Below are 57,671 nucleotides of genomic sequence, written 5' to 3' on the forward strand. Positions count from 1 at the left end.
TAACGTGCGAAGCTTACTGATACTAATAGCTCGATAGGCTTGATTACTCTCATTTGTCTATATTCATTCAAGGCTACTTTTGCTCCGCAAAAGTGCTAAAACTAAGCGATAGGCGCTTTTTGCTCTAGCAAAACGCCGGTAGCTCAACCAGCTTCTCTGTTTGTTATTCGCCGGCCCGGTGGTTATGGCGAGGACACCAAACCCGATCCCATCCCGAACTCGGCCGTTAATATCCTCTGCGCCAATGGTACTCCGTCTTAAGACGTGGGAGAGTAGGTCGCTGCCGGGCCTGCTAATAACAAACATTCAAAAACCCCCCGTGCTCCATAAGCCGGGGGGTTTTTGCGTCTGAATGAGGACAGTGTCACAAGGGCATAATCACAGAAATGTGATTTTTCTGTTCATACTGCGTCAAAATGCATCAATTCTACTTTAGCATGCCACAATTGAGGTTTAATTGCGTCAACAGGGACTGTGGCTCATATGCCAACACAAGATTAGGAGGTTACAGTGCCTTGTAAAGACGCAATGATCGAAAAAGTGATCAGTCTGACTCCCGATATGATTGTCGAGGATGCCTTGCATATTCTCGAACATGAAAAGATCAGAACTGCTCCCGTCATATCTAGTGACAATAGACTTCTGGGCATGTTTGGATTCATGTCCGTTATGAGGCAAGTCCTACCCGTTTCTGTAACAATGACCAACGGTCTTGAGCATCTTGATTTTGCGCGCGGTGCCAAACCCGACATCGCAAAGCGCATCAACGAAATCAAGTCAAAGCCCGTTGAATCCGCCATGGAACAGGAACCGATTACCATCAGCCCAGACCTTTCGGTATGGGAGGGTATCCTAAAGCTGACCAAACACGGCAGCCCCTTGCCGGTCGTCGAGAGCGGGACACAAAAGTTCCTCGGCATTTTGACGGAACAATCCGCCATCTCCGAATTGGAACTGATTGTTTCCAGTTCTTCCTGATCGACAGCTTAGCACATCCAACAATCTCGATAGGGTGGGCGCAGGCGACTGTTTGCCTATCCATCGGCAATAAAAGCGATAGTTGATCAATGGAAAATGCCAGTGAAATAGCCACAAGTGCTATTTTTGGATGGCCGCCCATGATTGTGGCGACCGTCATTCTGATTGCAGCTTACTTCTTCATTATCACTGAAAAGATAAACAGAGCCATTGTGTCCTTGTTGGGTGCTGGTCTGTTGGTTCTTCTAGGTGTACTGAACTTCGAGCTGGTCATTCATGGAATTGATTTCAACACGATTTTCCTGCTTACCGGTATGATGGTGATTGTCGCCATCACCAAGGAATCAGGCGTGTTTCAGTTTGTGGCGATCTATACCGCCAAACTGGTCAAAGCCAACCCAAGGATGTTGCTTATCGCACTCGCGGTGGTAACAGCCGTATTCTCAGCCCTGCTTGATAACGTGACTACGGTGCTTCTCGTTGTACCGGTTACGCTGCTGTTGACAGATCAGCTCAATCTAAAGGCTTACCCGTTCCTCTTCTCCCAAATTTTTGCGTCCAACATTGGCGGTACAGCAACTTTGATTGGTGACCCTCCGAACATTTTGATCGGATCTGCTGTTGGGCTCAGTTTTATGGATTTTGTGGAATGGGTAAGTCCGATTGCCATCCTTATTCTTATAGTCTGCTTGGTGTTTTTTGACTTTATCTGGGGTCGGAAGATGCATGCCGCAGAAGAAGATAAGCAGGCGATGATGCAATATAACGCGTTTGAGGCGATAGAAGACAAAGTGCTTCTTACCAAATCGCTGATTACGCTGGCTCTGGTTCTGTTCGGCTTTATCTATGGTCATGGTCAGGGATGGGAGCCGGGCACGATTGCTCTTACTGGTGCGGCTTTTTTGCTTCTTCTACACACCTTTGGTGGAAAGCCAGAAGAGCAGTCTCATGCAGTGCACAAAGCGTTCAATCAGGTTGAATGGGAGACGATTTTCTTCTTCTTGGGGCTATTTGTGTTGGTCGCCGGCGTTGAGCATACGGGGCTTTTAAAGATCATTGCAGGCAAGCTTTTGGCCATCACAGGCACAAATGTCGAGTTTGCGGGGATGATCGTTCTGTTTGCCTCGGCGATCCTGTCATCCATCGTGGATAATATTCCGTTTGTGGCTACCATGATTCCTCTGCTCAAAGCGATGCAGACGGACCTTGGGGGGCCACAGGCCATCGAACCTCTTTGGTGGTGTTTGTCGCTCGGAGCCTGTCTGGGGGGCAACGGCACGCTGATTGGTGCCAGTGCGAACGTTATGGTGGCCAGCTTCTCGGAAAGGGCCGGACAGCGCATTTCTTTCATGCAGTTCCTTAAGCTGTCTTTCCCCTTGATGATGGTGACGACCGTTATTTCGGCGATTTATGCCTATTTTGTCTATTTTTGATCGGATGACGGGATTTCACCCAATCAATCAAACCGTCGTCGGAGACATCTGGCGGCGGTTTTTTTCATTCGGATATGAAGAGGCCAAAAAAAGTTGGCAGAAACGCTCGCTGATCCCATCAGGGGCTACAGTTCTACGCGGAAGCGATAGCGATCGGCGCGATAGGTGATCACGGCAAATTCAATTGGTAAACCGGCTTCTGATTGCGCCGTGCGATGGGCGACCAGAACAGGGTCTCCCTCTTTCACATCCAGCGTTTTGGCAAGAAAGGCATCTGCCAGACCGGCTTCGATAAATTCTACGCCGCCATTGATCTTGATGCCCAGTTCCGTAGCGATCCAGTCATAGAGTGAACCTTGGGACAGGAAGTCTGCATCTGGTGGGGCCACGGAATTGAAAATATCTGGGCGGACGAAGGATTGGGAGTAGCCAATCAGACGATCATTGCCTTTCAGCAACCGTTCGATGTGAAATGGTCTATCGCCGGAGGCCAGACCCAGTCCATGGGTGGCTTCGGGGGTTGCCGTCGTCAGACCGCAACTCAAAACCTCGTAGGATGCTGTCATACCGCGGCTTTCCATATCTTCTGAAAAGCTGCGGATCTGATGAAGTGGTTGATCGACCTTCTGATCGACAACGATTGAGCCCAAACCGGCGCGACGAGAAATCAAGCCATCTTGCACGAGTTTCTGCATTGCTGCACGGGTTGTCGTACGGCTGACATCAAAAGCCTTATTGATTTCGGCTTCAGTCGGGATGCTTTGACCAACTGCAAATGAACCGTCCTCAATTGCTTCGCGCAAGATCTCTGCAATTTGCAGCCAGCGTGGAACGCCGTTGGCGACGATTTTATGTTCAGTCCACTTCATAAGACACCATTTGTATTGCTTCTTCATATCATTTGCAGGTTTTTCTCAACCGAGCAACCATAATCAATGGTTGAGACTTAATCCTGCAACCCGTAATCCTGCGTATTTTTCGAACAAAATTGCTAATAAATGCACAAATATTATACACAGCACTAATATTGTGCAAAAGCAAGCTATCAGATGTTGACCTCATTTGTCATTACAAAGATACTAATGTCATAACAAATGAGGATATACCCATGGATGACATTGTTTTTGTCGGCGATATGAGTTGGGATGAGACATTCACTGTTTCCCATTTTCCCGATCCCGATGAAAAAGTTTCTGCGCGTGGCCTGATTGATGGCTTTGGCGGTGTGGCCGCCAATAGCGCGGTTGCAGCCGTGCGTGCCGGGGCTGCAGTTGCGTTCATGGGGCGTGTCGGTCAAGATGATATGTCGCGTCAGGCAGACAAGCATATGCGTGATCATGATATCCGCACCATGCTGGTTCGGGCGGATGGCATGCTTTGCCGTGTTGTCTCGATTGTCGAGCCGCACGGTGAAAAGCGTCTTGTGCTTTATCCCGGTGTATCAATCTATCCCGAGCCGGAAGACCTATCCAGCCTCTCTCTTGAGGGCAGCTTCCATCTTCATACGGCCATTTACGGGCCAGCAGGTCGGCCTCTCATTGAAATGGCGAAAAAGGCTGACCTCTCCTGGTCGCTCGATCTGGAACCCGCGACATTTCCCGAGGGAATAGAGCAACTGGATTATGCCATCGATGGTGCGTCTGTGCTGTTTGTGAATGATCGGGCTGCGGCTCTGATTGGCGAAGCGCCGGTTGCGCGCCTTGAAGCCATGGGCGCCCACTCTGTTGTACGCACACGTGGGCCTTTGGGGGCGGAATATCACGCTGCCGGCACAGTAACCCATATTCCCGCACCAGAAGGATTGCCCGTGCGTGATACGACAGGGGCAGGTGACTGTTTGGCGGGCTGGTTTTTGGCCGGGCTTTCGCGGGGTGTCTGCCCCGCAGTGGCCTTGGAAGATGCGGTATTGGCCGCGACGTTGTCTTGTGGCGCCAAGGGCGCACAAACGGCATATCCGACTTTGAAACAACTCAATCACGAAAAAGAAAAGAGGGCAAAATGACAGCTCCCGTAGTAATGCCGCCAAAAGACAATGCGCTTGAGCGTCTGTTTGGGGTCAAAAAGCCGATTATTGGTGTGATCCATTTGCAAGCCCTGCCGGGTGCGCCCCGCTACGATGGCGCACCTGTCCGTGAAATCTATGCTGCGGCTGTGAAGGATGCCAAGACGCTTGCTGAAGGCGGTGTCGATGGCATCATGATCGAGAATGCCGGGGATATGCCCTTCTCCCGTCCTGAAGATATCGGCTATGAGACAGTTGCCGGTTTGACGGCTGCTTGTGAAGCGGTGCGCGCAGCAGTGGATACTCCAATCGGGATTACCTGCGTTGCCAATGGCGCCATTCCGGGGCTTGCTGTCGCCAAGGCTGTCGGGGCCAAGTGGGTGCGAGTCAACCAGTGGGCCAATGCCTATGTGGCCAATGAAGGCTTCCTCAACGGTGCCTCTTCGCAGGCTCTGCGCTACCGAGCCAATATCGGTGCCAAGGATGTGGCAATCCTAGCCGACGTGCATGTGAAGTTCGGTGCACACGCGATCACGGCAGACCGCACGATCACGGAGCAGGCAACCGATGCAGAATGGTTCGATGCTGATGTACTGATCGCCACCGGCCAGCGGACAGGGTCTCCAACCCAGCCGGAAGAAGTGGATCAGGTGCGCGCAGGCACTCACCTGCCAGTGATTGTCGGCTCTGGTCTTTCTCCCGAACAGGTGCCGGCCCTCATGTCTGTTGCCGATGGTGCCATCGTTGGTCAATGGCTGAAAAAGGACAATGTCTGGTGGAATCCGATTGATCCGGAACGGGTCGAGCGTCTGATGACTGCTGTCCGGAAGGCTCGCTGACATGAGCGCACTGACAGGCGATACGGATGTCTTTACGGCTGAAGGAGCAGACAGGGCGCGGGCCTGCGTGCTGTTTCTTGCGACCCGCCAGGACGATTTGCCGGGTATCTATGATGCCAGTCATGAAGCGGCGATCAACGGGGTTCTGGATGAGCTTGTGGCCGAGGGTTGGATTGTTTCGCAGCGCTGCGTTTTCGATCCAGAGGCTCCCAATGTTCCCATGGGCATTGATACCGGCTTTACTCATTCACATGATCTGGCAGGCGTGTTTGAAGCGCCAAGCCTTGATGCCGCGTTGGCGGGTACCGTTCGATTGGAAAAGGCTGGCTGGGTCCGCGCTTTCAAGACCGAATGGTTGATTGGTCTTCGAGAATTCTCACCCGTTTTCGGCAAGGGTGCCCATAGCGACCATGAATGGGCCTTTCTTGCTCTGTGGGAGTGGAATGACCAATGGTGTGAAGCCGCGGTGGATGAGCGCAATGACTATGATCTGGAGTGTGATGAAGCCTTCAAGGGCGATCTGGATCATGAGGTCAATATTTCGGGGCGCATGCGCTTCGATATCGCTCATCACTGGCATCATCTGGGCTATTGGGAAATTGCCGGGCCGGACGTTGCAGACAGTGCCATTCGTGGCCATGAGCGTGTAGCCGATTTCAAATTCACAACATCCCGACACATTGTCGGGCGCATTCGCCCACTCGGCGACCTGATCGCGCCCAAAAAGACTGAAGGAGAGGGTCACAATGTCTGATCATGCTCAAAAATCCGGTGCTGACTGTGCATGGCTGCATTATGCGCGCCCCCGTCCACACTGGTATCTGACAGCGCAAGCTGACAAGGATGCGCTTTGCGTTTCCTGGAACAGCATTCGCAAGGCTGCTACCGAGAAGGGCGCCGTTTCGCAGGGACGGTTCCATATTCGCGGTCAGCATGATTTTGAAACGGTTGAAATCTGGCGCTTTCCGAGCAGTCAGGCGGCGTACGACCATTGGCAGGCCCTTGTTGAAGCGCGTTACAGCGAATTCTTTGCCTTTTCGAACAATATCGGGCTTGAGATGGAGGATGCGGTGAAATGACCCAGCCTTTGCTTGAAGCCCGCAACATTCGCCGCACATTTGGCCATGTTCAGGCGTTGCGCGGTGTCGACTTCAAGGTCATGCCGGGTGAAATCGTCGCGCTTATCGGCGATAACGGCGCAGGCAAGTCGACACTGGTAAAAATCCTTTCCGGCGCTGATCAATTTGATAGTGGCGAATTGCTGATCGATGGTAAGCCGGTGCATTTCGGCTCCCCGCGTGATGCACAGGATGCAGGCCTTGCCACGGTCTATCAGGATCTGGCGCTGGCTCCTGATCTGCCACCGGCGGAGAACCTTTATCTTGGTCGCGAACTTGTCCGCTCAGGCCTGCTTGGCAGGCTGGGGGTTCTGGATCGCGTGACCATGCGAGAGCGGGCGGCAAAGGTCTTCACCGAGCTTGGCGTCAAGCTGAAGTCCCAGAATGTGGCCGTTGATACTCTTTCCGGCGGTCAGCGACAGTCGGTTGCCATTTCGCGAGCTGCCATGTGGGCGGAAAAAATCGTTTTTCTTGATGAACCCACTGCAGCCCTCGGTGTGGTGCAGACCGAGCGTGTGCTCGAGCTGACAAAGCGGGTGCGCGATAACGGTACCTCGGTGGTTCTGATCAGCCACAACATGCCGCAGGTGCTTGAAGTCGCCGATCGGGTGCATGTCTTGCGACTGGGCCAATCTGTTGCCGATCTCAACCCCAAGGATGTCACCGTCAACGACCTTGTCAGAGAAATGACCAGCGGTACCACGGAGAAGCAGTCATGAGCACAAGCCAAGATTTCAACATGCCGCAATCCAATGACGGCCGCATGCTGCGCCTTCTGGCCTCGGGCTGGATCTTTCTGCTGCTGCTGGTACTGATCTGCATTTTCACCGGCTTGCGCCCAAGTCAGTTTGCGTCTGCCTACAACATGCAGCAGCTGGCCATCAACGCAGCGCTCATTCTGGTGCTGGCAGCCGGGCAAACCTATGTGATCATCGCCGCCGGGATTGATCTGTCCATCGGCTCGGTGCTGGTTTTTTGTTCTGTCGTATCGGCACAAGTCATGCTGGCGCTTTCCGGCGACAGCGGCACGACTTTTGGCACCACCTCCGCCGGGTGGGGCGTGATCTTGATCGGCGTTTTTGCTTCGATCGTCACGGGTATTCTTTGGGGCCTTCTTAATGGCTTTCTGGTGTCTGTCGCCAAAATTCCGGCCCTGATCGTTACTCTCGGTACGATGGGTATGGCACTGGGCGGGGCCCAGATTCTGTCTGGCGGAGTGGATGTTCGGGCCATGCCGGAGTTGCTTGTAACCGAAATCGGGTCAGGCCGTCTGTTCGGCATTCCGGTTCTGGTATTGATCGCGGTTGTTTGTGTGATCGTGGCCGGATTGGTCTTGCGTTTTACCCGCTTTGGTCTGCATGTCTATGCCGTCGGCTCCAATGATGAGGGCGCGCGACGCAGCGGCATCAAGGTGACCCAACGCATGATGACCGTGTATGCCATTTCTGGTGCGATGGCCGGTATTGCAGCGGTCATGGCCAATGCACGCTTTGCCACCACGACCATCAATGGTCACGCCATGGACAACCTGACGACCATCTCGGCCGTTGTTCTGGGTGGAACCAGCCTGTTTGGCGGGTCGGGCGGTATTTTCGGCACCGTGATCGGTGTCTTCATCCCGATCATCTTGCTTAATGGTTTTGTTATTCTCGGAATTCCGCCCTTCTGGCAAACTGTTGCCATGGGTGCGGTACTGATCCTTGCCGTCTGGATCGACCAGCTCAAGAGACGGCTCAGAAAACGCGGGTAAACCGTGTCAAAAACCAAGCCTTCCAGAAAAGGAATAATCACCATGTTTACTAAAAAGATTGTCTCCGCGCTTGTCCTTTCAGCAAGCCTTGCCGCCTTGACCCTGCCTTCCCAGGCCGCAGACAAGGGCACTGTTTCCCTCGTCCTCGGCGTCAAGGGCAGCCCTTTCTATCAGGCCCTTCAGTGTGGCGCGATGGCGCGCGCTGAAGAGCTCGGCCTTGACCTCTCGGTCTCTGCTCCTGATCAGTTCGCTGCTGATAGCCAGATTCCGGTTGTCAATGCGGTAACGGCCACCAAGCCTGACGTTGCGGCCATCGTTCCCACCGACATGCAGGCGCTTATTCAGCCGATGAAAGAGCTGGCAGAACGCGGCACCAAGGTTCTCACCATTGATCAGACGATTTCCGACACCTCTTTTGTTGAAACGCAGGTTCTGACCGACAATGCGGAAGGTGGCAAGCTGGCTGCTGACGCCATGGCTAAGCTGATCGGCGAAAAAGGCAAGGTCATGGTTATCACCCAGCCTCCTGGCTCTCTGGCACAGGACGCCCGTACCTCCGGTTTCGAGGAAGAAATCAAGAAGTTCCCGAATATCGAATATATCGGCCCGCAATATCAGTCTGATGATCCGCAGAAAGCGGCTGAAATCGTAACCTCCACCTTGTCTGCACATCCGGATCTGGCGGCGATCTTCTCTACCAACGACCAGGGTGCCATTGGCGCGATCACTGGTCTGCGTCAGGCTGGCGCTATCGGCAAGGTCAAGATGATTGCCTATGATGCTGCTTCCGCTGAAGTTGCTGCGCTCAAGAATGGCGCCATTCAGGCTCTGATTGCGCAGAACCCGGCAGCTGAAGGCGCAGCTGCAATGGATGCTGCCGTCGCTCTGATCGATGGCAAAACCCTTGATAAGGTGACCATGACCGAGATTGTTACGATCACGGCTGATCAGCCGGAACTGGCTGACAAATACGAGTATATTGCTAGCTGCATGTAAGCTAGGCAAAGGAAGCCGGTCGTTTCTCCCCTCTGACGGTCGGCTTCGCTTTTTCCAACAGTCCTCGCAGCCTGTTGTTCCTCTCCCCCTTGTCCACCTGTCAGGATAAGGGGGATTTTTTTGGAAAGGTGGCAGCCTCTAGCGAACCGAGCCACGTTCAACAAGCTTTACCGGGATGCTTCTGCGAGAGCTTGGTCCATTGGCAGGCCCCATCACCGCTTGCAGCGTTGCTTCAGTCAAGGCTGACAGGGATTGCCGCACCGTGGTCAAATCGTGAGAGGACCAGCCGGAAATGGGCGCATCATCAAAGCCGATGATGGATAGATCTTCAGGCACCGAAAATCCCAGCTCATGTCTGGCGGTGTTAAGGGCGCCCAGCGCCAGCTCGTCGCTCACGGCAAAGATGCCGTCTATGCCAGGACGGGCAAGAAGGGTCCGGGCGGCGTCCGCTCCGGTTTCATAACAATGGGGGCCTTCGCGCCATTGTGTGACTGCGACCCCGCTGCGATCCATTTCGGCAATGAAGGCTTCGGCACGGGCCCGTTTGGCATGGGTGCGTGAGGCGGACACCAGCACGGCCACATTTTGGCATCCTGCCTGTATGAGCCTGCGGGCTGCCAATCGTCCGCCCGTTGCCGAATCCGCTTCGATCATATCTGCATGGGCAACTGCGGCCGGCATCGTGCGGTTGATCAGGACCAACCGGGTTCCATTGGCCGCACAGATGCGAACCACTTCATCGGGCGCTGCGCCAGAAAGAAGCACAACGGTGCGTACCCGATATTCCAGCAGACGTTCGACGGATTTGGTGATGTCGCCATCCACCTGCGCCAAATTGACCAGAATGCACTGTAGGTCATGCTTACTCAAAGCGGCGCTCAAGGCATCGATCTGAGCGGAAATATAGGGGCTGGAGAGGTTTTTGCCCACAACCCCCACCAGATCGGAGCGGCTCATATGCAGCGTGCGGGCCAACAGATTGACTTTGTAGCCCAGCTCTTCTGCTGCCGCCATCACCTTGCGCCGTGTCTTTTCCGAGACGCTGGCCCCTGTGGTGAAGGTGCGCGAAACTGCCGAGCGGGACACGCCCGCCCGTTTGGCGACATCGGAAGCCGACACGAATTTATCGTTCATGGGCCTACCTGCTCATGTTCGGTAACAGTCTGTTGGACAGGACGTCATCGGCCAGAGCCATCATGCCGGGCAAGGGGTAGCTTTGCGGAAGGGCGCGAATGATTCGGATATGATCCAGAGCGTCTTTAAAGGAGGCGAATTGATCAGGGCAGAAAGCGGCCATCCAGAGTGCCAGAACCGTGACGGAGCGAGAGCGGCCACCCCGGCAATGAATGAGAATATTGCCGCAGTGATGCTGAGGGTAATGGGGCTTGCCTTCGATATAGCCATGCATCAGGCCTTGAAGTGTCATCACCGATGCTGCCAGCAGATGGGGGCTGTTGCCTGGTCCATCGATCATGCCGATCTGATAGCGACGGATTTCGGTTCCGTCGTCAAGGGTCAAATCCTGCGGGAAAATATTGATCGAAACATTGAGGCTTTCGGTGATATTGGCGCGCTGCAAGGCGTGGGCATCTTCTGCTGCGGGCAAATTGCCAAGGTAAAGCGCTTTGCGATGGGGGCCGAAATTCTCGATAATCGGAATCAACAGGGATTGCGCGTCTTCCATGGCTTCGGCTGCATCGACGTCGGTTGGCAAGCCATGGCGGGATGTCTTGTGCTTCAAAGTCTCAAATCTCCAATTCCCGCTTGAGGGCAAGACGGGGGCCGAGGCCGGATACCAGCTTCGGAGCGGTCGTAATATCAAGAAAGGCCGGTATGACCCGGTCTGCTCTGCATTGGTCGGCCCAGATGAGTATATCCCTGAGGCGCGGATGAACATTCCATGGCAACCATTGCGCACGCTTCTCCGCGATCAGCGGGAAGGCCGGGCTGCCTTTGGGGACATGGCTGGAGAAGAGAAAGCGAAATCCCTCTCGCTTGAGCAGGTCAGCCGACAGGCCTTCCTCGCCATTCGAGCCGGTTGTGACAATAACATCCTCGGGGTTGGCTGTCTCTGCGTCCACCACCGGAACCGTATGTCCCATGGCGATTTGGTATTCTTTGGCGATGATGGCTTCGGCCTTGACTTCATAGCCCGCTTGCCTGAGGGCGTGGACCATGTCTGCGCCCCGTCCGGCAGGAGGGCAACAGACCACGGCTCCGCCTTTTGCCTTAGCGATTATTTGCTGCTTTTGCTCTGTGAGCAGACTGTCCCGGTCGCCATAGGAGGCATCAATCAGCAGGGTTGCTGCGGGGGGCATCGGGTCCATGGGCATGCTGTCGGATTCTGCCGAGACGTCACCTGAATAGATGAAGCCGCCCAGATCAGTTGGCAGGTGAAACCAGACGCCGCCCGGCGCGTGGCCACTTTGGCCAACTGTCATGGGTATGCCCAGCAGATCGAACTGACCCTTTTGAGGAATTTCGCGGCGGTCAGCGGGCACTATGCCCGCGGGAATGTCATCAAAGCACCGTTTGGTGGCATAGACCGGGGGCATGCCCACTTCATCAAGGCGCAAAAGAGAGCCGATATGATCTTCATGGGCGTGGCTGAGACAAAGCGCATCCACCTTGCCGATGCTGGCAATGTCGGGATGCTCCCCCGGTTCGAGGCCATCGCCAAAATCGAACAGGATGCGACGCCCACCGATTTCGACAAGAAACAGGGCGGCACTTTTGCGGTTGAGGCCGCTGATAGCGATCAGTCGCGCCATGGCAGCACCCCCTTGGGCAGAAATTTGCTAAAGCACAGTGAAACCAGCATGAGGGACAGGATGAGCAGTACCATCAGGCAGCCCACTGCGGCGGCCAGGGTGGAGGAGCCAGCTTCTTCGAGGAAAATGATCATCGGCCCAATGGTCTGAGCGCGGGAAGAGACCAGCAGTACAGAAGTCTGGATTTCGTTGATCGCCGTCATGAAGACAAGGATTGCGGCTGCTGCTGCAGAAGGCGCAAGCACTGGCAGGACGATATCCCGAAGGCGTGAAAGGATACCCGCACCCGCAATCTGGGCTGCTTCGTTGAGCGAGCGGTCCACCTGCGCAAAGCCGCCTAGAATGGGACGCAGGGCGAGGGCGAGATAGTTGGACAGATAGGCGGCAAAGATGACCCAAATGGTGCCATAGATGCTGACATTGACGAGGGGCAACGGGCGCAGAAAAAACAGGATCATGGCCACGCCGATGATGATGCCGGGCAGGGCATAGGCCAATTCGGAAGCCAGATGCAGAAGTTTGGACAAGAACCCCGTGCGCCAGACGAGAAAATAACCAAGGGCGATGGAAACGGGAATGAGAATGAACACCGTCAGTCCGGTGAGCATGAAGCTCGTGGCAAAGGCCTCGCGAATGCCTTCATGGCGAAACAGTGCATTGTTGAAATTTTCAAAAGTTAGGGTGTCCAGTGTGAGGGGCTGGCCATAGCCGCGCACCAGTGCCGAACCAGCAAGAGAGGAGAGAGGCAGCACCAACACCGCTGCCAGATAGCCCCATGCCAGAGTGGCGACGGGCCAATGCCAGCGGCCAAGGGAAAGGCGCAATGTGATGCTGGCGCCGTCAACCCGCTGGTCGCCCTGTCGACCCAGCCATCCGGTGATGGTCATGCCGATGATGGTGAGCACGGCAAGCAACAGGGCCAGAAGCGCCATGTCATTAAGGGCCGAGGGACCATAGCTGTTTAGGCGACGGTAAATCATTGTGATGAGGGTTGGCACGCGGGCGGGAATGCCCAGCATGGCCTGAATGCCGAAATTACCGATGGAGGAGACAAAGGCCAGTGCGGCTCCGGCGAAGATACCGCTGCGCACGAGTGGCAGGATAATGTCCAGAACCACGGGCAGAGGCTTTGCGCCAGCGCTTTGGGCCGCTTCGAGCAGATTGGCTGGCACCCGTCTGAGGCTTGCGCGCACGGAAAGAAAGACCAGCGGCGCGTTATAGAGCCCAAGCAAAAAGATGATGCCGCCAGACGAATAGAGCGGATGACGCATACCAGGCTCAAGGGTCAAGCCAAGAGGAGCAAGCAATGGGCTGGCGGGGGAGAATGACTGCACCCATGCAAGGGCTGTTACCTGCGGCGGGATCATCAGCGGCAGGACAAAGCCGAATACCCACGCGGTACGGGCCTTCATGTCCGTCATGCCGACCAGCAGGGCAGCGAGTGTGCCGATAACAGAGGCCAGAAGTGTGGAGGTGATGGAAATCCAGATGGTGTTGCCGGTTGCCTGCAACACGCGACGGCCACCCAGAATGTGGGTGATTCTCTCCAGATCCAGAGAGCCATCGGTAAAGAAGGCGGCATAAACAAGTCGTCCCAGCGGCGCGATAGAGAGCAGGCCGACAAACAGGGCAAGACAGATGATCAGACGCATCTCGCCACTGAGCTTGAGACGCGAAAGGCGGAACGCCCGCTCGGGGCGCTCCTGTTCTACTGCGAGGTCTGACACGCGCTTACATTCCGAAGATGTCTGCGAATTTGGCACGAACTTCTTCGTTCGCTTTCACAGCTGCATCGACATCATAGCCGAGCAGTTTCATGGAAGAGAGAGCCGGGAAGCCTTCTGGGCTTGCAACGTCGGACAGCAAAGGCAGGTTGCCCTGTTTGGAAACCAGTTCCTGACCTTCCTTGGAAAGCAGGAAGTCGACGAATTTCTTGGCTTCGGCAACATGCTTGGTGTTTTTGAGGATAGCAACCGGTTCGCCGATGAAGGAGACGCCGTCTTCCGGAGCGATATAGTCTACCGGAGAGCCTTTTGCTTTGGCGCGCAGGGCGTTGGCATCAACGATGATGGCATATTTGGCCATGCCGGACGCAACAGCCTTGGTTGCCGGGCCGTTGCCGCCTTCCGGAGCGATGTCGAGGTCGGCAAGACCTTCATAGAAACTCCAACCGATGGAGTCCTGATTGATCAGGGTATGCAGATGATTGAGAGCGGCGCCGGAGTAAAGCGGGCTCGGTACGGCGATCTGACCACGGTTTTCTTCGGTCAGCAGGTCAGCCCATTTCTTGATAGGCTTGGCGCTGTTGGTGTTGTAGGCGATACCGGTGGTGATGGCCTTGGTGCCGAAATAGGTCATGTCCTTGTCGTAAGCCGCCTTGTCATAGGCAGCGACCGGGGCCTCGGGATAGGCCAGCAGCTGATCCTGAGCTTTCAGCAGGCCGAGGTTGATCGGGTCGGCAACCAGCAGAATGTCGGCCTGAACCTGACCGGCTTCGATTTCGGCGCGCATCACATTCATCAGGGCGGAGGTGCCGTTGCGGGTCCAGTTGACCTTGATGTCCGGATTGGCTTTTTCAAAAGCATCAACGGTTTCCTGAGCCTGCTCGGGAGCCTGGCTGGTGTAAAGCGTTATGGTGGTTTCAGCGTGCGCTGCGGTTGCTGCCATAAGGGCCAGAGCAGCCAGAGTAAGGGTACGCATAAGGGAAGTCCTTGAATGATTAGGTGAGTTTGAGAGAGGGGATTAAGCAAATTGTGGGTCGGGTAAGACCCATCCATCGTTAAGGGCGATGGACACATGTTGTCCCTGCTCGATGGAGAAGGGAGGTGCAACATTCAGGGTGAGCGAGACATCGGGTGCCGGGACGGGGGCGACCTCGGCACGCAGATGATCGCCGCGATAGGTCAATCGCTTGACGGTGGCCGGAATGCCTTCTTCTTTGGCCGTCGCAAGGGATAGATCGGACGGATGGAATGAAATGCGGGCCTGCGAGCGGGCGCTGGCCGAGCTGGCACAGCGCAACCGGATGGGTTTGCCAAACAGGTTGGCATGGGCCATACCGTCATCGCTCGGGGTGAGATTGGAAACATCCATCAATTTGCCTTCACCAATGAAACCGGCAACCATTTCGTTGCTTGGCTCGAGGTAAAGCTTGCTGGGGGTGGCAAACTGAGCGATGCGGCCCTTGTCCATGACGGCGACGCGATCGGCCAGCGCCAACGCTTCGGACTGGTCATGGGTGATGTAGAACATGGTTGCGCCCGAGCGCTGATGGAAACGGGAGAATTCCTCTTCCAGCGTGGCGCGCAAGTGGACATCAAGGTTGGCGAGCGGTTCATCAAGCAGCACCACTCCGGCCTGCATGGCCAGACAGCGGGCCAGAGCTACACGCTGACGTTGCCCGCCGGACAGATCTGCCGGTCTACGATTGGCCAAGCGGTCGAGCCCCACCAGTTCGAGCACATCTTTCGTCCGTTGGGTGCGCTCGGTCCGGGACATGCCCTTGACCTTCAGGCTGTAGGACACATTCTGCTCAACGCTCATATGAGGCCATAGGGCGTAATTCTGGAAAACCACGCCGATGCCACGCTCTTCTGGCGAAAGATGAATATCGCGTCCGGAAAGGCAGCGGCCGTCCACATGGATTTCGCCCTTGTCCAGCTTTTCAAATCCGGCCAGCGTACGCAGCAGGGTTGTCTTGCCGCAGCCGGATGGGCCGAGCACCGCAACGAATTCGCCTGATTTGATGGAGAGTGATATGTCGCGCAAGACTTCGGTTTTGCCGAATGATTTGTGAATGCCGGTGATTTCAATAGCGCCCATCGGGAAGGTCCTATTTGGTTTGCACAGCTGTGCAATGGAGTTGGCGGCACTATGGTTGGGCTTTGCGAAACTTTCTTTTCGATTTCATGTCACTTTTGTGAAATCGCTGGTGAAGGAACTTATGCTATTGTTTTAAATGGGTTTTATAAAATAGTTCGCTGTCCAAAAAGCGGGCGTGCAGAAGAAAATGACGTTGGAGCAAGGGGGAAAGCGTTTGGGTTAAGCCGGTGACTTGCGTTATCATGATGTTGACCAACCCCGCACGCCCCACCCGATATAGAAGGACATCCCTTTGGCAGATCCGCATATCAAATCTGAAATGGACTGGCTCGACTATGTTTCCGTCATTCTTTATCGGCTGGGCTTTGTTCTGGCCGCGCCGTCCATCGCGCTTTTGCCCTGGCAGACTGCTTATCCGGCCCAACAGCTCTGCTTTGTTGCTGCCACGATGTGTGCCAGCAGCCTGCATATTTATATGAAGCCCTATCGATTGACTTTGCAGGGAGCGACATGGGTTGGGCTACTCTGTGCGATGCTGGGCTTTCCGCTGATTGGTCTTGGGGGATGTTTCATCACGCTGGGCGGGCTTTGCTTTAAGGAATATTTCTGTTTCAAGGTGCCCGGTTTGCCAGCGCAGCCGCTTTTACTGGCTGCATTGTGGTTTGCTCTGGCGCTTGATGCTGGACCCATTGCCCAGATTCTGGCGGGTATTTCGGCGCTTCTGTTTCTTGTCGTCAGCATTGCCAAATGGCGCATGCCGCTGCATTTCGATATTGGCGATAAAAGCAAATATGAGGTTTGAAGCCGCAAACCCTACGGAAATTTAATTTTCCGCACTTGTTCATAGACAAATTTTCGCCATATCCGGGGCCTTGGTAAGATCTCGCGAGGATGGCATTGATCTGCCATGATCCGGGGATGCAAAACCGGGGACATAGGGATGAGCGAGACGTTGGGAAAAGGGATGAGGGCCGATCGTCTGAACAACCAGAAAGCTGTCTGGTTGCGCGGGCTGCTTGGTCTCTTTCTGGCCTTCCTGCTTCTGTTCTCCTCGTCCTTCCAGTCTGATGCCGCCAGCCTTGGCAAGCTGCAATGGCTGGGCGCGAAACAGGTCAGCAGCTTTCAGGATCAGCTTTATGCACGTCCTGTCGCCGATGTGGAGGTACGTGAAGACCTTCAAGACGAGATGGGGCAGTGTGTCCCCGTTGACAAGGCCACCCTCAAACATCCCGATCCCGTTTTTCTCAAATTGGCGCGTATCTGGCTGGAACTGTCCATTGATGGCAGTCCGTCCAATGTCAAACCTTTCGGCCGCGGCCCTCCTCTTCCTGTAAAAGCCTGAACCATCATCCGTTTGGTTTGTTGTCTTGGCGCATTGTCACCCTTGTGAGGAGGCTTGACATCGCACATGCGCAAGACACGGCATCGATGCCCGGCTGAGCGGACTTTCATCCTTACCTTTACAGACTTTTACGAGGAAGATTTCCGATGAAATCTCTGGCAAAAAGCGCAAGTTTCGCGCTGCTCGGGGCCGCTATGGCCATGACTCCGCTTCTCTCTTCCAATGCTATGGCCGAAGCCTTTACCCAACCGGCCAATGGTCCGGCCATCCATGGTTTCTGGCTTACCGCCGATCACCCTGACGTGGCGGTATCTGCGGGCAAAAAGGTATCCATTCCGCTATCCCTTCTCAATGCACTAGACAATCCTGTGCGCACCAAACTGGCTGTTAAGGGCCTGCCGGAGGGGTGGACCTATTCCATTAAGGCGGGGGGGACGGATGTTACCTCTGCGATGCCTCTTCCCAATGAAATTGATAATCTGACGCTCAAGGTTGATCCGGCCAATGATGCCGAGAAGAAGACCTACAAGTTCGAGGTGGATGCCATCGCCAATGGCGATCAGTTCAAGCTGCCTTTGAGCGTTGCCATTGCGGACATTCCGCTTGGGGATACAACGCTTGTGCCCGAATTGCCCGCGCTGCATGGCACGGTCAATACCAGCTTTCAATATAAGATGAAGCTGACCAACGGTTCCAACCACGACACTCTGTTCAACCTGTCCGCCGATGCGCCTGCCGGTTTCATGGCGACCTTCAAGAAAGGCTATGGCAACGAGGAAATCACCGGCATTCCGGTGAAGGCAGGTGCGACCGAATCGGTCACCATGACCATCAAGCTCAATCATGACGTGGCCGAGGGCGATTATCCGATCGAGGTAGCCGCCGTTGCCGGGCCGGATGATCCCGCAGCCAAGGCCAAGGTCAGCCTCAAGGTCAGTGGCTCTCCCAAATTGCTGCTAAGCGGTCCAAACGACCGATTGAGCGGGCAGGCCACCGCTGGTTCGGAAACGACCTTCCCGTTTGTGCTGGTCAATAACGGAACGGCAGCTGCCAACAAGGTCACTTTGAGCGCAACCTCGCCAAGCGGCTGGAAAGTGTCTTTTGATCCCAAGGAACTGGCCAAGCTGGATGAAGGCAAGACCCAGAATGTGAATGTGAAGATCGAGCCATCCAGCAAGGCAATCGCCGGTGACTATATGGTTCACATCCGCGCCAAGGCTGACGGGGTGTCCAAAGAGGTCGATTATCGCGTGACCGTTGAAACCTCCACCATGTGGGGCATCATCGGGGTCGGTATCATCGCCATTGCCGTGATCGTTCTGCTCGGCGCTATCTTCCGGTATGGTCGCAGATGAGTAGACCGGTTGTTGAAGCCGTAGGCCTTACCAAGCGCTACGGCGCATCCACTGTCGTTGACGGAGTCAACCTTGCGGTGGATGAGGGCGAAATTGTCGGTTTGCTCGGCCCCAATGGGGCGGGCAAGACGACAACCATTCTGATGCTGATCGGGCTAACTGAGCCCAGCGCCGGCTCTGTGCGGGTGCTGGATCTTGATCCTTTGCGTGATCCGTTGGCGGTGAAGACACAGGTTGGCTATCTGCCCGATTCTGTGGGCTTTTATGATGGCATGACCGGGTTGGAAAATCTGCGTTATACCGCTCGCCTCGGTGGCATTGATGTCAGTGAGATAGATGACCGCATAATGACCGCGTTGCAGCAAGTGCATCTGGATCATGTTGCCAACAAGCGTGTTGGCACCTATTCGCGTGGTATGCGCCAACGTCTGGGCCTTGCCGAGCTGGCGATGCGGCAAATTCGGCTGGCGGTGCTGGACGAGCCCACGTCCGGGCTTGATCCGCGCTCGACCGATGAATTGCTCGATCTGATTCGTGCCTTTGCTGCGGATGGGATGACCCTGCTCATCTCCTCGCATATGCTCGATGTGGTGCAATCCATCTGCACGCGTGTCGCCTTGTTCAACAAGGGGAAGATCGGCTTCATGGGGTCAGTGGAAAAATTCACCAATGATGTTGCAGGCGGGTCCTTCCAGATCGATGTGGCCGCCCGGAAGATCGACCTGAGTGCCTGTGTCGATATCATCCCTGCTGTCGGAGCTGTCGATCATCGCGACAAAGAACACTGGATGGTGTCTGCGACGCATGATGTCAGGCCGGAGCTGGCCCGGATGATCACCGAACATGGGGGCGACCTTTTGTCTTTGCAGGCGCATCGGGCAAGTCTGAGTGAAGCCTATAATCGCTTCTTCCTCGATATCGAGCAAAAGGAGATGCAGCAATGAAAAGGAAAGGATCTCCTCTTACAGGCGTTGCCTCGATTGCGCTCAAAGAGGCCGCCGATCACATGACCAGTGCCCGCATGCATCTGATCATGATGCTGGTTCTGCTGACCGCTATTGGTGCGGTCTATGCGGCTATTGGTCAGATCAAGACAACCACGGCGCAGGATGCGTTCCTGTTCCTCAAACTGTTCACTGTGGCCAAGGCGCCATTGCCGTCTTTCTCATCCTTCATGGGCTTTCTGTTGCCGCTACTGGCAATCGCCTTGGGGTTCGATGCGGTCAATGGCGAGTTCAGCCGCCGCACCATGAGCCGCATTCTGGCGCAGCCGATCTATCGCGATGCGGTGCTGTTCGGCAAGTTTCTGGGTGGGCTGATGGTGCTGGCCATCGCGCTTGTCACCTTGTGGCTGTTGATGGTCGGGCTGGGCATTCTGTTTCTCGGTTTGCCTCCTTCCGGCGCTGATGTGGCGCGGGGGCTGGTCTATCTGGCTGCCACCCTGTTCTATACCGGGGTGTGGCTGGCTTTGGCATTGGCCTTCTCGACGCTTACCCGCTCTCCGGCGACATCAGCATTGGCGGCCCTGTCTGTGTGGTTGATCTTCACGATCTTCTGGCAGATGATCACGCCATTGCTCGCAAGCGTCATATCGCCGATCAATCCCTATGATCCGATGACGATGCTGGCCCAGTTCCACACACAGCAGGCTCTGGCCCGCATTTCGCCAGCCATCCTCTATGGGGAAACAGCCACCATGCTGCTTGATCCGACCTCACGCTCGGTGGGGCCGATCTTCATGTCGCAATTGCAGGGTGCTCTTATTGGCTCGCCCCTGCCGACCATGCAGAGCATCAAGATTATCTGGCCACAGATCGCAGGCCTGATTGCCGGTATGCTCTTCATGTTTACGCTGGCGTATGTCAGCTTCCAGCGACAGGAAGTGCGCTCCTAAGGAGGGTTTGTTGATTGCCATGGAAACGTGTCTGCCGCCGGAATTTCCGGCGGCAGATTTGTTTTGCGTCTGCGGTGCCGACAAACAATAGGTCATGGCATGAGTATTTTTCGTTTATTGCAATAGAGCGTGAAAAGCGGTTAACTCACGGCAGAGTGTTCTGATTGCGAATTGGGGTTCAAGATCCTGTCGCGATTGCATGCTACATTCATAATGGTTGCCGCGGCTTGGGTGATTGCAATGATTGCCTATCGTGCCAAGGAAACATCGTCGTCTTTATCGGTTCCGGTCCCATGACTTCTGCCTGTTTGTTGCCTGCGTTTTTCGTTGCTGGAGGCGAACCGCAACCTTCCCCCATGGATGGGACTTCAAATCGACTCTTCTGGATTAAAAATTTCAAGGATAGTTAAATGAAATCATTCGGTTATGCGGCTCACTCTGTCGGAAGCCCATTGGAGCCATTTTCGTTCGAGCGACGGGATCTCAGAGACAATGACGTCGCCATGGATATTCTTTACTGTGGTGTGTGCCACTCGGATTTGCATTATGTGAAAGACGATTGGGCCAAAACCGTTTACCCATGCGTTCCCGGCCATGAAATTATCGGGCGTGTCACGGAAGTCGGTTCAGGTGTTTCCAAGCATAAGGTTGGCGATATTGTTGCGGTTGGCTGCATGGTGGATAGCTGTCAGGAATGTGATCAGTGCAAGAAGGATCACGAGCAATATTGCCGTGAGGGCTGGACGGGCACCTATAACGCGCCGGACCGTCAGACAGGTGACCTTACACAAGGGGGCTATTCCAACAATCTTATCGCCCGTGAAGAATTTGTGCTGACCGTGCCGGATGGGCTCGACATCAGCAAAGCTGCGCCGCTGCTCTGCGCCGGTATCACCACTTATTCTCCCTTGCGTGAATGGAATGTCGGGCCGGGCTCGCGCGTTGGTGTTGTCGGGATGGGCGGCCTTGGCCACATGGCCATCAAGCTGGCTCATGCGATGGGGGCCATTGTTACCGTCATTTCCCGCTCGCCCGACAAGCAGAAAGATGCCGAAGCTCTCGGGGCGCATAATTTCCTTGTCTCCAAGGATGCAGACCAGATGGCAGCCTATGCCAATGGCTTTGATCTGATCATCGACACGGTTCCGGTCAAGCATGACGTCAATCCGTATCTGCCGCTGCTCGATATTGACGGCACGCTCTGCCTGGTTGGCCAGATTGGTCCTTTGGAAGAGCTGACAACTCCCTTCATGATCCGTGGGCGCCGTCGGGTAGCCGGTTCGATTATCGGTGGCATCAAGGAAACGCAGGAATGCCTCGATTTCTGTGCCCGTTTCGGTATCCATCCGGAAGTCGAGATGATCAATATTCAGGACATCAACACCGCTTACGAACGCCTTGAACGCTCTGATGTTCACTATCGTTTCGTCATCGATATGAAAAGCCTTCAAGCTTAGGAAGCCTGTTGCGAGGCAGCGGTCGCCTCGCTCTTTCATTGGACGCTAAATACGGCCCTGTGCAGGAATGCTCAGGGCTCTTTTTATGCCAGCTGAAGCATGGCCCGTTCCATATCGCCAGAGAGGAGAAATTTCTTGACGGTCGGTGACAACAGACGCGAACGGGGTGACAGAATTCCGCACCGTTCCAGCATGGCGCGCTTGTCCGGATTCGTGCCCAGATAGCGCCAAATCATGCGCGTCGCATAGGGCATATTCTGGTTTCGCCATGAAATGCCGGTGCATAGGCCCTTGAGGTAGAGCTGCTGATGCTCCTGAAAGGGCAGGAGGATCGTCTGGGTGATGATCGGTTCACCCATCGAGGCGGTTTCGACAACAAAGATGCGGTCGCGCAAATAGGACGCCTTGCCATTATATTTGGTGAATTGCTTGATCTCCAATTCCACATTGCGGATGCGCTCGATTGATTTTGAGATCACTAGTCCATCGCGTTCTTCCAGATGACTGCAGGAGCAAACCACATTTCCGGGCCAGGACAACGACACATGGTAGGTTTGAAAAAAGCCCAGATGATGTCGCAGAGCTCTGATGTCGCCCGGAAAGCCCTCATTGATGCGGTCCTTGCCGATTGTGCCTTTTTGAGCCTTTTCAAAACGGCCGGCAAAAACCGATGGCACGGTATGAAAGTCGGACGGGTGCAGCGAAAAATACCGTGCTATTCTGGTCAGGTTGTAGGCAGACGGATGGGACGTGCCGTTGATATATCGATTGAATTGCTGCCGATTGAGGCCGATATCGCGGCAAATTTGCGAAACGGATTTTTTCTGGCTGCAGGCATAGCGAAGATTTTCAATGAAGTTACTGGTTTCCACGTATGAAACTGTCCAAGTCTGTCGTTTTTAATCGAATAGTGCGTAAAGTAGCATAAAAAAGCTTAAAAGTGCGAAGTTGTTTCTTGCCTTTCAGACTTTTAGGTTACTGGCAATCAGAGTGTGCGTATTCGGCTGGCCCAATATTCGGAGCCCTTTCTGCCATACGCATCCAAAGCGTTTCGCTTTCTACTATCACCCCCCGCGTAGCCTTTGCGTGGATGTTGGTGTGATCAAGATTATGTTCCGTCGTTAGCAAAAAGAGTGAATGATTATGACAAAAAGACCTTCCATTGACCCAATCCTGCCTAATAGCTTGTCTCGCCGCCAGTTTCTGGGAGCGACAGCTGCTGCAGGGTTCGCCATGACGGCTTCGGGTCTGATTGTTCCCAATTCAGCAATGGCTGCCGAAACGCCAAAAAAAGGGGGCAACCTCAAGCTGGGCATTAAAGGGGGCGCGGCGACTGATGTGCTTGATCCTGCTGCCGCTGCGGGCACGGTTTCTTTCCTGTGCAACCATCTTTGGGGCGACAAGATCGTGGAATCCGATCCCGAGACCGGTGCGCCGTTGCCCGGGTTGGCTGAATCTTGGGAATCATCGGCTGATGCGTCTGTCTGGACCTTCAAGATCCGCAAGGATGTTGCTTTCCATGATGGCTCTAAAATGACCGTTGCCGACCTTGTTGCAACGCTCAAGCGCCATACCGACGAGAAGTCAAAATCCGGTGCGCTGGGCTTGCTGCGTTCAATCAAGACTGTTGAAGACAAGGCCGGAGATCTGGTGATCACTTTGTCTGAAGGCAATGCCGACCTGCCATTGCTGCTGACGGATTATCATCTGATGGTGCAGCCAAACGGCGGCTATGATGATCCGAATGCGGCGATTGGTACGGGCGCTTTTACGCTTAAGAGCTATGAGCCGGGTATTCGTGCAACCTTTGAGAAAAACAAGAATGACTGGCGCGACGACCGCGGCCATGTGGACAGCGTCGAAGTGATCGTGATGAACGACAACACCGCGCGTATCGCAGCGCTGTCGTCTCGCCAAGTGCATTTCATCAACTTTGTTGAGCCAAAGACCATCAAGCTGCTGGAACGTGCGCCGCATGTGGATATTTTGCAGACGCATGCCAAGGGCTTTTACAGCTTCCAGATGTTCTGTGACACGGCCCCATTTGACAATAATGACCTGCGCCTTGCTATGAAATATGCGATTGACCGGCAGGAAATTCTGGACCGTATCGTCGGTGGCTATGGCTCTCTGGGCAATGACTATCCGGTCAACAGTACTTATCAGATGGCGCCGGACGATATCGAACAGCGCATGTATGATCCTGAAAAGGCAGCCTTCCACTATAAGAAATCCGGCCATGACGGGCCAGTGCTTCTGCGCACGTCCGATGCCGCCTTCCCGGGCGCTGTGGACGCTGCCGTGCTCTATCAGGAACATGCCAAGAAAGCTGGCATCAATATCGAAGTCAAGCGTGAACCGGCCGATGGTTACTGGTCCAACGTTTGGAATGTGAAGCCGTTCAGCGCCACCTATTGGGGCGGCCGTCCGACGCAGGATCTGCGTTATGCGACCTCTTATCTCTCCAGCGCAGACTGGAACGATTCCCGCTTCAAGCGCGATGATTTCGACAAGCTGCTTTTGGAAGCCCGCGCCGAGCTGGACAATGACAAGCGCAAGGCTCTCTATCGTCAGATGGCTGTCATGGTGCGCGATGAAGGCGGCAGTATCATTCCTGTTTTCAATGACTTCCTGAATGCATCGGCCAAATCCATGAAGGGCTTCGTGCATGATATCGGCAACGATCTTTCCAACGGCCAGATTGCAAGCCGTGTCTGGCTTGACGCCTGATTCCGGATTGTCGGAATGAAAAATTGGGGCCGTGGAACGCCACGGTCCTTCTCTTGCTGAAAACAAAAGAAGGTCTCCTATGACCCCTCAATCACTTTTCCGGCCATTTGTCGCCTTTTCGCGGCAGTTTCCTTTGGCTGCGAATATCCTGCGTCGTCTGTTGTTGTCCTTTGTGTTGCTATGGGCTGTAACAGTCATGATTTTTATTGGCGTTGAAGCCCTGCCGGGTGATTTTGCCACCACCTATCTGGGACAATCGGCAACCCCCGAGGCGGTTGCAAACATTCGCTCCGAGCTCGGGCTCGATCAGCCTCTTCTCACCCGCTATGTCACCTGGTTGGGAGATGCGGTGAGCGGCGATTTCGGCAATTCCTGGGCTAGTGGCCAATCTGTGAGCGAGCAGATTGGCAAGCGCCTTGGAAACTCGCTGTTTCTTGCGTTCTTTGCTGCACTGGTGGCTGTTCCCCTGTCGGTCGGGTTGGGACTGCTGGCGGTGCGCTATCGCAATCGAATCCCCGACAAGATCATCAATATCTTATCTCTCGCCGCAGTGTCGTTGCCCGAATTTTTTGTCGGCTATTTGCTGATCATGGTGTTTGTGGTGACATTCCCCACGGCGATTTTCCCGTCGACCGTCTATGACGGCATGGATTTTCTTACTCGGCTTGAATCCATCGCGTTGCCGGTTGCAACGCTGGTGCTTGTTGTGCTGGCCCATATGATGCGCATGACGCGGGCCGCAATCATTCAGGTCATGTCGTCCGCCTATATGGAAACGGCAGAGCTGAAGGGGCTCGATGGTCTCAGGATCATCATCAAGCATGCCGCGCCCAATGCGCTGGCGCCGATCATTAATGTAGTTGCACTTAACTTGGCTTATCTGATCGTTGGTGTCGTTGTGGTTGAAGTGGTCTTCGTCTATCCGGGCATGGGCCAATATATGGTGGATGCGGTGACCGTGCGTGACCTGCCGGTGGTGCAGGCCTGCGGCCTGATCTTTGCGACCATCTATATCGCGCTGAACATGACCGCCGATATTCTCGCCATTATCGCCAATCCACGTTTGAGGCACCCACGATGAGACTGAAAGAAATACCTATTTCGGTGTGGATTGGTATGACGGGCATTATCGTTGCCCTCATCTGCGCCTTTTTTGCACCCTGGATCGCCCCCTATGGCGAAACGGAAGTTGTCGGTGACGTTTGGGCGCCGGCATCGGATCAATTCTTCTTCGGGCTGGACAATTTGGGCCGGGATATTCTCTCGCGCATGATTTTCGGCGCGCGGACGACCTTGTTTGTCGCTTTCTGTGCGACGCTGTTGTCCTTTACGCTGGGCATCGTGATGAGCTTTATTGCGGCGACCAACAGAGGCTGGATCGATCTTGGCCTGTCGCGCTTCAATGACTTGATGATGTCCATTCCCACGCTGATTTTTGCGCTCGTGGTTCTGGCAACTCTGCCCCAGAATATGCCGACGCTGATCATCGTCATGGCGGTTCTGGATAGTACCCGCGTGTTCCGTTTGGGACGGGCCGTGGCGCTGGATGTCGCGGTCATGGATTTTGTCGAAGCGGCGCGCCTGCGCGGCGAGGGAACGGCTTGGGTGATCCTGCGAGAAATTCTGCCAAACACGCTGTCGCCGCTGCTGGCCGAATTCGGTTTGCGCTTTGCCTTTGCCATCCTGTTTGTTTCCACCCTGTCCTTCCTTGGGCTTGGCATCCAGCCACCCACCGCAGACTGGGGTGGCATGGTCAAGGATAACAAGGATGGTATCATTTTCGGCATTTCCGCTGCCTTGGTGCCCGGTGCGGCCATCGCCATTCTGACCATTTGCGTCAATCTGGTTGTTGACTGGCTGCTCAGACGAACTTCCAGCCTGAAAGGAGGGCGCGGCGATGCCTGAGCTTCTTGAAGTCAAAGACCTCAAAATCGAGGCGACCAGTTATCCGCCGGGGGAAGATCCAGTCCGCATCACCATTGTTGAGGGGATCAATTTCACCCTCGAAAGGGGCAAGGTGCTGGGTCTGATCGGGGAATCCGGTGCAGGCAAATCCACCATCGGCCTTTCCGCGCTTGCCTATGGGCGAGGCGGGGTTGAGATCACCGGCGGCCAGGCCTTGCTTGATGGAGAAGATCTGCTGGCCATGAATCGCAAGGAAATTCGCGCGATTCGTGGAGCCAAGGTCTGCTATGTCTCGCAGTCGGCGGCAGCCTCCTTCAATCCGGCTCACCGGATCGGGGATCAGGTGATTGAAGCCAGCCTTCGGCACAAGCTGATGACAAAAGCAGAGGCGCGTGAAAGAGCCGCCTATCTGTTTGATATTCTTGGGCTGCCTGAGCCGGAAAGCTTCGGCAAACGCTATCCGCATCAGGTGTCTGGTGGTCAACTGCAAAGAGCCATGACGGCCATGGCGCTCTGTTCCCGGCCTGATCTCATCGTGTTTGATGAGCCGACCACGGCGCTTGACGTGACCACGCAGATTGATGTGCTGGCGGCGATCAAGCTGGCCATCGAGAAGACAGAAACCGCAGCACTCTACATTACCCATGATTTGGCTGTGGTGGCGCAGGTGTCCGATGACATCATGGTGCTGCGTGATGGTGCCATGGTGGAATATGGTCCGACCGAGCAGATCATCGAGCAGCCCGAGGAAGACTATACCCGGGCGCTGGTCAATGTGCGCAGCATCAAGCATCAGGAAGCGGCTGATCAGAAGCGAAAATATTTCGAGATGAGCGGCATTCACGCAGCCTATATTGGCGGCGTCAAGGTGCTCAATGATGTGTCGTTGCATGTGCCAAAAGGCCAGACGCTGGCGATTGTTGGCGAATCCGGCTCTGGTAAATCCACGCTGGCCCGCGTGGCGACCGGTCTGCTTCCACCCATGGCGGGAGAGGTGCGCATTGAAGGCGAGCCACTGCCTGCTGCGCTTAAGCAACGCTCGCGTGATCAGCTGCGTCGCTTGCAATTGATCTATCAAATGGCCGATACGGCGATGAATCCCCGTCAGACCGTGGGGCAGATCATCGGGCGTCCGCTTACCTTCTATGAGGGGGTCAGGGGCGCTGAACGTGACAGGCGTGTTCAGGAATTGCTCGATCAGATCGAGATGGGTGAGGGGTATATTGATCGCTATCCGGCCGAGCTATCCGGTGGGCAAAAGCAGCGAGTGGCGATTGCCCGGGCTCTGGCGGCCAAACCGGAAATCATCATTTGCGATGAACCGACCTCTGCTCTCGATCCATTGGTAGCGGACGGGATTCTGCATCTGCTGCTCGATCTGCAGAAGAAAAAAGGGCTTTCCTATATTTTCATCACCCACGATATCGCGATCGTTCGCGCCATCGCTGATAGCGTCGCGGTGATGTATCAAGGCGAATTGGTTCGTTTCGGACCCAAATCGGAAGTTCTGAGCCCGCCATTTGATGACTATACCGATCTGTTGCTCAAGTCTGTTCCGGAAATGCATCTGGGCTGGCTGGAAGAGGTTCTTGCCACGCGCAAGATCGAATCTGCCGGTAACTGATAGCGCCAAACCAGCATTGCCTGCGGGCAGAATACACATGAAATAGAAAGCAATATTATGGAAAAACGAAGCTTTTCCGTCTCTGAGGACGTTTGGATCACGCTGAAGGATGGCACTCGTCTTGCCACGCGCATCTGGATGCCGGAAGGGGCTGAGAAGGACCCTGTGCCAGCCGTTCTCGAATTTCTGCCTTATCGCAAGCGGGACGGAACCTCGCCGCGTGACGAGAGCACTTATCCGGTCTTTGCCGAAGCTGGCATCGCCGGAGTGCGTGTTGATATTCGCGGCTCGGGCGAATCTGAGGGTGTGATCGATGGGGAATATACCCCGCGTGAATTGTCCGACGCCTGTGAGGTCATCGAATGGATTGCCAGCCAGTCATGGTCCAATGGCAAGGTGGGCATGATGGGCATTTCCTGGGGTGGCTTCAACTGTCTGCAGACGGCTGCTCTCAAGCCCGAGGCGCTGAAGGCCGTGATATCCATCGCTTCGACGGTGGACCGCTTTAATGATGACATTCACTACAAGAATGGCTGTCATCTCTATGCCAACTTGTCCTGGGCTTCGACCATGCTCACTTACCAGTCGCGCACGCCGGACAAAGCGCTGGTCGGCGACAAGTGGAAAGAGATGTGGCTAGAGCGTCTGGAAGGGGAACCCTTCTTCCTTGAAGAATGGATCGAGCATCAACGGCGCGATGCCTATTGGGAACATGGTTCCATTTGCGAAGATTTCGAAGGCTTCGACACGCCTGCTCTGGTGATTGCCGGTTGGGCCGATGGCTACCGCAACACGCCGCTCAAGGCGGTTGAGGGCGTCGGGGAAAAGGCCAAGGCGCTGATTGGTCCGTGGATTCATAAATATCCGCATTTCGCATGGCCCAAGCCGCGGGCTGACTTCCACGGTGAGGCGATTGCATGGTGGAATCGCTGGCTGCGTGATGAACAGAACGGAGCCGAATCAATTCCTCAGGCCCGTGCCTATATTCTGGATGGTCCCCGTCCGAAGGCATGGCGGGATGAAGATCCGGGCTTCTGGGTGGCCAAGGATACATGGTCAAAACCAGAGGTTGCCGTTTTCTCGATCGCAGGTGACAAGTGTCTGACAGAAGGAGAGGGCGGAGCCGGCGTTGGTGACATTTACCTGCGCTCACCACTCGATAGTGGCGTCAATTCCGGTGAATGGTTCACCTTGAAGCCAGATGCTGAAATGGCGGGCGATCAGCGGGTTGATGATGCCGGTGCTCTGGTTTTTGAAACAGCGCCGCTTCAGGACGAGGCTGTTTATCTGGGCATGCCGGAATTGTCGCTTGACCTTTCCTGCTCGGCCGACTGGGAGAATATGGTTGCGCGTATTGTGGATGTGCATCCTGATGGAACAGCCACGCGGGTGGTCTACGGTGTTCTCAACCTTGCGCATCGCGATGGCTATGCCGAGCCGAAAGCCATGCCCAAGGATGAGAAGGTCTCCGTGACCATGCGTCTGGATGCCTGTGGTTATCGCTTGAAGCCGGGTCATCGCATGCGCCTGTCGCTGGCAACGGCCAGCTGGCCGCTCATTCTGCCGTCGCCGGAAGCGCCGGGGGTTACAATCGATACCGCTTCGATTCGTCTTGCCATGCCGCTTCTGGGGGCACATGAGCGCATTGACATGCCTCAGCCGGAAAATCCCGATCCGCTGCCAAACTATACCTTTCTGGAAGCGGGCAGCACGCGGCGCTTCGTCGAGCGGGATTTGATGACGGGTATGACCCATTATCACATTCAGGAAGACACCGGCTTTGAAGAGCATCCTGATACCAAGCTGCGTAATCAGGAAACGCGTACAGAATGTTGGTCTATCAATGCCGATGATCCGCAATCCATGAAAGGTGTCTGTGAAGGCACCACGCGCTATGAGCGGGAAGATGGCTGGAATGTGCGTACGCATACGCGCACGGAGTTGACCTGCACAAAGACCGAATGGATTTTGTCTGCTTCGGTTAAGGGCTATGAAGGGGGAGAGGAAATCTTTTCCAAGAATTTCAGCAAAACAGTCAAGCGTGACTTCATGTAAAGATGATTGCGTGCTTGTGGCGTCACTGTTGTGACCCATGATATCAAAAGGAAACCCCGCCAAATGGCGGGGTTTTTGTTTGTCGTGGTCTTTGAGGCCAAGGAGCTGTCTCCAGTTGGTTTTAAGATCAGTAGGCCCCGCGCACATGCTGGGCGACTTTTTCCTTGTAGAAGGCGATGAGGTCGTCATGCAGTTGCTGTGGCAAGGGTGCCAGATCTGAAATGACGGCATTGCGTCCGATCTGGTCCGGGCGGCTGGCTCCGGGAATGATGGTTGAGACAGCATCATGGTCCAGAATCCAGCGCTGGGCCATGTCAGCCATGCTCATGCCTTCGGGCAGCATGCCCTTAAGCTCTTCAACCAGCTCCAGACCTTTTTCATATGGCAGGCCAGCGAAAGTTTCGCCCACGTTGAAGCACTGGCCATCGCGGTTGAAATTGCGGTGGTCATTCTCGGCAAATTTCGTGTCAGCAGAGAATTTGCCAGATAGCATGCCACTGGCCAGCGGCAGGCGGACGATGATGCCCACGCCCTTGGCCTTTGCCTGAGGCAGAAGCTCTTCGGTGAGTTTTTGGCGGAAGATGTTGTAAATCACCTGCAGGCTCAAAAGGCCTTCCTGCTCAATGCACATCAGCCCTTCTTCAACCGTTTCCACACTGGCCCCGAAATGCTTGATCACGCCTTCGGACTGCAGAGCGCGCAGCCAATCGAAAATGGCTCCTTCCCGCATCACTTCGGTGGGAATGCAGTGAAGCTGCACCAGGTCGAGGCAATCCATGCCGAGACGTTTGCGTGACGCATCGATACCCGCCCGCAAGGACTGCTCGCTATAACCATTCGGATAGACATCGCCGCGACCAAACTTTGTGGCCACACGGATGTCTGAGCGGTCCTTGCTTGCGAGGAATTTGCCGATCAGGCTCTCGCTCTTGCCATCGCCATAGACATTGGCGGTGTCAAAGAAGGTCACGCCCTTTTCCAGTGCGGTTTCCAGAATGGAAAGGCCTGTTTCTTCCGCCAGAGCAGCACCCCAGTCTGCACCAAGCTGCCAACAGCCAAGGCCCACTTCGCTGACGATAAAGCCATCTTTGCCCAATTTACGACTATGCATAGTATCCTCCCCAATATGTGATCGTCTAAAAAGCAGGTTTTTCAGAAACCAGCCAGCAATCCGTGGCACATTCGAAATAAATCTCGTGCGATTCTTGCGATCTTCGCGCAGGATATGCTCTTTGTTTCAAAAGGGAAAGCGCCCGGCACTGTCGAAAATATGGATCATTCTTTGAACCATCTTAAGTCGACCATATAATTGACTGAAATATTTGCGTGATTATATGTAGTGTGAACTCAAGAACTGGAATTGAATATGTTTGATAGCTTAATGCAGGTGTTTCGCGATCTCGCCGGCGCATCGGAAGACAGTGAGGTTTTCTCCGATAGTGATCTGCGCGTGGCAACTGCTGCACTGCTGGTGCATCTGATGTCGATTGATGGCGTGATCGATGACAATGAAACCGAAGAAATCCGCAAGGTGCTGAAAAAGCACTATTCCCTCACCGATTCGGAAACTGCCGAACTGATTGATTTTGCGAGCAAATGCGATGAGGAATCGGTTGATCTTTATAAATTCACCTCCGTGCTCAAACGGGAGCTGGATGAAGACGGGCGTATCAAGATCATCGAAATGATGTGGCAACTCGTTTTCGCCGACGGGCAAATTCATGAATTCGAGGACAATCTGGTCTGGCGTGTTTCCGAGTTGCTGGGCGTATCCCGACGGGATCGCATCCGAATGCGACAGCATGTACAGGCCCAGATTGAAAAAGAAGCTGAATGAGTTCTGATTTGCAAAAGATACTGATCATTCTTCATCAGGAAGCCTCAACCCCCGGTCGGGTTGGATATCTGCTGGAGCAAAGAGGGTACTCGCTGGATATCCGGCGGCCTCGCTTTGGGGATCCTTTGCCTACGAGCATGAGCGAGCATGCCGGTGCCGTGATCTTCGGTGGCCCGATGAGCGCCAATGATGAAGAGGACTATGTTACCAAGGAGATTGACTGGATTTCTGTGCCCTTGCGTGATGAGACGCCATTTCTGGGCATCTGTCTTGGCGCACAAATGATGTGTCGGCAGTTGGGTGGGCAGGTTGAGTTGCATCCTTGCGGGCTCGTCGAGCGCGGCTATTACGAAATTGCGCCGACCGATGAAGGCAAGGTGCTGTTTGATTGGCCAGAGAAGGTTTATCAGTGGCATAAGGAGGGCTTTTCGCTGCCTTCCGGTGCCGAGCGTCTGGCCAGTAGCTCTTATTTCAGCAATCAGGCCATGCGATATGGAAAAAGCGCCTATGCCATCCAGTTCCATCCCGAAGTCACTTTGCAGATGATGCATCAGTGGACGACGGTTGCTGCCGATCACCTGACGGTGGAGGGCGCGCGCAAGCGTGGAGACCATTTCAGAGAGCGCAGCGCTTATGACCCCTATGTCGAGCGTTGGTTGAACCGCTTTCTTGATGTCTGGATCGGTGCCGGTCCCGCTCGCTGATGCTGCGATTGAGTCATGCAATTTGCAATGGAGGCTTTGCATATTGCGGGTCGGGTTGTTACCAAAGCCTTGACCGGATTATGCGCTTTTCTAGATCCTGTGGTGATTTTGGGCATCTGGCTACTAAATGTGTCTTTTGGAATTTTTCTCACGCTTGGCACGCCGCTTGCTCAGTAAAGAGCAAGCTGGCATTTGGTGTTCGCGTAGCCAGCACCTCATCTCATCAAGCCCCGATGCACCTGTGTTTGCGTATGTATCGGGGCTTTTTGTATTTTAAAGGTTTGCTTTTTCCAAAACTTAACACAGTTCAGGCATAAGAAAGCATGAGGTAATACCGACGTTTCGTCTCTCTTTGGCCCTTGCAGGGGGGGCTATAGATCGCTACATGTCTCAACATATATTCGGGGTGAGCAGCCCCCGTGGCGGGTGCATAAATATTTTGGGAAGTCGTAAGGACCGAGGTCTCTTTTTCCGAACACGAGGATGACTATGACAGCTTTAATTCTTTTGATTGATCAGGTTCTGGCGATCTACACCTATGTTGTAATCGCGTCGGCGGTTTTCTCATGGCTGTTCGCCTTCAATATCGTCAATCCGCGCAATCAGATTGTCTCCTCGATTTACGAGGTTTGTTGGCGGTTGACCGAACCGGTTCTTGGACGTATCCGCTCGATTATCCCTGCAATGGGTGGGCTGGACCTTTCGCCGGTCATTTTGCTGCTGGGGATCTTCTTCGTTCGGAATCTGCTCAGAACCGGGCTCTATTGATCTGTTCGAAGAGGAGAGGACGACAGCCCGCCTCTTTTAAAATCCGGCCATAAGAAAAGCGCGGAACCGGTGGGTTGCCGCGCTTTCTTGTTTCTGGCCGACAGGAAGACTTATTTCTTCATGTTGTCGATGGAAATCTGGATCATTTCCTTGGCTTTTTCCGGGCCTGCCCAGTCTTCGATCTTTACCCATTTGCCTGGCTCAAGATCTTTGTAGTGCTCGAAGAAATGCTTGATCTGCTCAACGAGGTTTTTCGGCAGGTCTTCGTAGGTCTTGATGTGATCATAGTGGCTGGTCAGCTTGGTGTGTGGCACTGCAACGACTTTTTCGTCTTTGCCGCCATCGTCTTCCATGATCAGAACGCCGATTGGACGCGCGCGCATGACAACGCCCGGGGTCAGCTGTGCGTCGCCAACAACCAATACATCGATCGGATCGCCATCGTCAGCCAGCGTGTTCGGAATGAAGCCGTAATCGCAAGGATAGGCCATCGGGGTAAAGAGGAAACGATCAACGAAGACCGCGCCGGATGCTTTGTCTACTTCATATTTCACCGAAGAGCCTTTTGGCACTTCGATGACAACGAAGATATCTTCCGGGGCGTCTTTGCCAGCAGGGATTTCGCTAATATTCATAGGTGCAACTCCAATTGAGATCACGGTGTTACAGCCGGTTTAGGGTGTCTCAGCGATGATGGCAAGACAAACATTCGGTTTAGCTGACAGAATGGGCCAATTTGCCCAAGCTTGGGGATGCTGGCCCCTTGCGCGCATGCCCAAGCAAGCACAGGGCGGCCTGTTCATCCTTTGGAAACCATAATTTGTGGAATTTTCCCTGTCGTTGGCCTTACCCGTTCCGATAGTAAGGGATGTTCAGATTTTGCAGCCAGAATGATGGGGTTCAAAGAGGAGCGTTGCTGATTGAGTGAGGGAGGCAGACTATGACACTGTTCGATCCGATGAAATTCATGGCCTTTGTCGCAGGCTTCTCGCTCGTGAGCAGCGTCGTGCTGTTTGGCTGGATTCTTTAGGGTGTGATCGCAGCTAAAAATCACTGCCTAATTTTTAGACAGTGCGCTCTTGGCGCAAAAAGCGTCTCTTGCTCTTCCTGATTTTCCATTGTTTGTCTTGCGAAAGTGACGCGTGTGTCTGGCGCTTCCTTACACTGGTTGCCGCTGTGCCGGGGCGCACGCCTTCTGCTGGTCTTGTGCCTCATCGCTATAGACAAAAAGAAACCCGCCGGTGTTCCGACGGGTTTCCCCCTCTGGGCCTGTGCAAGTAGGCCGTGGGCGCTTTAGGCGAAGAAGGTGATCAGGAGGACTCCGCCTAGCCCATTTTATTATACGCGCTGGCTACCGATGCCGAATTCCGGATAAGCTTCGACGCCGATTTCAGCTTTGTCGAGACCGATATATTCTTCTTCTTCGGTAACGCGGATGCCCATGGTTGCCTTCAGGATACCCCATACGATGAAGGAGCAAACCAGAGTGAAGACGCCGTAGGAGATTACGCCGATGAACTGGGTAGCGTAGGAGGTGCCATCGTTGGTGAACGGAACAACCAGAGTGCCCCAGATACCGCAGACAAGGTGAACCGGGATCGCACCAACAACGTCGTCGATTTTCAGCTTGTCGAGAAGCGGAACAACGATGATGACGAGGATTGCGCCGATTGCGCCGATGATGATGGATTCGCCGATGGTCGGGGTCAGAGGCTCAGCGGTAATGGATACCAGACCAGCCAGTGCGCCGTTGAGGACCATGGTTACGTCGACCTTCTTGTAGAGAATCTGCAGAAGGATCATCGCGGCAACAACGCCACCAGCGGCAGCCATGTTGGTGTTGGCAAAGATGCGGGAAACGTCGGAAACGTCACCGATGGTGCCCATAGCGAGCTGGGAAGCACCGTTAAAGCCGAACCAGCCGAGCCACAGGATGAAAGTACCCAGAGTAGCCAGCGGAATGTTGGAAGCAGGCATCGGGTTTACAGAACCGTCAGCACCATATTTGCCTTTACGAGCACCAAGCAGAAGTGCACCAGCAAGAGCTGCCCAGCCGCCTACGGAGTGAACGAGGGTGGAACCGGCGAAATCGGAGAAGCCCATTTCGGAGAGCCAACCACCGCCCCACTGCCAGGAACCGGCGATCGGGTAGATGAATGCGGTCAGCACTACGGTGAAGATCATGAACGGCCACAGTTTGATGCGCTCAGCCAGGGTGCCGGACACAACAGATGCTGCGGTTGCCACGAAGACCATCTGGAAGAACCAGTCGGAAGCCGTGGAATAGCCGGTATCAAGAGCGTCGCCGCCTACCGGATCAAGAGCGTAGAAGAAGGAGAAAGACCCGATATAGCCGCCGTCAACGCCGGTATACATCAGGTTATAGCCGACCAGATAGTACATGATGCCAGCAACGGCATAAAGGGAGATGTTCTTCATGCTCTGCATGGAAACGTTCTTGGAGCGAACAAGGCCAGCTTCGAGCATTGCGAAGCCTGCTGCCATCCACATCACAAGGAAACCGCCGATCAAGAAGAGCAGGGTGTTGAGAATATATTGCGTATGGGCGGCAGCTTCGCCGGTTGCTGCTGGAGCAGCTGCCGCTGCTTCTGCTGCTTCCTGTGCGAGGGCCGGGCCAGCCATAAGGCTTGCTGCGCCAACAAGAAGGGCAAGGGTTACTTTTGACATTTGATTGTCCTTGTTTTTCACTTCTACTTGATTGGGGTTGGGCTTAGAGCGCGTCGTTGTCGGTTTCGCCGGTACGGATGCGCATGACATGCTCGAGTGAGGTGACGAAAATCTTGCCATCGCCAATCTGGCCGGTTGCTGCTGCCTTCGAAATGGCTTCGATGGTCTTTTCAGCCTTGTCTGCTGTTACGGCAACTTCGATTTTCAGTTTCGGCAGGAAGCTGACGGAATATTCGGTTCCGCGATAGATTTCCGTATGACCGCGTTGACGACCAAAGCCCTTAACTTCAGTCACGGTCAGGCCTTCAATACCTTCGGCAGACAATGCTTCACGCACAGCTTCCAACTTGAAAGGCTTGATAATGGCAATAATGAACTTCATGGCACTCTCTCATGTCCCTCTTATGGGTTTTGTCCCTCTGTCGGGTTTGAATGTCATGCCCCAAATTGCAATCAGCCGGGGCAAAACCTCTTGTTTTGTGCTTTCTCTCTTACAAAAGCCGTGCCAGTTTTGTAACTTTTTATTAAGTTGTTGAAATGCTGTCCAAAATTCGATTTTGATAATAAAATCGATCTTTGCTTCATATTTGTGCACAGGGTGATTTTGCGATAATTATAGGCAAATTACAAAAATTGCCTATTTTTCATGCACACATTGTGGCCGTTTTGTGATGAGTGAAAAGCAATGAGTCATTTCAAGCTTTTAAACTGCACATTGATTGTGCGTAGGTTCTAAATAATCCGCATCTGTTAGGCTTAATCTTTCATTTACCGGTCAATTTCGCGTATAAGGCCTTCCTGAGCAGCTGATGCAACCAATGTGCCATCTCGCCGGTAAAGACTGCCGCGGTTGAAACCGCGGCCACCACCTGCCCATGGGCTGTCCTGACAATAGAGCAGCCATTCGTCAGCGCGAAAATCACCATGGAACCACATGGCGTGGTCCAGACTGGCGGCGCTGATGGTCTTACTGAAAACGGAGAGGCCATGCGCGAAAAGGGACGTGTCCAGCAAGGTCATGTCCGAGGCATAGGCCAATGCGCATTTGTGGATGGCCGGATCATCGGGGAGTTTCGATGTTGTGCGCACCCAGATGAGTTGCTGCGGCTCCAGTTTTTTACGCGTTACATAATGTTCCATATTGATGGGGCGCAGCTCGATAGGGCGCTCGCGACGGAAATAGGCCTTTATATTGTCCGGTGCCTTGGCAACATAGCTCTCATAGACCTCTTCCTCGCTGGGCAGATCTTCCGGTCCGGGAATGTCGGGCAGCTCGATCTGGTGGGAGAGACCTTCTTCCTTCTTGTGAAAGGAAGCGGCCATGTTGAAAATGGCTTTGCCATGCTGGATGCCCAGAACGCGGCGTGTGGAAAAGGACCGCCCGTTGCGCAGTCGGTCCACCTCATAAATGATTGGTGTCTTGGGGTCGCCCGGGCGCATGAAATAGCAATGCAGGGAATGGGCGCTGCGTTCAGCCTCCACCGTTCGGGATGCTGCCACAAGGGCCTGTCCAATCACCTGACCGCCAAAAACCCGTTGCCACCCATCCTGCGGGCTCATGCCTCTGAACAGGTCTGTTTCCAGAGTTTCGAGATCCAGAATGGAGAGGAGGGTATCAATTGCTGACGTCATGAAAAATGTCCCGGGATTTGTGGATAGCGATATAATGTTTTCAAACAGGATAAGGCCAAGGCCTATCTTAGCGCTTATAGCAGGAGATGGCGCGACGAAAAAATCGCTTTCTCTAGTCAGTTTGTCGAGATCTTCCGATTTCTTATCACTATATAATGGAAACGGAGTGCAGGCAGCGTTATGGTGCGGCCACATTAAAGGCAGGCAGAAGGGATTAAAGCATGAATTCACCACGGCACGCAAAGGCAGAACCGGTCGGAGCCAATGACAATGCGTCTTGCCTGAAGGAAAGCTATGATCTGGTGATTGCCGGAGGGGGATATGTTGGTTTGTCGCTGGCGCTGGCCGTGCGGCAGGCAAGCGGCTTGTCTGTTCTTGTTGTCGAGCCTCAGGTCATGGAGCGCATGCGCAAGGATGAGCGTGCGTCTGCGGTTGCCTCTGCGGCGACGCGGATGCTGCAAAGCCTCGGTGTGTGGGACACAATCGCGCCAGATGCCGAACCCATCCGGAAAATGGAAGTCACCGATAGCAAGCTCAAGGATATCGTGCGTCCGGTTTTGCTGACCTTTGAGGGCGGAGCCAAGGATGGAGAGCCGTTTGCCTATATGGTGCCGAACGGGGCCATGGTTGGCGCTCTTGGCGATGCGGCAAAGGCCGCCGGGGTAGATGTTCTGGAAGGACACAGCGTCAAGGATTTCATCGTTGATGGCTCTGCTGTTTCTCTCTTCTTGCAATCTGGCGAAACGGTCGGCGCCAAGCTGCTTGTGGCGGCCGATGGGGTACGCTCGCGTTTGCGGGATCTAGCCGGGATTCACGTGAATCGGTTTGATTATGATCAGATCGGGATTGTAACCACGGTTGAACATGAGCGCCCGCATGAAGGCTGTGCGGTGGAGCATTTCCTACCTGCTGGCCCCTTTGCTATTTTGCCGCTCAAGGGTAATCGCTCATCTCTGGTGTGGAATGAGCGCACAGATGATGCCAAGCGCTTGCTGTCCATGGATGACTTTACCTTCGGGCTTGAACTGGAGCGCCGGTTTGGCAAACAGCTGGGCGCACTTGAGGAAAAAGGGCCGCGCAAGGGCTTCCCTCTCGGGATGGTTCTGGCGCGCTCCTATGTCGCTTCGCGATTTGCACTGGTAGGCGATGCCGCGCACGGGATTCATCCGATCGCCGGGCAGGGGCTCAATCTTGGATTCAAGGATGTCGCTTCTCTCGCCGAGGTGATCGTTGAGGCTGCGCGCCTTGGGCAGGATATCGGGGCGTTTGATGTGTTGGAGCGCTATGAGCGCTGGCGCCGGTTTGACGTCACGCAGATGGGTGTCACCTGCGATCTGCTCAATCGGCTCTTTTCCAACAAGAGCGAGGTGCTGCGCCATGTCCGCGATTTCGGCCTCGGCATGGTGGATCGTTTGCCGGGCCTCAAGCGCATGTTCATCGAGGAAGCCGCGGGTCATCGCGGTGAGGTGCCCAAGCTGCTGCGCGGGGAAGGCCTCTAGTCTCTGTGGGAAAGAAAGCTTACAGCCCTTCCGCGATAGCACTCAGTCTTCCAACTGGCGTGCTTCGCTGGGCAGCATGATGGGCACGCCATCTCTGATCGGATAGGCGAGCTTTGCAGCGTGGCTGATCAGCTCTTGCGCGTCTGCATCATAGGTGAGCGTTGTCTTGGTCAGGGGGCAGACAAGAATTTCGAGCAATTTGCGATCAACCGTGCCGGTCTTCTCGCCGACGCCATGATCTTGGTTTTCTTTTTTGCTCATGATGGGTCCTATCTGTCCTGACCGGCTTGTTGCTGCAGGTCAGATCACTGCAAGGTTTGAGGGGCTTCGCCACTTTCGCTGGCCAGATGCATTTCCGTCATGGCAATCAGCGTGTCGGCACGCAGAGCCAGACTTTCCGCTTCCAGGAGCGCCTGTTTTTCTGCCAATCCATAAGGGCTCATCATGGAAAGGGAGTTGACCAGCACTTCGTTGGAGGATTTTCCGATGCTGTCCCAGTCTGCTTCCATATCATTGGCCTCAAGAAAGGCGCGGAAGGCTTCCAGCAGACCTTCCCTGTTCACCTGATCTTCGCCAAGGCCTTCGGTCAGATCATGCACATACTCTTCGCAGTCGATCTCGGCGAGGCGGAAGGGCAGGTCGGTGAGCATTTCCTTGACCAGCTTGAAACGGCAAATGCCGGACAAGGTGACCAATACGCGCCCGTCTCCGGTTTCGCCATAGGCCGAGATACGCCCCAGACAGCCGACTTGCTGAAGCTTGGGGGCGTAGAGCTTTTCAGGCGCATCGCTTTCTGCCGGATCGCCTTCAGGCTCGAGCGGCTGGATGATACCGATGATCCGATCCTTATGCATGGCATAGTCGATCATCATCAGATAGCGTTCTTCGAAGATATTCAGCGGCATCTGGGTGCGTGGCAGCAACAGGGCTTCCTCCAGGGGAAACACCGGAATGATAGCGGGAATGTCTCTCGGGCTGTCATAATATGCATTGCCTGCCTGAGCCATTTGATCTCCTTGTTTTCGCTCGCTTTGAAGCCTGCGATCTGTGCTTTCTTCATTTGCATGGGTCGCATGCGCATCGAATGGAATAAAACTGGCCGCCGCATGCATAAGCGATGGGGCGGCTTTTCGTCAGTTATGAGAAAAGAATAGAGGATAGCTGCCGGCGGCCATAGACGCTGGCAGGGTCCATCACGCCCCAGCTTTCAAAGAATTGCAGAAGCTGTTTGCGGGCTCCGTCATCATTCCATTCGCGATCACGTTTGATGATGGCGATCAGCTGGTCGACGGCCTCTTCGCGTTTGTTCTTGCCATTGAGCGCCACGGCCAGATCGAACTGGGTCTGATTGTCTTCAGGATTGGCTTCCAGCTTGGCTTGCAATTCTGCCAGATCGCCCAGATCTGCACTCTGTTCGGCTAGCTCAAGGCTGGCCTTGACGGCAGACACATCCTGCTCCTTGAGGGCTTCCTCGGGCAGGCTGTCAAACAGGGTGCGGGCCTTTTCAACTTCTTCATTGGCAAGCAGGCATTTGATCATGCCGACAACGGCAGGGAGATGGTCCGGAACCTGCTGCATGATGGCGCCAAAAATCTGCGCGGCTTCAACCGGATTGCCCGCTTCGAGCAATTCGTTGGCATGATTGCAGGCTTCTTCTACAGGATCGGCCTGCGGCTCACTGCCATTCTTTTCGATGAAGGCCTTGATCTGGCTTGGTGGCTGCACGCCCATGAAGCCATCCACCGGGCGGCCATCCTTGAAGGCGACCACGGCGGGAACGGACTGGATGCCCATCTGCTGTGGGATGGCGGGGTGATCGTCGATATTGAGCTTGACCAGCTTGACCCTGCCCTTGGCCTCGGTGACGGCCTTTTCCAGATCCGGGCCCAGCTGTTTGCAGGGGCCGCACCATGGTGCCCAAAAATCGACGAGGATGGTTGTGCTATTGGACGCTTCGATCACATCCTGCATGAATTCCTGCGTCGAGGTATCCTTGATAAGCGGGCCAGTGTCTTGCGCCGGCTTCGGAGCGGGAGTTGGCTGCGGAGCTGCGCCGAAAGATTGCGCATTAGAGCTCTGGGATGTGGTGTAGCTGGCGGACATGCCGCTTCCGTAGCCATATGTGGTGTTGCTCATCTGGACGGTCCTTTTCGTGAGGGACTGTGCCTGCCTTTGGATCTTGGACAGTGTCTAAGTCTGTTTGTCAAAGCCGCTATGTAACCGGGTTACATGCCCTGTGATTTGTCGTCCCCAATATGGGATAGTGGCACATTTTGTTCAATGCCCAATTGGCCTGAAAGTCGATTAACATGTCCGCCTTTCGGGCAGAGGCACAAAGATCCGGCTTGTCTCGCCTAGGCGTCTTCTTTTTCGAGCGCCAATATGGTCGGGCTATGACCCGTGCCTTCGAGAAAGCGCAGCAGATCCTGTTTCGAGATAGCCGTCGTGGCAGTATTTTCCAAAGGGTGGAAATTCACCAGATCCTGTTCCATTAGATTGGCGTCGAGCACCAGATTGATGGCGTGGTCTTCCTTGTCGTTGATCAGAGCAAAGGGGGTGACCGAACCGGGGCGCACACCCAGATGCTGCCACAACAGGTCTGCATTGCCAAAGCTGACGCGGCCGCAATCATATTTCCGATGAAAGCTTTTGAGGTCCACCTCCGTGTCATTGAGGCAGACAACCAGCATCATCTTGCCCTTCTTGTCCTTGAGAAAGAGATTCTTGGTGTGACCACCGGGCAGGTCTTCCTTGATCTTGTGGCTTTCGCTTACGGTGAAAACCGCCTCATGCTCATGAGTGGTGGTTTCTATGTCGAGTGCGGCGAAAAAATCAAAAAGATCTTGGCGGCTGCATTTTTCTGATGAGGTCATTGAACTGTGCTCTGGAAAGATTGATCAGGTCTGAAAATAGGGGCGGACGCTGTGATCCGATAGCATGGAGTACTGTGTTGGGGCGAGTTAACTGTCTGTAAGGCCCGGCTTTCTCTCATCTAGCTAATAGAGTGAAGGGGCCGAACCTGCAAGGGATGACCCGTCGTAGAGGCGGCAAAGCGGCCAGCAAGTTTTTCACCGTTTGTGAAAAACTTGCACAGCCAGTGGGAAAAAATCATTTTTTGTAATTTCCCTGTTGCAATTGCTCCTCAGGTCGTACATATAAGCACCCACAGACGGCACGGAGCGCCGCAGCGAAGCAACGAAATGTTGCTAAGAGCTTGAAAAAGCTTAAGAGTTTCGCGGGTGTAGCTCAGGGGTAGAGCACAACCTTGCCAAGGTTGGGGTCGTGGGTTCGAATCCCATCGCCCGCTCCATTACATAAAAGGGTTCAGGAAATTTCCTGGGCCCTTTTTCGTTTACAATAAAGCCCTCATTCACAAGTCTGTTCACAATAGCCAACAGGCAAGGTGCGCAAAGCAAGCTTTGGCAGCGTTGCTCTACCACTGAGCGACACTCGCGAAATATCAGTTTCTAGGGGCCTTTCATCGCACGCAGTCTATATGACCTCTCCTTGCCACCCACCAAGGGGGGCTTGGGGGCTGCTCTATATTGCACTCGGGCTCAAAGATTTCTCGCCAAAATTATCAGGTTTTCCATCGTAAACGCCTATAGCACAATCATGATTGAACTATCAGACCAATCAATCTCTTGTGTATTCAGTCCTCCATACGGCTCTGAATATGGGAGATGATAAATGCCCCAATAGTTTTCGCTCCTGCTAACGACGCTTCTGGATAGCGATGGTTGGTAAATATCTAAAATATTTGAATGTTTTATTTATACCGCAAATGGGCCAGTCTACTTAGAGTTAATGGGTTAAGAATGGGAGAAGGAAATGGCGTTGAAAGGCGTTCCTGCGGTCAAAAATAAAGAAGGACTTGATCACTCACGCCGTTTCGAGTTGAGCCGGGCAATTGATAGCCGCTTAGTTCAAGATGCAATTGATCATTTATATGCTGATTATTTGGAGCGGCGACAAGGCAGGAAGCCCAATCAACGTGATATCCCCCGGATACGGTGCTATTTAGAAAAGCTGTATGCTGAGCTTGTTGTGGCTACGCAGGAGGACCATGAACTTTATTTGGGTTACAATAGAGCGGCGGCATATTTCAAGCGAGGCGGTGAGTATTGGAATCTTCTCAACGATAAGCCGCTTCTTTCTCGTAGGCTTTTCCTTGAATTGATTGACTGCTTAGAACAAGGCGGCTGGATAGAGCATCACAAAGCTAAAGCGGGCTTTGGTGGATTTTCAACCTGAATGAGAGCTACGCGCAAGCTTAGAGATTGAATTGCCCCTAGAATTGTAGACACCTTGTCCCCTAAAAATGAGGCAAGGAGACGACGATGGCCCATATCCAATTCACTTAGAACACGATAAGCTCGCCCAGAGAAGAAGCCTTTTCAACGGTAGTCGCCCAGAACCGCTAAACCATCAAGCTCCTAACACCACGGCAAACGACAACCCCGAATGAATTAAAGACACTAGGCTCCCCTAAATTCGAACCATTTAGAACCCTAATATCTTGGACCCGTTGGACTAATCACATATCCCTTTTTCTCGATAGAAGGTATGGCTTAAGCGTTTCTCTATAATTTTACGCATGTCTCAGCAATTGATCGATATAATTTTCCTAAAACTCAATGTCTTTGGCCCACGGCATCGCTTCTTGCGCGCCCGAAGCCAGACAAGCCTTGGCGGATGCGACTACGGCCGTTTCGACTGCATCTTTGTAGGAAAGCTCGTTGTGCAATCCAGCAGCCAGATAACCGCAAAAGGTGTCCCCAGCGCCGACGGTATCAACAGGATCAATAGCCGGAGGTCGGATATGGCTGCTTTCGCCGACACCCGCGAGAATCGCGCCATCAGCCCCGAGTGTAAGAGCCAACGCCTTGCCTGTTTGCTGGCACCATTGGTCGGCAGCATTCGATGACGCTTCAAGGCCGGCAATTTTCTCGAACTCAGTTTCGTTGACGATAATCAGGTCAGCCTGCGCAACGGCATCCCCACTATCGGCCAACACAGGCGCGACATTGAGGATAGACATAGCTCCAGCCTGCTTTGCCATGCAAAGAGCCGTCAACGTGGCCTCTTGCGGAATCTCCTGTTGAAGCACAACGAGGTCGCTATTATTCAGACCTTGCAGATACTTCTTCACCATCTCTGAAGAAACAGCTTCATTGGCTCCGGGAAGCACAGCAATCGAGTTTTCACCCTTTGCGTCTATTTCAATGATCGCAATACCGGTCGGCATCTCCGTTCTTTCAACGCCCGAAAGATCAACGCCATCTTGAGCCAGGAATTTGGTCGCCAGTTCACCGTCCAAGTCTCTTCCCGAACAAGCGATCATACGCACCGGCGCGCCAGCACGCTGTGCTGCAACAGCCTGATTAGCTCCCTTACCGCCAGGACTTTTGACGAGCGAAGAGCCAAGGACAGTTTCACCCGGCAGAGGCAAAGCCTCCAGCCGAGCGACATAGTCCAGGTTAATAGAACCTACTATATATATCATAAGGTTGCTTAGCCCTTGAGTTCCATCTCTGAAAGCTTGCAGACACGGCGGCGGAATTCCTCGCTGGTAGAGAATTCCGCTTCCAGAAATGCTGAAACCAGATCTCGGGCCAGCCACAACCCAACAATTTGCGCCCCAATACAGAGAACGTTGACATTGTCATGTTCAACACATTGATGGGCAGAATGCACGTCATGCCCAACAGCAGCACGGATACCGGCCCTCTTGTTGGCGGCAATAGCTGCTCCCACCCCTGTGCCACAAACCATGATGCCCCTCTCCGCCTTGCCTTCGAGCAGAAAATCAACGAGCGCGTTGGCAACATCAGGGAAGTCGACTTCGCCAGCATCATAGCAGCCTACGTCAGTTACCTCGTGACCTAAAGCCTCGATATGCGTAATAATATCGGCCTTGAGCGGAAATCCCGCATGGTCTGAACCCATTACAATTTTCATATGTTTTATTCCGTTTGATCGTTTTCCGGTCTAAAGGTGACTATTCCTGATTGGTCAGCCTGTCGTATGTGCGGAACATGGCCTGGTTGCCATTGGATCCTTCTCCATGGGCTCGTGCTTCAAGATAGAGAGCTGTAGCCATCGCCAAACCAGGCAGGGCCAGCCCCTTCTCGAATGCGGCCTCGCCTGCGAGGCGCAAGTCCTTAAGCTGCAAATCGATCCGGAAGCCAGCACTGTCATCCTTGGCAATGACCTGAGGTCCAAGATTCTCAAGCATCCATGACGCGGCAGCCCCGCCCATCAGCGTATTACGCAATAGATCGAGGTCAGCACCCTGAGCACGACAGAGGGCAAAAGCTTCACACATGGCCTGAATATGAACACCAACCATCAACTGGTTGCACATCTTGAAGACCTGCCCCATGCCCAGTTTGCCGGCATGGGTGATCGTCGTTCCCATGGCACTGAGCACTGGCTGAGCCCGTTCAAAGGCCACATCAGAACCGCCACACATGATGGAAAGCGTACCGCCGATTGCCCCCTTGACGCCACCGCTAACCGGCGCATCTAACAGCTCAACGCCATTTTTAGCCAGTTGTTCTCCAATTGCCTGAATGCCCGATGCTGAAATTGTACTCATATCAATAACAAGCATGCCAGAAGGAAGGATATTCCCGATTCCGCCATCCCCCAGCAGCACACTCTGCACATGCGGTGTATCCGGAAGCATGGTGACAATGGCATCAACACCTTCAACTGCGTCAGCAAGAGTTTCGGCAACTTCGACTCCATCGCTGCGCAGGTTTTCTACCGCCACTGGGCTGAGGTCGAAGGCTTTGACAGAGAAACCCGATTTACGAAGGTTGGCAATCATAGGCCGGCCCATAACGCCAGCGCCAATGAAAGCGACAGATGACATACCCTCTACAGCTCGTTCAGTCATGTTGAGGATCCTTTCTTACGAGTTGATTTTCAAGAATAAAGAGAATTGAGATAGCCGCGGAAACAGGAATGATCAGGTAGACCCATCCAAGCGGTAGCCTTAGAACCGGGGTGAACTGACCAAAGGCACTCTCTGCGAATTCAATGCCGTACCAGGCAACGCCAGCCATGGAGACCACACACAGCAGATCAACCAGATGCCCGAAAACGCGTGCGGCAAGCTCGCCAAATCCTTCCACGATAATCGTGGTCGCCAAATGCGAGCGAAATCTGAAACCAAGAGCAATACCACTGAAGATAGCCACAACGAAGCAAGACATCAGGATGTCATCAAGCCAAAGCACTGACATGGAGAGTAAACTGCGAACAAAAACCTGAATGCCAACACAGAAGAACATGGAGGTCAAAGCCACTCCAAGCAGCACAGCCGTAATTTTCGCTAGCCAACGGCATAGGCTAAGATAGGGAGCAAACAGTCTCATGGCGTCACCCATGTCACGATAGAAGGGAAGATCCAGATCAGCATCGTCACGAAAAGCATTGCCAGAATGAAGGGTACGCATTCCCTGGCTACGTCCCAGACCCGTACGGGGCAGATTGACGAAACAACAAAGAGACACAACCCCACTGGCGGAGTGATCAGTCCTATCGCGAGCACCACCAAGATAATCATTGTAGCAACCAGAGGATCAACACCTACCTGATTGAACAGGGGAATGATGATAGGCCCAGCCATAAGAATGGTAGTTGTTGTGTCAAGGAACATTCCCAAAACAAACATCAAGACTGAAACCGCTATGATGAAGCCAAGCGGAGAATCCGAAATTCCCAGTATCAGGTTACCAATCTGCGCAGGCACGCCGGCCACTGTCAGGAAAAAGGAAAATACTGTGGCACCACAGATGATGAACATGATTGTGGCACTTGTTATGCCCGCCTTTACGACGATCCGACCCAGTTGTGCAGGTTTCATTTCGCGATAGACAACAAAGCTGACCACCAGGGAATAGGCAAGCACAACAACCGAGGCTTCCGTTGGCGTGAAGACACCACTCAGAATACCACCGACAATCAGGACCGGCGCTCCGATAGCCAAAAGACCATCCATCAGTGAGGAAACGAAATAGGAGGTATTAAAGGCTCGAAATCCCCTTTGATATCCCCTTTTCTGACAGATCCATGTACTGACCAACGACATGGCAACCGTGATCAGAATGCCCGGAATAATCCCTGCCATAAATAGCTCGTTTAGCGATTGTCCGGAGATGAAACTCCAGACAATCATGGGAATAGACGGCGGGATAATCATCCCTACAGGCGAGGTTGCGGCAGTAATGGCGGCACTATATTCCCGCGAATATCCTTCGCGCTCCATCGCAGGGATCATCACTGATCCAACAGCCGATGTGTCAGCCACCGCAGACCCTGAAATGCCGCCAAAGATCATCGAAGCACCGATATTGGCATTGGCAAGCCCACCTGGAAGAAACCCGAAGCAAGCATCGCAAAAGCCGATCAGTCGCTTGGAGATACCTCCAGCTTCCATCACAGCGCCCGCCAGAATGAAAAAGGGAATTGCCAAAAGGACATAGCTTTCCGAGCCTGCGACAAATCTCTGAATAACGATGAGAATTGGAAACTCAAGAAGCCACAGCCCCAAAGCTCCGGACAAAAGCAGAGCAAGAGCGATTGGAACGCCGCTCAACAGCAAAGCCATGAGCGCGCCCAACGCATAAATTGCTTCGGGAGACATCTGTTATACCTCTAGTAAGAGAAGAGCCCTGGGTGGCTCTTCTCAGGTCTTTTGCGATCAGCGAGCTGCATCAATGGCATCGAGCCATTTGCCAGCTGCGTCGCCATATTCGCTCTTCAAGGCAGAGAGGCCCTTCTCTCGGAAAACAGCCAAGAATGCATCAAGGTCAATGTCGTCCGGCTTGATAAGCGTGATCTGATCCTTGATTTGATCCAGCAGCTTTTCTTCATCCTGCACGGCAATAGAAGGATATTCCGTGGCCACCTCAGAAGCTGCTCGGGTCACTGCATCTTGTTGGTCTTTGTCCAGCTTTTCCCATGCACGAGTACTCATGGACACCATATGCGGTGAGATACCCCAAGGCACCATGGACAGGGAATCCTGAACTTCATAAAGACGTGCCCCAACAATATTGCCAACAGGGTTATGCTGGCCCTGAACAACACCACGCTGAAGGGCAACATAAAGCTCGGAAAAATCGATTGGCGTAGGAATAGCACCAACAGCTTCGGCCATGATGTTGAAGGACGGAACGTTCGGATTACGGATCTTTACGCCTTTAAGATCCGATGGGGATTTGACCTCCACATCATTCATCGTGATATAGCGAAAGCCACCATGCGGAACGACGAAAAGAGTTTTAACACCCGCATCCTGTTCAAAGGCTTCCATAAGGGCTTTACCTTTGTCACTGGAGAAGAAGTTCGTGAAATGATCCAGGCTCGAATAGAGCATCGGGGCCTCAAGAGCGCCAGCCCAAGGCACAAAATAGGAAAATGTGCCAGCAACAGTCATATCAAGAGTGCCACTGCGCACCCCATCCTGAAGCTGACGCTCGTTACCAAGCGTGCTCGAATTGAAAATCTGGAGCTTGACGCTGCCTGCACTGTAGTCCTGCACTTTTTGTGCAAACAAATCCGCAATTGTCTGCTGAGGGCTAACTGGAGCCCCGACATGACCAAGACGCAACGTCACGTTACCGGCAAGGGCGGTTCCCGCCATCAAAGCGCTGGCCAACAAGGCTCCAAAAACTGGATTTACTAAAATTCTCATATTTTCCTCCCGTATGAGATTTTTCAATTTCGTGACTTAGCCACGCTGGAGAGACATCCTCATGCGAATGGCTCGTCCTATTTCGAAATGCTCACGAATGGCGGCTTCAGCCGCATCTGCATTTCCCTCCGTCAGGATGGTCAAGATCCGATAGTGATCATCGATAACCTGCTTGCGGGTTTCTTCATCTGCCCCGACAAACTCACGCCGGTCAAAATGAGATCGTTTGAGAAGGTCCGCGATAGCCACATAAAGAGTTCGCAGCGCAGGAGATGCGCTCGCCTCAACCAACGCCATGTGAAAATTGTAATCAGCCTGAGATCCGGCGACAGGATCAGTAATCGTGTCTGCGATCTCGTCGGCATAACGACGCATTTTTTCAAAACCAGAAATGGTCGAACGCGTCACAACAAGCCGGGCGGCCTGACATTCAACCGCAATTCGCGCTTCCATCACATCATCCCCTTGCTGCGCAAGAGCAAAACTGACGAAGTCACCCAAAACGTTGATGTCGGGTGTGCGCACGATCGAACCGACACCGTGGCGGATTTCGATAACACTCAAAATGGAAAGTGCCCTTAACGCCTCCCTAAGAACGGGACGGCTCACCTCAAGCATCTGACAAAGGTCTCGCTCGGGCAGCAGAACATCTCCTTCCTTAAGGGCACCAGACAGAAGCTGCTCCCGCAAAAAGTCCATCACACGTTGATAGCCGTTTGTTGTTTTTCTAGCTGTATCTGCCATAATTTTTCCCAAGAGATCGTCTGTGGTATGACCACTCAAACATAACTCATCTTCATTTGCAAGGGCAGCACCATAATGCTTAGCCCAAAGGACCAGATTGATATATTCAGGACGCCTTCACCTAAATAACTCGACGCGAAAGAGAGCTTGTTCTAGTCGCTCAGCAAATTGACTTGGAGAACTGAACTCTCCAAGGGTGTGTATTTTCCATACGCTGGTGAAACCCTGATTATCGTCGATCGACAGATCAGATGACCAGTGTTTCTCTTGAAAATCCAGCTATCGGCAAAAGAAAGAAGGCTGCATATCTTCTGCATAGTTCGGTTACTCACTCCCGAAAGGCTGCTTAAAGGAAGAGGATTTGGCGTCCTCGAATGTTCGCTCTTGCTCGCTTCATAAGAGGCTTCGCACCTGCAGGAAACGTCAGCAATCCGCCCTCGGCGGGCCAAAAATACTGCGCTTCAATCGAATGTCAGAAATGAGGAAGCTACCTTGTACAGAATTCTGAAAGTCAAATGACCGGATTGGGCCGAGGCTGTGTAAAAACTCAAAATTTTACAAAGCCGCCAGAAACGGTTTTTAAAACTCAGTAGTTTCAATGCAGCAGCAATTACTTTCTTACTCAGTGTTTAACGAAGGAATGGCATTCTATTGAAATTCTCAATAATCGAGTTTCCACACAGCCTCGGCCGTCAACAGTCAAGAGAGGCTAGCGGCAAACAGATGCCACTAGCTCAATTTTCTATTTCAGAAATGCAGTCTGTGCCCAGTGAGGCATTCCAAACGGTCGGCAATAGTCTCCGAAAATAGCTGTTAGAGGAGCTGTGAGCGGAAAAAACATAAGGAAGTCGCCGAGTTTGATAGCGATCCAAATCTAATAAATTTAGCCAATGGGTAGCAAGATATAGACGGCGAACATAGTGGTTGAAAGCATTGAGCTTATGACGCTAGTAATTGTGATTTTCATGATTTTTCCTTTCCGCCATTGGTTAGATGACGAACACGGGATCGGTCAAAGCTGAAAATTTCTCTGCAAAATTGACGTGATTTTCATCGCCTTTAGGTGCGAGATAACGTGTGTTTGGACTTTGATTGTTTGAGTGAGCCGCTAATCAAGAATGTCAATCACATCCTTGACATTCAAGTGCGTGTAGCGCTGAACGCTGCGGCTATCTCTTTGGCCGATCACCATCATGATTTGGGCTTGATTGAAGCCTTTCTTGGCAACAATCGTGCAACGGGTATGCCTGAGCTGATATATTCTTACATCTTCGTCTAACCCTGCGTCCCTCCTCGCTCGTCTTACAGCTGTGGTGACACTGTGAGGAGCAACAGGGAACAAGCGGGCGTTAGGGTGCTTCAGTCCCTTTTGGGCCTCAGCCAAAAGCTCACAAGCCCTGCTGGTTAGTGGAACGCTTCGATCCCCTTCCTTCCCGTGAATGACGTCAAGAAATCTCTCTGACAAATGCAGGTCTCTAAGTCGCAAACGAGTGATCTCTGTTCGCCTCATGGCAGTTTCGTATGCCAGTTCTATGATTGGTCGCATTCCAGAAGGGAGTGCATTGATCAGCAGTGCTAATTCCTTTGAAGTGACGATATGGGATCTTGGCGGCGTTGGTTTGGGGACAATGACAAACTCTGCTGGATTAGCGACAGGCGATTGTCCTTTGGATCTGGCTTCCCTATCAATCCAGCGAAAGACTCACCTTATAAAGACTAGATCGTCATGAACTGTCGTTGGCCCAACCTTTGTTGAGCGATCCTGTTTGAAGATGTTGATATCAGCAACCGTTATTTTGTCGTATGGCTTGTCCAATGCCGAATGGAATCCAATGATATCAACGCGACCGATTTTTAAATGTCGAGAAGGTTTACCAGCTAACACCACATCACAATAGAGTTGGCCCATCTCCCTCCATGTAGGCAGCGAGCCTTTCTTGCCTTTTAGTTGCGCCTCAATGCGTTCGGCCCATTGGTCCGCTTCTTTCTCTGTCGTAAAGGTTTTCGACAAAGAGGGCTGGCCTTTGGATCGAATTTGGATGTTCCATTTGCCGGATTTAAGCTGTCGTTTGGATGGCATGAGTTTACTCCTAAAATTGGTGTAAACCCTTCAGTCCTTGCCAAGGTTGGGGTCGTGGGTTCGAATCCCATCGCCCGCTCCATTACATAAAAGGGTTCAGGAAATTTCCTGAGCCCTTTTTGTTTTTACCCCTTTTCAACAATTTGAAAGCCAGCCTTCGCTCTGGCGAACAGGCCGGCAATCCGTTGCTTTTTCTCGCTCCCTGATAGGGATGGGCGGGCTTTCTTGTTGTCAGGTGATTGTCATATCAAAGCCGGATCGGTGCGAAGCCGCAATAACTCGGGGTTATGGCACGTGGTTCTGCCCCTAGTAGGTTCTGTCTGCGGGCAAAGGATCTGCTGCCTGAGTCTGACTTTGCTCCTGGCTTTGTTCCTGAATATGCATCTGGATAGGGCGTTGAGATTGCTCTTGCAGTGTGTCCTTGTCTATTGTGACGATTTCCGGTTCAAGCTGGTTGGAGACGGATTCTCCGATTTCCTCGCCCTGTTCGTCAATCGGCATGACATCCACCGACACATTCACAAAATGATTGCCGCCTCCGAGGATGACACCGGAAATGGGGCTGACATCGCCAAAATCGCGGCCCACGGTGAGCGTGACATGTTCATCTGCGATGGTCTTGTTGTTGGTGGGGTCGAAATCGACCCATCCAGCTTCCGGACACCAGACAGAAATCCATGCATGGGACGCATCCGCCCCCACAAGGCGCGGCTGACCCTTGGGCGGATAGGTGCGCAGATAGCCTGAAACATAGCGCGCTGGCAGGCCAAGCGCCCTCAGGCAGGCAAGTTGCAAATGGGCAAAGTCCTGACAGACGCCGCTTTTCATCTCGAAGACTTGCGATACCGGCGTAAAAATGTCTGTGACGGTGCTGTTATAATCAAAATCGGTGAAAATGCGGCTGGTCAGTTCCATCACTCCTTCCAGCAGTGGACGTCCGGGCGGGAAGGATTCGGCCCCATAGGCGGCAATGTCCGAGGTGGGGTTGGTAAAAGGCGAATAGCAGGAGAATTCAGCCTGATCCACATGGGCCGCTTCGAACATGAGATCGCGCACGTTCTCCCATGAGGCGACAGATTTGGCCAGAAGGGGCGTGTGATCGCGGGTTATGGTGACGACGGTCTGCGCATTCATGGTCAAGACGCTGTGGTCTTCTTCCAGCGTCAGATGAATGGTGGAATTGCCGAAATAATCCTTGAAGTCACGGCGATGGGCAGGACGCGGCGTGATGGCGATGTCATGCTGCTCGATGATCTGCCCGTCGACGGCACAGGGGCTCAAATGCACCAGATGGTTGGATTGGGCAACCGGTGCTGAATAGCGATATTCTGTCTTGTGCGTTATCTTGTAGCGCATCGTTTTTCCATGCCTCCCTGTCCGGTCAAATCCGTTGAGCCTGCTCTTCGGTATGGGTGAAATACCGGCGGGTCAAAAGCTCAGTCAATTGTGGCAGCTTTGAAATCTGATTGTTCAAAAGCTGCTCGAGGCGGCATTCTTCCGAGATGATCTGCTCAATATCCTTGCCCTGCTCGAATTGCGGAATCTGGGCCAGCTTGTGCCCTTCTGACAGTTGAATATCGGTCAGGAGTTCAAGAATGAGCCTGTTTTCCTCGCTGCGCAGCCCGCTTTCGGGCTCCTTGGGCAAATAATTGACATGCTCATGCAGCGCCGCGATCTGAAAGGCAATGGAGCGCGGGTTGGTTTCGTCCAGCAGCAAAAGATCAATCACCGCAGGCAGCGTCGGCGTAATGCGGTAGCGCGAGCGGTAGGTGATGAAGCTGTCTGCCACTTCCAGAATGAACATCAGGCGGCGCGGGGCGTCGCTGACCATGCCGGGGGCAAAGATGAGCCTGTTGAGCAGGCCGGACAGATTTTCGGCCCGTTCAATGCGGCGTCCGATATCAAGGAACCGCCAGCCATAATTGCGGGTCATATTCTCCATGGCCATGCCGGAAAAGGCGGCAAGCACCATCAGGCCCTTGTCGAGCAGATCAATGACATGGCCGGTGTGCATGAAGCCGGGTTCCTTGAACCAGCGGTGGTCCGTGAAAAATTCATTCAGAATGCGCCAGGCATCAGACGACATGCGGTCGCGGGTGAGGCCCGTCAGCCGATGCATATGGGCCAGGCTTTCCTGAAATCCGTAGGCGCGATTCTTGCCATACAGAACGGTGCGAACGAGTCGTTCGATTTCATTCATGCCGCCAAAGCCGGCGTCAAAAACCTGTGCTTTGGGAGCGCGCAGGATGAGAGAGTTGAGGGCCGAGACGACGGTCCGCTGATCTTCTTCCGGACCACTATCTTCATTCAGGCGCGACAGAGCCTGACGGCAAAGGCGAAACTGCCATTCGATGCGTTCTACATTGCGCCCGAGCCAGAAGAGGTTATCGGCAATGCGGCTCTGCAGAGAGCGGCCTGCGCGCGAATAGGAACCCTGACGGGCTATGCTGGCCCAGATGCTTTCAAAGGGTTCTGGCTGGGCGTCGGATACGACCCATACATCGCGGGTAAGCCCTTCTGGCGAATGGAGCCCGATAGCATGTTGTTCACCAACCGACATGGACAGGCCGCCGGGCAGGATCTCGTAGCCTTGTTCCCTGCGCGATCCAAAGAAACGAATGGCAAAGGGGCGCGGTTCGAGGGTTTCGCCAGACCAACTGGGGGTCGTGGCATAGCCGGTTTTCTTTTCCGCAACGAGGGTGTTGCTGAACAAATGGATCTTGTCGATGAGGTCTTTGCGTTCTGCTTCAGAAAGCCTGACGGGATCGGTTGCCGGGCGGGCCTCGCCTGGGCGTCCCGAGCCTTCATGGGCATCTGAAATCAACATGTCATCGAGATTTGCAAGCACATGGCTGCGGCTTGTGTGGTCACCCAGCCACCAGCGTTCTGCCTCGCGTAGCATCAGGTCTTCACCAAGCAGGAAGCGACAGATTTCGGGCAGATAAGGCGCAAGAGCCCGGTTTTCGACGATGGAGGAGCCTAGCTGGTTGGCCATGATGATGCCCTTGTCGCGGATGGCCTGCACCATGGAGGTGGTGCCATCCATGCCATTGGGGTTCAATTCCAGCGGATCGGCATTGAGGCCTTCGATCGAGCGGACGATCAGGTCGATGGGCTTGAGGCCTGCCAGCGTTTTCAGGCAGATCCGGTTATTCTGATAAACAAGGTCGCCGCCTTCCACCAGCAGATAGCCCAGATAGCGGGCCAGATAGGCATGGGAGAAATAGTCCGGATGTTCCGGTCCGGGCGATAGAATGGCGATATAGGGATCTTCAAGCTCGGTGCGCTTGACCAGCGTTGACTGCAATTGCTGGAAATAGGAGGCAAGGCGCACTGCTTTGCTGGAGCGGAAGAGATTGCCTTCGCAATGGGTGAGAGCGATGCGGTTGGCAAGAGCAAAGCCCAGACCTGCCGGTGTTTCGGCGTGGTTGTCCAGCACGCGCCAATTGCCATCGGGCGCCTTGGCAAGGTCGGCTGCGAAAAACTGGACGCCATTATAGGCGCTCTGGTTGCCGCGCATCGGGCGCAGATAGGAAGGATCACTCATCACCAGCGCAGCCGGAATGTACCCCTCATGCAAAAGGCGTCGGTGGCCGTAAAGATCATTATGCATGGCATTGAAGAGGCGGGCCCGCTGGGCCAGCGCGACTTTGAGCCATTGCCATTCTTCGGGGGCGATAATAAGGGGAGCAAGGTCAATCGACCATGGCTGTCTGGCGTCATTTGGGTCTGCGAATAGATCGTAGGCAATGCCGGTTTCCCGGACGACCTCATTCAACTCCTCCCAATGGGTGCTTCGATCTGAGGGCGACCAGCGCGAAAAGGCTCCGAACCATTGCTGCCAGTGGGGCATGATGGAGCCATCCGCATCCATCATTTCATCATGGATGCCGGGCAGAGTCTGATAGAGCACTGGCGCGCCTGCGGGGGGCTGCATGCCATCTTCTGCGGTGCTGCCAGATAATCTGGTTTTGGGGTCTGAAGTTTTTTCCAACTTCATTTTCTCCGTGACATGTGCCTCAAAGGGCCATTTGTTATTCTTATTGACCGGAATGCCTTTCCAAATCCGTACGGTGTTTTATGGAAATGGAGCTACGCTTTTATCATCTGTTCCGTAAAAATACAAAGTCACAGATTCGATTGTCATGCGAGTGACATTTGGCCACAGCTTCATGACGCGCACAACACATCTTTATACCATAATGAAAAGGGCGGGAGATGGTTGCTCCTGCCCTCATGTTTTTTGTTTTCCCTGATGCGCGCGCTGTCTAGCGGATGGATGCGAGGCGCAGATCCAGCGTATAGGGGAATTCTGCGCTTTCTTCCAGCTTGATCGGCTCGGCGTAGCCCGGCGAATGTCCCATCATCTCGAAACGCGAGAGACGACGGCTCTCTGCTTCATAGGCGTTGACCGGGAAGGTGTCATAGCCACGTCCACCCGGATGGGCAACATGATAGCGACAGCCACCCAGAGAGCGACGGTTCCAGCTGTCCATGAGGTCAAAGGTCAGTGGCGTGTGGACGCCGATCATCGGATGCAGACAGGAGGGGGGCTGCCAGGCGCGATAGCGGATGCCGGCAACGGCTTCATCTTGTCGTCCTGTTGGCTGCAGCGGAATGGCGACCTTGTTGACCGAGAGAATATGGCGATCCGGGTTGATGCCTCTTACCTTGACCTGCACCCGTTCAAGAGAGCTGTCGACGTAACGTGCGGTGCCGCCAACGGCGCCTTCTTCTCCGAGCACATTCCAGGGCTCAAGTGCCTGTCGCAATTCGATCTGTACACCGTCATAATTCACTTCGCCGTAGCGGGGGAAGCGGAACTCGAAATGGGGGGCAAACCAGCCTTCATCCAGTTCGAGCCCATGCAGGGAAAGATCCTTCAGGATGTCCCTGAAGTCTTCACGCACATAGTGAGGCAGCATGAAGCGGTCATGCAGCTGCGTGCCCCAGCGGATCAACTTGTTGCGATAGGGCTTTTCCCAAAGGCGCACGATGATGGCGCGCAGCAGAAGCTGCTGGGCCAGAGACATGCGATCATGGGGCGGCATTTCGAAGGAGCGGAATTCGACCAGCCCCAGACGCCCTGTCGGACCATCGGGGGAGAAGAGTTTGTCAATGCAGATTTCCGCCCGGTGGGTGTTGCCGGTGACATCGATGAGCAGGTTGCGAAACAGGCGATCCACCTGCCAGTTGGGAATGAAGCCATCACCGGGCAGCGGAACCTGCTTGAGGGCAATCTCCAGCTCATAGAGATTGTCATGACGGCCTTCATCCACGCGGGGCGCCTGCGACGTCGGGCCGATGAAGGTGCCCGAGAAGAGATAGGACAGGCTGGGGTGGTTCTGCCAATAGGTTACAAGGCTTGCCACCAGATCGGGGCGCCTCAGGAAGGGGCTGTCCGATGGAGTGATGCCACCCAGTACGATATGGTTGCCGCCTCCGGTGCCCGTGTGGCGTCCGTCGAGCATGAATTTCTCGGTGCCAAGGCGGGCCAGTCGCGCTTCCTCATAGAGGATCTGGGTGATCTTGCTGGCTTCCTTCCAGTTGGCAGCCGGCTGGATATTGACTTCGATGACGCCCGGATCCGGCGTTACCTTGATGGCGTTGATACGCGGGTCAAAGGGTGGCTCATAGCCTTCGATATGCACCGGCTGGCCGACATCTCTGGCAGCATCCTCAATGGCCGCGACCATGGCGGCATAGTCTTCGGCATTGTGCAGCGGTGGCATGAAAATGCAGAGATGACCATCGCGCGGTTCAACTGACAACGCGGTGCGCACATGCCCTGAGACCTCATTCATGGGAATGAAAGTCGGGTGTTCCGTCTCGTGCCATTGCGGTTCAGGGGCATCGAGCAATCTGGCTGGATCGGTCTTTTTCAGTTTTTCACGCGGGGTGAAGGGCTGGCGCCGGTCGCGCAACAGAGCCTCACGGGC

General features: G+C 53.9%; 54 protein-coding genes, 1 tRNA gene and 1 rRNA gene (1 of these 56 running past the window's edge). 27 read left to right on the plus strand and 29 right to left on the minus strand.

The features are described from left to right. Positions 1-174: 174 nt before the first annotated feature. The 3 genes from rrf (at position 175) to BM258_RS17370 (ending at position 2,411) form a co-directional block, all read left to right on the plus strand. A 5S ribosomal RNA gene (gene rrf / locus BM258_RS17360) occupies positions 175-289 on the plus strand. A 221-nt stretch (positions 290-510) separates the two neighbouring features. Further along, positions 511-978, plus strand: coding sequence for a CBS domain-containing protein (locus tag BM258_RS17365; protein WP_139229306.1), 468 nt, complete (start codon positions 511-513; stop codon positions 976-978). A 140-nt stretch (positions 979-1,118) separates the two neighbouring features. Next, entirely contained in the window at positions 1,119-2,411 is a 1,293-nt protein-coding gene (locus BM258_RS17370; protein ID WP_210186793.1) for an ArsB/NhaD family transporter, read from the plus strand. A gap of 125 nt (positions 2,412-2,536) precedes the next feature. Here BM258_RS17370 and BM258_RS17375 read toward each other — a convergent pair whose 3' ends face one another. Further along, positions 2,537-3,280, minus strand: coding sequence for a GntR family transcriptional regulator (locus BM258_RS17375; RefSeq protein WP_175528138.1), 744 nt, complete (start codon positions 3,278-3,280; stop codon positions 2,537-2,539). A 239-nt stretch (positions 3,281-3,519) separates the two neighbouring features. Here BM258_RS17375 and BM258_RS17380 point away from each other — a divergent pair, with 239 nt between their 5' ends. The 7 genes from BM258_RS17380 to BM258_RS17410 are packed head-to-tail and all read left to right on the plus strand — an operon-like array spanning position 3,520 to position 9,116. Beyond that, the gene (locus BM258_RS17380) at positions 3,520-4,413 is read left to right on the plus strand and encodes a carbohydrate kinase family protein (protein WP_090074458.1); all 894 of its coding nucleotides are present in this window, start codon (positions 3,520-3,522) and stop codon (positions 4,411-4,413) included. Next, complete coding sequence (locus BM258_RS17385; protein WP_090074460.1) at positions 4,410-5,252, plus strand: BtpA family protein; 843 nt, start codon at positions 4,410-4,412, stop codon at positions 5,250-5,252. Before BM258_RS17380 ends, BM258_RS17385 begins: the two co-directional genes overlap by 4 nt. A 1-nt stretch (position 5,253) precedes the next feature. Further along, positions 5,254-6,006: a hypothetical protein gene (locus tag BM258_RS17390; RefSeq protein WP_090074461.1), complete on the plus strand. Its 753-nt coding sequence runs from the start codon at positions 5,254-5,256 to the stop codon at positions 6,004-6,006. Beyond that, positions 5,999-6,331, plus strand: a complete 333-nt coding sequence (locus BM258_RS17395) for a hypothetical protein (protein WP_090074463.1) — start codon at positions 5,999-6,001, stop codon at positions 6,329-6,331. Before BM258_RS17390 ends, BM258_RS17395 begins: the two co-directional genes overlap by 8 nt. Continuing rightward, entirely contained in the window at positions 6,328-7,089 is a 762-nt protein-coding gene (locus tag BM258_RS17400; protein ID WP_090074465.1) for an ATP-binding cassette domain-containing protein, read from the plus strand. The genes BM258_RS17395 and BM258_RS17400 overlap by 4 nt, the downstream gene beginning before the upstream one ends. Continuing rightward, on the plus strand, positions 7,086-8,120 hold the full coding sequence (locus tag BM258_RS17405) for an ABC transporter permease (RefSeq protein WP_090074466.1): 1,035 nt from the start codon (positions 7,086-7,088) through the stop codon (positions 8,118-8,120). Before BM258_RS17400 ends, BM258_RS17405 begins: the two co-directional genes overlap by 4 nt. Positions 8,121-8,162: 42 nt before the next feature. After that, positions 8,163-9,116 carry an ABC transporter substrate-binding protein gene (locus BM258_RS17410; RefSeq protein ID WP_090074467.1) on the plus strand — a complete coding sequence of 318 codons (954 nt, stop codon included), beginning with the start codon at positions 8,163-8,165 and terminating at the stop codon, positions 9,114-9,116. Between the two features lie 138 nt (positions 9,117-9,254). Here the strand turns inward: BM258_RS17410 and BM258_RS17415 are convergent, their stop codons facing one another. Genes BM258_RS17415 through BM258_RS17440 form a run of 6 tightly spaced genes read right to left on the minus strand, consistent with a single transcriptional unit; the run spans position 9,255 to position 15,709 of the window. Then, positions 9,255-10,250, minus strand: coding sequence for a LacI family DNA-binding transcriptional regulator (locus tag BM258_RS17415; protein WP_090074469.1), 996 nt, complete (start codon positions 10,248-10,250; stop codon positions 9,255-9,257). Between the two features lie 4 nt (positions 10,251-10,254). Further along, positions 10,255-10,857, minus strand: a complete 603-nt coding sequence (locus BM258_RS17420) for a dual specificity protein phosphatase family protein (RefSeq protein ID WP_244544752.1) — start codon at positions 10,855-10,857, stop codon at positions 10,255-10,257. Between the two features lie 4 nt (positions 10,858-10,861). Next, entirely contained in the window at positions 10,862-11,887 is a 1,026-nt protein-coding gene (locus tag BM258_RS17425) for an MBL fold metallo-hydrolase (protein ID WP_090074471.1), read from the minus strand. Next, on the minus strand, positions 11,875-13,614 hold the full coding sequence (locus tag BM258_RS17430) for an ABC transporter permease (protein ID WP_244544753.1): 1,740 nt from the start codon (positions 13,612-13,614) through the stop codon (positions 11,875-11,877). Before BM258_RS17430 ends, BM258_RS17425 begins: the two co-directional genes overlap by 13 nt. A gap of 4 nt (positions 13,615-13,618) precedes the next feature. Next, positions 13,619-14,587 carry an ABC transporter substrate-binding protein gene (locus BM258_RS17435; protein WP_090074474.1) on the minus strand — a complete coding sequence of 323 codons (969 nt, stop codon included), beginning with the start codon at positions 14,585-14,587 and terminating at the stop codon, positions 13,619-13,621. A gap of 42 nt (positions 14,588-14,629) precedes the next feature. Continuing rightward, on the minus strand, positions 14,630-15,709 hold the full coding sequence (locus BM258_RS17440) for an ABC transporter ATP-binding protein (protein WP_090074476.1): 1,080 nt from the start codon (positions 15,707-15,709) through the stop codon (positions 14,630-14,632). A gap of 292 nt (positions 15,710-16,001) precedes the next feature. Between BM258_RS17440 and BM258_RS17445 the strand changes: the two genes are divergently transcribed. From BM258_RS17445 to BM258_RS17470, 6 genes are all read left to right on the plus strand, one after another. After that, on the plus strand, positions 16,002-16,511 hold the full coding sequence (locus BM258_RS17445) for a DUF2301 domain-containing membrane protein (RefSeq protein ID WP_090074478.1): 510 nt from the start codon (positions 16,002-16,004) through the stop codon (positions 16,509-16,511). A gap of 138 nt (positions 16,512-16,649) precedes the next feature. After that, positions 16,650-17,051, plus strand: a complete 402-nt coding sequence (locus tag BM258_RS17450; RefSeq protein WP_139229307.1) for a hypothetical protein — start codon at positions 16,650-16,652, stop codon at positions 17,049-17,051. A 146-nt stretch (positions 17,052-17,197) separates the two neighbouring features. Next, positions 17,198-18,406 carry a COG1470 family protein gene (locus BM258_RS17455; RefSeq protein WP_090074481.1) on the plus strand — a complete coding sequence of 403 codons (1,209 nt, stop codon included), beginning with the start codon at positions 17,198-17,200 and terminating at the stop codon, positions 18,404-18,406. Then, the gene (locus BM258_RS17460) at positions 18,403-19,350 is read left to right on the plus strand and encodes an ABC transporter ATP-binding protein (protein ID WP_090074483.1); all 948 of its coding nucleotides are present in this window, start codon (positions 18,403-18,405) and stop codon (positions 19,348-19,350) included. Before BM258_RS17455 ends, BM258_RS17460 begins: the two co-directional genes overlap by 4 nt. Beyond that, on the plus strand, positions 19,347-20,300 hold the full coding sequence (locus BM258_RS17465) for an ABC transporter permease (RefSeq protein ID WP_090074484.1): 954 nt from the start codon (positions 19,347-19,349) through the stop codon (positions 20,298-20,300). Before BM258_RS17460 ends, BM258_RS17465 begins: the two co-directional genes overlap by 4 nt. Positions 20,301-20,710: 410 nt before the next feature. Continuing rightward, positions 20,711-21,757, plus strand: coding sequence for an NAD(P)-dependent alcohol dehydrogenase (locus BM258_RS17470; protein WP_090074486.1), 1,047 nt, complete (start codon positions 20,711-20,713; stop codon positions 21,755-21,757). Between the two features lie 83 nt (positions 21,758-21,840). On the opposite strand, the gene BM258_RS17475 is transcribed toward BM258_RS17470, so the two are convergent. Next, positions 21,841-22,629 (minus strand): helix-turn-helix domain-containing protein, encoded by a 789-nt coding sequence (locus BM258_RS17475; protein WP_090074488.1) that lies wholly within the window; start codon positions 22,627-22,629, stop codon positions 21,841-21,843. 271 nt (positions 22,630-22,900) lie between these two features. On the opposite strand from BM258_RS17475, the gene BM258_RS17480 reads away from it, so the two are divergent. The 5 genes from BM258_RS17480 to BM258_RS17500 all read left to right on the plus strand — a co-directional run bounded on the left by BM258_RS17480 (position 22,901) and on the right by BM258_RS17500 (position 30,071). After that, positions 22,901-24,487, plus strand: coding sequence for an ABC transporter substrate-binding protein (locus BM258_RS17480; RefSeq protein WP_407062734.1), 1,587 nt, complete (start codon positions 22,901-22,903; stop codon positions 24,485-24,487). 79 nt (positions 24,488-24,566) lie between these two features. After that, complete coding sequence (locus BM258_RS17485) at positions 24,567-25,568, plus strand: ABC transporter permease (protein ID WP_090074492.1); 1,002 nt, start codon at positions 24,567-24,569, stop codon at positions 25,566-25,568. Then, the gene (locus tag BM258_RS17490) at positions 25,565-26,392 is read left to right on the plus strand and encodes an ABC transporter permease (protein WP_090074494.1); all 828 of its coding nucleotides are present in this window, start codon (positions 25,565-25,567) and stop codon (positions 26,390-26,392) included. Before BM258_RS17485 ends, BM258_RS17490 begins: the two co-directional genes overlap by 4 nt. Further along, the gene (locus BM258_RS17495) at positions 26,385-28,016 is read left to right on the plus strand and encodes an ABC transporter ATP-binding protein (protein WP_090074496.1); all 1,632 of its coding nucleotides are present in this window, start codon (positions 26,385-26,387) and stop codon (positions 28,014-28,016) included. Before BM258_RS17490 ends, BM258_RS17495 begins: the two co-directional genes overlap by 8 nt. A 57-nt stretch (positions 28,017-28,073) precedes the next feature. Beyond that, positions 28,074-30,071 carry a CocE/NonD family hydrolase gene (locus BM258_RS17500; RefSeq protein ID WP_090074497.1) on the plus strand — a complete coding sequence of 666 codons (1,998 nt, stop codon included), beginning with the start codon at positions 28,074-28,076 and terminating at the stop codon, positions 30,069-30,071. A gap of 127 nt (positions 30,072-30,198) precedes the next feature. On the opposite strand, the gene BM258_RS17505 is transcribed toward BM258_RS17500, so the two are convergent. Continuing rightward, positions 30,199-31,182, minus strand: coding sequence for an aldo/keto reductase (locus tag BM258_RS17505; protein WP_090074499.1), 984 nt, complete (start codon positions 31,180-31,182; stop codon positions 30,199-30,201). 255 nt (positions 31,183-31,437) lie between these two features. Here BM258_RS17505 and BM258_RS17510 point away from each other — a divergent pair, with 255 nt between their 5' ends. The 3 genes from BM258_RS17510 to BM258_RS17520 all read left to right on the plus strand — a co-directional run bounded on the left by BM258_RS17510 (position 31,438) and on the right by BM258_RS17520 (position 33,380). Beyond that, positions 31,438-31,908, plus strand: a complete 471-nt coding sequence (locus tag BM258_RS17510; protein WP_090074501.1) for a tellurite resistance TerB family protein — start codon at positions 31,438-31,440, stop codon at positions 31,906-31,908. Beyond that, positions 31,905-32,612, plus strand: coding sequence for a glutamine amidotransferase (locus tag BM258_RS17515; protein WP_090074503.1), 708 nt, complete (start codon positions 31,905-31,907; stop codon positions 32,610-32,612). Before BM258_RS17510 ends, BM258_RS17515 begins: the two co-directional genes overlap by 4 nt. 489 nt (positions 32,613-33,101) lie before the next feature. Then, complete coding sequence (locus tag BM258_RS17520) at positions 33,102-33,380, plus strand: YggT family protein (protein ID WP_090074504.1); 279 nt, start codon at positions 33,102-33,104, stop codon at positions 33,378-33,380. A gap of 110 nt (positions 33,381-33,490) precedes the next feature. On the opposite strand, the gene ppa is transcribed toward BM258_RS17520, so the two are convergent. From ppa to tesB, 4 genes are all read right to left on the minus strand, one after another. Further along, the gene (ppa, locus tag BM258_RS17525; protein ID WP_090074506.1) at positions 33,491-34,015 is read right to left on the minus strand and encodes an inorganic diphosphatase; all 525 of its coding nucleotides are present in this window, start codon (positions 34,013-34,015) and stop codon (positions 33,491-33,493) included. A 703-nt stretch (positions 34,016-34,718) separates the two neighbouring features. Continuing rightward, on the minus strand, positions 34,719-36,068 hold the full coding sequence (locus BM258_RS17530) for an ammonium transporter family protein (RefSeq protein WP_090074508.1): 1,350 nt from the start codon (positions 36,066-36,068) through the stop codon (positions 34,719-34,721). A gap of 43 nt (positions 36,069-36,111) precedes the next feature. After that, positions 36,112-36,450 (minus strand): P-II family nitrogen regulator, encoded by a 339-nt coding sequence (locus BM258_RS17535; RefSeq protein WP_090074510.1) that lies wholly within the window; start codon positions 36,448-36,450, stop codon positions 36,112-36,114. 386 nt (positions 36,451-36,836) lie between these two features. Next, positions 36,837-37,700: an acyl-CoA thioesterase II gene (gene tesB, locus BM258_RS17545; protein ID WP_090074513.1), complete on the minus strand. Its 864-nt coding sequence runs from the start codon at positions 37,698-37,700 to the stop codon at positions 36,837-36,839. Positions 37,701-37,921: 221 nt separating this feature from the next. On the opposite strand from tesB, the gene BM258_RS17550 reads away from it, so the two are divergent. Next, positions 37,922-39,199, plus strand: a complete 1,278-nt coding sequence (locus BM258_RS17550) for a ubiquinone biosynthesis hydroxylase (RefSeq protein ID WP_090074514.1) — start codon at positions 37,922-37,924, stop codon at positions 39,197-39,199. Positions 39,200-39,241: 42 nt separating this feature from the next. Here the strand turns inward: BM258_RS17550 and BM258_RS17555 are convergent, their stop codons facing one another. From BM258_RS17555 to BM258_RS17570, 4 genes are all read right to left on the minus strand, one after another. Then, positions 39,242-39,460, minus strand: a complete 219-nt coding sequence (locus BM258_RS17555; protein WP_090074516.1) for a Trm112 family protein — start codon at positions 39,458-39,460, stop codon at positions 39,242-39,244. 44 nt (positions 39,461-39,504) lie between these two features. Continuing rightward, positions 39,505-40,206, minus strand: a complete 702-nt coding sequence (locus tag BM258_RS17560; RefSeq protein ID WP_090074680.1) for an LON peptidase substrate-binding domain-containing protein — start codon at positions 40,204-40,206, stop codon at positions 39,505-39,507. 130 nt (positions 40,207-40,336) lie between these two features. Continuing rightward, positions 40,337-41,335, minus strand: coding sequence for a thioredoxin (trxA, locus tag BM258_RS17565; protein WP_244544754.1), 999 nt, complete (start codon positions 41,333-41,335; stop codon positions 40,337-40,339). A gap of 218 nt (positions 41,336-41,553) precedes the next feature. Next, positions 41,554-42,072 (minus strand): prolyl-tRNA synthetase associated domain-containing protein, encoded by a 519-nt coding sequence (locus BM258_RS17570; protein WP_090074518.1) that lies wholly within the window; start codon positions 42,070-42,072, stop codon positions 41,554-41,556. A 362-nt stretch (positions 42,073-42,434) separates the two neighbouring features. Between BM258_RS17570 and BM258_RS17575 the strand changes: the two genes are divergently transcribed. Together BM258_RS17575 and BM258_RS17580 are read left to right on the plus strand one after the other, a co-directional pair. Beyond that, a tRNA-Gly gene (locus BM258_RS17575) sits at positions 42,435-42,509 on the plus strand. Positions 42,510-43,030: 521 nt separating this feature from the next. Beyond that, complete coding sequence (locus tag BM258_RS17580) at positions 43,031-43,453, plus strand: hypothetical protein (RefSeq protein ID WP_090074520.1); 423 nt, start codon at positions 43,031-43,033, stop codon at positions 43,451-43,453. A gap of 373 nt (positions 43,454-43,826) precedes the next feature. Here BM258_RS17580 and BM258_RS17585 read toward each other — a convergent pair whose 3' ends face one another. The 12 genes from BM258_RS17585 to BM258_RS17640 all read right to left on the minus strand — a co-directional run. Continuing rightward, positions 43,827-44,705 carry a ribokinase gene (locus tag BM258_RS17585; protein WP_090074521.1) on the minus strand — a complete coding sequence of 293 codons (879 nt, stop codon included), beginning with the start codon at positions 44,703-44,705 and terminating at the stop codon, positions 43,827-43,829. Between the two features lie 8 nt (positions 44,706-44,713). Beyond that, positions 44,714-45,160, minus strand: a complete 447-nt coding sequence (locus BM258_RS17590) for an RpiB/LacA/LacB family sugar-phosphate isomerase (RefSeq protein WP_090074523.1) — start codon at positions 45,158-45,160, stop codon at positions 44,714-44,716. A gap of 40 nt (positions 45,161-45,200) precedes the next feature. Beyond that, positions 45,201-46,103, minus strand: a complete 903-nt coding sequence (locus tag BM258_RS17595) for an NAD(P)-dependent oxidoreductase (RefSeq protein ID WP_244544755.1) — start codon at positions 46,101-46,103, stop codon at positions 45,201-45,203. Further along, complete coding sequence (locus BM258_RS17600; RefSeq protein WP_175528139.1) at positions 46,096-46,584, minus strand: TRAP transporter small permease; 489 nt, start codon at positions 46,582-46,584, stop codon at positions 46,096-46,098. The genes BM258_RS17595 and BM258_RS17600 overlap by 8 nt, the downstream gene beginning before the upstream one ends. Then, entirely contained in the window at positions 46,581-47,855 is a 1,275-nt protein-coding gene (locus BM258_RS17605; RefSeq protein ID WP_090074527.1) for a TRAP transporter large permease, read from the minus strand. Before BM258_RS17605 ends, BM258_RS17600 begins: the two co-directional genes overlap by 4 nt. Positions 47,856-47,912: 57 nt before the next feature. Continuing rightward, positions 47,913-48,908 (minus strand): DctP family TRAP transporter solute-binding subunit, encoded by a 996-nt coding sequence (locus BM258_RS17610; RefSeq protein ID WP_090074528.1) that lies wholly within the window; start codon positions 48,906-48,908, stop codon positions 47,913-47,915. 36 nt (positions 48,909-48,944) lie between these two features. After that, entirely contained in the window at positions 48,945-49,652 is a 708-nt protein-coding gene (locus tag BM258_RS17615; RefSeq protein ID WP_090074530.1) for a FadR/GntR family transcriptional regulator, read from the minus strand. A 1,108-nt stretch (positions 49,653-50,760) separates the two neighbouring features. Next, a complete protein-coding gene (locus BM258_RS25105; RefSeq protein ID WP_407062735.1) occupies positions 50,761-51,342 on the minus strand; it encodes a tyrosine-type recombinase/integrase in 582 nt (193 codons plus the stop codon). 12 nt (positions 51,343-51,354) lie between these two features. Beyond that, complete coding sequence (locus tag BM258_RS17625) at positions 51,355-51,732, minus strand: hypothetical protein (RefSeq protein ID WP_090074533.1); 378 nt, start codon at positions 51,730-51,732, stop codon at positions 51,355-51,357. A 306-nt stretch (positions 51,733-52,038) separates the two neighbouring features. Then, the gene (locus BM258_RS17630; RefSeq protein ID WP_090074534.1) at positions 52,039-53,088 is read right to left on the minus strand and encodes a transglutaminase family protein; all 1,050 of its coding nucleotides are present in this window, start codon (positions 53,086-53,088) and stop codon (positions 52,039-52,041) included. Between the two features lie 25 nt (positions 53,089-53,113). Beyond that, complete coding sequence (locus BM258_RS17635) at positions 53,114-55,726, minus strand: circularly permuted type 2 ATP-grasp protein (protein WP_210186794.1); 2,613 nt, start codon at positions 55,724-55,726, stop codon at positions 53,114-53,116. A 274-nt stretch (positions 55,727-56,000) separates the two neighbouring features. Then, positions 56,001-57,671 carry the 3' portion of a transglutaminase family protein gene (locus tag BM258_RS17640; RefSeq protein WP_090074538.1) on the minus strand. 1,707 nt of this gene lie beyond the right edge of the window, so the window shows 1,671 of its 3,378 coding nt (coding positions 1,708-3,378); the start codon falls outside the window, past its right edge; the stop codon is at positions 56,001-56,003.

Origin of the sequence: Cohaesibacter marisflavi, assembly GCF_900115225.1 — a bacterium.
GTDB lineage: Bacteria > Pseudomonadota > Alphaproteobacteria > Rhizobiales > Cohaesibacteraceae > Cohaesibacter > Cohaesibacter marisflavi.

Excerpts from the sequence above, each read along its gene's own strand:
- BM258_RS17370 (WP_210186793.1), top strand. The coding sequence starts at position 1,119 with ATGATTGTGGCGACCGTCATTCTGATTGCAGCTTACTTCTTCATTATC.
- BM258_RS17375 (WP_175528138.1), bottom strand. The coding sequence starts at position 3,280 with ATGAAGTGGACTGAACATAAAATCGTCGCCAACGGCGTTCCACGCTGG.
- BM258_RS17380 (WP_090074458.1), top strand. The coding sequence starts at position 3,520 with ATGGATGACATTGTTTTTGTCGGCGATATGAGTTGGGATGAGACATTC.
- BM258_RS17385 (WP_090074460.1), top strand. The coding sequence starts at position 4,410 with ATGACAGCTCCCGTAGTAATGCCGCCAAAAGACAATGCGCTTGAGCGT.
- BM258_RS17390 (WP_090074461.1), top strand. The coding sequence starts at position 5,254 with ATGAGCGCACTGACAGGCGATACGGATGTCTTTACGGCTGAAGGAGCA.
- BM258_RS17395 (WP_090074463.1), top strand. The coding sequence starts at position 5,999 with ATGTCTGATCATGCTCAAAAATCCGGTGCTGACTGTGCATGGCTGCAT.
- BM258_RS17400 (WP_090074465.1), top strand. The coding sequence starts at position 6,328 with ATGACCCAGCCTTTGCTTGAAGCCCGCAACATTCGCCGCACATTTGGC.
- BM258_RS17405 (WP_090074466.1), top strand. The coding sequence starts at position 7,086 with ATGAGCACAAGCCAAGATTTCAACATGCCGCAATCCAATGACGGCCGC.
- BM258_RS17410 (WP_090074467.1), top strand. The coding sequence starts at position 8,163 with ATGTTTACTAAAAAGATTGTCTCCGCGCTTGTCCTTTCAGCAAGCCTT.
- BM258_RS17415 (WP_090074469.1), bottom strand. The coding sequence starts at position 10,250 with ATGAACGATAAATTCGTGTCGGCTTCCGATGTCGCCAAACGGGCGGGC.
- BM258_RS17425 (WP_090074471.1), bottom strand. The coding sequence starts at position 11,887 with ATGGCGCGACTGATCGCTATCAGCGGCCTCAACCGCAAAAGTGCCGCC.
- BM258_RS17435 (WP_090074474.1), bottom strand. The coding sequence starts at position 14,587 with ATGCGTACCCTTACTCTGGCTGCTCTGGCCCTTATGGCAGCAACCGCA.
- BM258_RS17440 (WP_090074476.1), bottom strand. The coding sequence starts at position 15,709 with ATGGGCGCTATTGAAATCACCGGCATTCACAAATCATTCGGCAAAACC.
- BM258_RS17450 (WP_139229307.1), top strand. The coding sequence starts at position 16,650 with ATGAGCGAGACGTTGGGAAAAGGGATGAGGGCCGATCGTCTGAACAAC.
- BM258_RS17455 (WP_090074481.1), top strand. The coding sequence starts at position 17,198 with ATGAAATCTCTGGCAAAAAGCGCAAGTTTCGCGCTGCTCGGGGCCGCT.
- BM258_RS17460 (WP_090074483.1), top strand. The coding sequence starts at position 18,403 with ATGAGTAGACCGGTTGTTGAAGCCGTAGGCCTTACCAAGCGCTACGGC.
- BM258_RS17465 (WP_090074484.1), top strand. The coding sequence starts at position 19,347 with ATGAAAAGGAAAGGATCTCCTCTTACAGGCGTTGCCTCGATTGCGCTC.
- BM258_RS17470 (WP_090074486.1), top strand. The coding sequence starts at position 20,711 with ATGAAATCATTCGGTTATGCGGCTCACTCTGTCGGAAGCCCATTGGAG.
- BM258_RS17480 (WP_407062734.1), top strand. The coding sequence starts at position 22,901 with ATGACAAAAAGACCTTCCATTGACCCAATCCTGCCTAATAGCTTGTCT.
- BM258_RS17485 (WP_090074492.1), top strand. The coding sequence starts at position 24,567 with ATGACCCCTCAATCACTTTTCCGGCCATTTGTCGCCTTTTCGCGGCAG.
- BM258_RS17490 (WP_090074494.1), top strand. The coding sequence starts at position 25,565 with ATGAGACTGAAAGAAATACCTATTTCGGTGTGGATTGGTATGACGGGC.
- BM258_RS17495 (WP_090074496.1), top strand. The coding sequence starts at position 26,385 with ATGCCTGAGCTTCTTGAAGTCAAAGACCTCAAAATCGAGGCGACCAGT.
- BM258_RS17500 (WP_090074497.1), top strand. The coding sequence starts at position 28,074 with ATGGAAAAACGAAGCTTTTCCGTCTCTGAGGACGTTTGGATCACGCTG.
- BM258_RS17505 (WP_090074499.1), bottom strand. The coding sequence starts at position 31,182 with ATGCATAGTCGTAAATTGGGCAAAGATGGCTTTATCGTCAGCGAAGTG.
- BM258_RS17510 (WP_090074501.1), top strand. The coding sequence starts at position 31,438 with ATGTTTGATAGCTTAATGCAGGTGTTTCGCGATCTCGCCGGCGCATCG.
- BM258_RS17515 (WP_090074503.1), top strand. The coding sequence starts at position 31,905 with ATGAGTTCTGATTTGCAAAAGATACTGATCATTCTTCATCAGGAAGCC.
- BM258_RS17520 (WP_090074504.1), top strand. The coding sequence starts at position 33,102 with ATGACAGCTTTAATTCTTTTGATTGATCAGGTTCTGGCGATCTACACC.
- ppa (WP_090074506.1), bottom strand. The coding sequence starts at position 34,015 with ATGAATATTAGCGAAATCCCTGCTGGCAAAGACGCCCCGGAAGATATC.
- BM258_RS17530 (WP_090074508.1), bottom strand. The coding sequence starts at position 36,068 with ATGTCAAAAGTAACCCTTGCCCTTCTTGTTGGCGCAGCAAGCCTTATG.
- BM258_RS17535 (WP_090074510.1), bottom strand. The coding sequence starts at position 36,450 with ATGAAGTTCATTATTGCCATTATCAAGCCTTTCAAGTTGGAAGCTGTG.
- tesB (WP_090074513.1), bottom strand. The coding sequence starts at position 37,700 with ATGACGTCAGCAATTGATACCCTCCTCTCCATTCTGGATCTCGAAACT.
- BM258_RS17550 (WP_090074514.1), top strand. The coding sequence starts at position 37,922 with ATGAATTCACCACGGCACGCAAAGGCAGAACCGGTCGGAGCCAATGAC.
- BM258_RS17555 (WP_090074516.1), bottom strand. The coding sequence starts at position 39,460 with ATGAGCAAAAAAGAAAACCAAGATCATGGCGTCGGCGAGAAGACCGGC.
- BM258_RS17560 (WP_090074680.1), bottom strand. The coding sequence starts at position 40,206 with ATGGCTCAGGCAGGCAATGCATATTATGACAGCCCGAGAGACATTCCC.
- trxA (WP_244544754.1), bottom strand. The coding sequence starts at position 41,335 with ATGAGCAACACCACATATGGCTACGGAAGCGGCATGTCCGCCAGCTAC.
- BM258_RS17570 (WP_090074518.1), bottom strand. The coding sequence starts at position 42,072 with ATGACCTCATCAGAAAAATGCAGCCGCCAAGATCTTTTTGATTTTTTC.
- BM258_RS17580 (WP_090074520.1), top strand. The coding sequence starts at position 43,031 with ATGGCGTTGAAAGGCGTTCCTGCGGTCAAAAATAAAGAAGGACTTGAT.
- BM258_RS17585 (WP_090074521.1), bottom strand. The coding sequence starts at position 44,705 with ATGATATATATAGTAGGTTCTATTAACCTGGACTATGTCGCTCGGCTG.
- BM258_RS17590 (WP_090074523.1), bottom strand. The coding sequence starts at position 45,160 with ATGAAAATTGTAATGGGTTCAGACCATGCGGGATTTCCGCTCAAGGCC.
- BM258_RS17595 (WP_244544755.1), bottom strand. The coding sequence starts at position 46,103 with ATGACTGAACGAGCTGTAGAGGGTATGTCATCTGTCGCTTTCATTGGC.
- BM258_RS17600 (WP_175528139.1), bottom strand. The coding sequence starts at position 46,584 with ATGAGACTGTTTGCTCCCTATCTTAGCCTATGCCGTTGGCTAGCGAAA.
- BM258_RS17605 (WP_090074527.1), bottom strand. The coding sequence starts at position 47,855 with ATGTCTCCCGAAGCAATTTATGCGTTGGGCGCGCTCATGGCTTTGCTG.
- BM258_RS17610 (WP_090074528.1), bottom strand. The coding sequence starts at position 48,908 with ATGAGAATTTTAGTAAATCCAGTTTTTGGAGCCTTGTTGGCCAGCGCT.
- BM258_RS17615 (WP_090074530.1), bottom strand. The coding sequence starts at position 49,652 with ATGGCAGATACAGCTAGAAAAACAACAAACGGCTATCAACGTGTGATG.
- BM258_RS17625 (WP_090074533.1), bottom strand. The coding sequence starts at position 51,732 with ATGCCATCCAAACGACAGCTTAAATCCGGCAAATGGAACATCCAAATT.
- BM258_RS17630 (WP_090074534.1), bottom strand. The coding sequence starts at position 53,088 with ATGCGCTACAAGATAACGCACAAGACAGAATATCGCTATTCAGCACCG.